This is a genomic window from Pontibacillus salicampi (genome assembly GCF_042434395.1).
Lineage (GTDB): Bacteria > Bacillota > Bacilli > Bacillales > BH030062 > Pontibacillus > Pontibacillus salicampi.
This window is the reverse complement of the sequence record NZ_JBHLTP010000012.1, coordinates 115343-173013: the sequence shown is the minus strand read 5'-3', so window position 1 is coordinate 173013 and position 57671 is coordinate 115343. Positions and strand designations below refer to the sequence as shown.

59 protein-coding genes (1 of these 59 cut by a window edge) are annotated in these 57671 nt (G+C 41.0%); 49 read left to right on the top strand and 10 right to left on the bottom strand.

Annotated elements, in window-relative coordinates:
- Positions 1–96: 96 nt before the first annotated feature.
- The 3 genes from ACFFGV_RS15595 (at position 97) to ACFFGV_RS15585 (ending at position 2732) form a co-directional block, all read left to right on the top strand.
- Positions 97–501: a MerR family transcriptional regulator gene (locus tag ACFFGV_RS15595; RefSeq protein WP_377349714.1), complete on the top strand. Its 405-nt coding sequence runs from the start codon at positions 97–99 to the stop codon at positions 499–501.
- Positions 502–548: 47 nt separating this feature from the next.
- A complete protein-coding gene (glnA, locus tag ACFFGV_RS15590) occupies positions 549–1886 on the top strand; it encodes a type I glutamate--ammonia ligase (protein ID WP_377349712.1) in 1338 nt (445 codons plus the stop codon).
- 207 nt (positions 1887–2093) lie between these two features.
- Positions 2094–2732 (top strand): BA5345 family protein, encoded by a 639-nt coding sequence (locus ACFFGV_RS15585; protein WP_377349709.1) that lies wholly within the window; start codon positions 2094–2096, stop codon positions 2730–2732.
- A gap of 182 nt (positions 2733–2914) precedes the next feature.
- Here ACFFGV_RS15585 and lexA read toward each other — a convergent pair whose 3' ends face one another.
- Positions 2915–3544 carry a transcriptional repressor LexA gene (lexA, locus tag ACFFGV_RS15580; RefSeq protein ID WP_377349706.1) on the bottom strand — a complete coding sequence of 210 codons (630 nt, stop codon included), beginning with the start codon at positions 3542–3544 and terminating at the stop codon, positions 2915–2917.
- A gap of 295 nt (positions 3545–3839) precedes the next feature.
- On the opposite strand from lexA, the gene ACFFGV_RS15575 reads away from it, so the two are divergent.
- The 9 genes from ACFFGV_RS15575 (at position 3840) to ACFFGV_RS15535 (ending at position 10285) form a co-directional block, all read left to right on the top strand.
- Entirely contained in the window at positions 3840–4490 is a 651-nt protein-coding gene (locus ACFFGV_RS15575) for a YneB family resolvase-like protein (RefSeq protein WP_377349702.1), read from the top strand.
- Between the two features lie 132 nt (positions 4491–4622).
- Positions 4623–4856 carry a DUF896 domain-containing protein gene (locus tag ACFFGV_RS15570; protein ID WP_377349700.1) on the top strand — a complete coding sequence of 78 codons (234 nt, stop codon included), beginning with the start codon at positions 4623–4625 and terminating at the stop codon, positions 4854–4856.
- 215 nt (positions 4857–5071) lie between these two features.
- Positions 5072–7066, top strand: coding sequence for a transketolase (tkt, locus tag ACFFGV_RS15565; RefSeq protein ID WP_377349698.1), 1995 nt, complete (start codon positions 5072–5074; stop codon positions 7064–7066).
- A gap of 162 nt (positions 7067–7228) precedes the next feature.
- Positions 7229–7666, top strand: coding sequence for a sporulation inhibitor of replication protein SirA (gene sirA / locus ACFFGV_RS15560; protein ID WP_377349695.1), 438 nt, complete (start codon positions 7229–7231; stop codon positions 7664–7666).
- A 72-nt stretch (positions 7667–7738) separates the two neighbouring features.
- Positions 7739–7963 carry a YneF family protein gene (locus tag ACFFGV_RS15555; protein WP_377349693.1) on the top strand — a complete coding sequence of 75 codons (225 nt, stop codon included), beginning with the start codon at positions 7739–7741 and terminating at the stop codon, positions 7961–7963.
- Between the two features lie 195 nt (positions 7964–8158).
- Positions 8159–8863: a cytochrome c biogenesis CcdA family protein gene (locus tag ACFFGV_RS15550; protein WP_377349690.1), complete on the top strand. Its 705-nt coding sequence runs from the start codon at positions 8159–8161 to the stop codon at positions 8861–8863.
- A gap of 67 nt (positions 8864–8930) precedes the next feature.
- Positions 8931–9356, top strand: a complete 426-nt coding sequence (locus tag ACFFGV_RS15545) for a Na(+)/H(+) antiporter subunit B (RefSeq protein ID WP_377349687.1) — start codon at positions 8931–8933, stop codon at positions 9354–9356.
- Positions 9357–9380: 24 nt separating this feature from the next.
- Positions 9381–9740: a response regulator gene (locus ACFFGV_RS15540; protein WP_377349684.1), complete on the top strand. Its 360-nt coding sequence runs from the start codon at positions 9381–9383 to the stop codon at positions 9738–9740.
- Positions 9741–9787: 47 nt separating this feature from the next.
- The gene (locus ACFFGV_RS15535) at positions 9788–10285 is read left to right on the top strand and encodes a CcdC family protein (protein ID WP_377349682.1); all 498 of its coding nucleotides are present in this window, start codon (positions 9788–9790) and stop codon (positions 10283–10285) included.
- A 685-nt stretch (positions 10286–10970) separates the two neighbouring features.
- Here ACFFGV_RS15535 and ACFFGV_RS15530 read toward each other — a convergent pair.
- Complete coding sequence (locus ACFFGV_RS15530) at positions 10971–11399, bottom strand: DUF2621 domain-containing protein (protein WP_377349680.1); 429 nt, start codon at positions 11397–11399, stop codon at positions 10971–10973.
- Positions 11400–11673: 274 nt separating this feature from the next.
- Here ACFFGV_RS15530 and ACFFGV_RS15525 point away from each other — a divergent pair, with 274 nt between their 5' ends.
- Together ACFFGV_RS15525 and ACFFGV_RS15520 are read left to right on the top strand one after the other, a co-directional pair.
- On the top strand, positions 11674–12810 hold the full coding sequence (locus ACFFGV_RS15525; RefSeq protein WP_377349677.1) for an ATP-binding protein: 1137 nt from the start codon (positions 11674–11676) through the stop codon (positions 12808–12810).
- Between the two features lie 73 nt (positions 12811–12883).
- Positions 12884–13252, top strand: coding sequence for a hypothetical protein (locus ACFFGV_RS15520; protein ID WP_377349674.1), 369 nt, complete (start codon positions 12884–12886; stop codon positions 13250–13252).
- Between the two features lie 99 nt (positions 13253–13351).
- Here ACFFGV_RS15520 and ACFFGV_RS15515 read toward each other — a convergent pair whose 3' ends face one another.
- Positions 13352–13504, bottom strand: coding sequence for a small acid-soluble spore protein P (locus tag ACFFGV_RS15515; protein WP_377349672.1), 153 nt, complete (start codon positions 13502–13504; stop codon positions 13352–13354).
- Positions 13505–13629: 125 nt separating this feature from the next.
- Here ACFFGV_RS15515 and ACFFGV_RS15510 point away from each other — a divergent pair, with 125 nt between their 5' ends.
- Positions 13630–13890, top strand: a complete 261-nt coding sequence (locus tag ACFFGV_RS15510; protein ID WP_377349670.1) for a hypothetical protein — start codon at positions 13630–13632, stop codon at positions 13888–13890.
- Positions 13891–13939: 49 nt separating this feature from the next.
- Here ACFFGV_RS15510 and sspO read toward each other — a convergent pair whose 3' ends face one another.
- Entirely contained in the window at positions 13940–14092 is a 153-nt protein-coding gene (gene sspO, locus ACFFGV_RS15505; protein WP_377349667.1) for a small acid-soluble spore protein SspO, read from the bottom strand.
- Between the two features lie 182 nt (positions 14093–14274).
- Between sspO and acnA the strand changes: the two genes are divergently transcribed.
- The 9 genes from acnA (at position 14275) to ACFFGV_RS15460 (ending at position 22468) form a co-directional block, all read left to right on the top strand.
- Positions 14275–16989 (top strand): aconitate hydratase AcnA, encoded by a 2715-nt coding sequence (gene acnA, locus ACFFGV_RS15500; protein ID WP_377349665.1) that lies wholly within the window; start codon positions 14275–14277, stop codon positions 16987–16989.
- A 207-nt stretch (positions 16990–17196) separates the two neighbouring features.
- Entirely contained in the window at positions 17197–17868 is a 672-nt protein-coding gene (locus ACFFGV_RS15495) for a hypothetical protein (protein WP_377349661.1), read from the top strand.
- Entirely contained in the window at positions 17865–18452 is a 588-nt protein-coding gene (locus ACFFGV_RS15490) for a TlpA disulfide reductase family protein (protein ID WP_377349659.1), read from the top strand. Before ACFFGV_RS15495 ends, ACFFGV_RS15490 begins: the two co-directional genes overlap by 4 nt.
- Positions 18453–18516: 64 nt before the next feature.
- Positions 18517–18651 (top strand): FbpB family small basic protein, encoded by a 135-nt coding sequence (locus tag ACFFGV_RS15485; RefSeq protein WP_377349657.1) that lies wholly within the window; start codon positions 18517–18519, stop codon positions 18649–18651.
- An 81-nt stretch (positions 18652–18732) separates the two neighbouring features.
- Positions 18733–18879: an acid-soluble spore protein N gene (locus tag ACFFGV_RS15480; protein WP_377349655.1), complete on the top strand. Its 147-nt coding sequence runs from the start codon at positions 18733–18735 to the stop codon at positions 18877–18879.
- A gap of 12 nt (positions 18880–18891) precedes the next feature.
- Positions 18892–19131: a small acid-soluble spore protein Tlp gene (tlp, locus tag ACFFGV_RS15475; protein WP_377349652.1), complete on the top strand. Its 240-nt coding sequence runs from the start codon at positions 18892–18894 to the stop codon at positions 19129–19131.
- Positions 19132–19448: 317 nt separating this feature from the next.
- On the top strand, positions 19449–21743 hold the full coding sequence (locus ACFFGV_RS15470) for an AAA family ATPase (protein ID WP_377349650.1): 2295 nt from the start codon (positions 19449–19451) through the stop codon (positions 21741–21743).
- Positions 21740–22162 carry an acyl-CoA thioesterase gene (locus ACFFGV_RS15465; protein ID WP_377349648.1) on the top strand — a complete coding sequence of 141 codons (423 nt, stop codon included), beginning with the start codon at positions 21740–21742 and terminating at the stop codon, positions 22160–22162. Before ACFFGV_RS15470 ends, ACFFGV_RS15465 begins: the two co-directional genes overlap by 4 nt.
- A 3-nt stretch (positions 22163–22165) precedes the next feature.
- The gene (locus tag ACFFGV_RS15460; protein WP_377349646.1) at positions 22166–22468 is read left to right on the top strand and encodes a hypothetical protein; all 303 of its coding nucleotides are present in this window, start codon (positions 22166–22168) and stop codon (positions 22466–22468) included.
- Between the two features lie 69 nt (positions 22469–22537).
- Here the strand turns inward: ACFFGV_RS15460 and ACFFGV_RS15455 are convergent, their stop codons facing one another.
- A complete protein-coding gene (locus ACFFGV_RS15455) occupies positions 22538–22837 on the bottom strand; it encodes a HesB/YadR/YfhF family protein (protein WP_377349643.1) in 300 nt (99 codons plus the stop codon).
- A 107-nt stretch (positions 22838–22944) separates the two neighbouring features.
- On the opposite strand from ACFFGV_RS15455, the gene ACFFGV_RS15450 reads away from it, so the two are divergent.
- From ACFFGV_RS15450 to ACFFGV_RS15440, 3 genes are read left to right on the top strand one after another with little or no spacing between them, the layout of a single operon-like run.
- Positions 22945–23886 (top strand): ABC transporter ATP-binding protein, encoded by a 942-nt coding sequence (locus ACFFGV_RS15450; protein ID WP_377349640.1) that lies wholly within the window; start codon positions 22945–22947, stop codon positions 23884–23886.
- Positions 23887–23897: 11 nt separating this feature from the next.
- Positions 23898–25226: an ABC transporter permease gene (locus ACFFGV_RS15445; protein WP_377349637.1), complete on the top strand. Its 1329-nt coding sequence runs from the start codon at positions 23898–23900 to the stop codon at positions 25224–25226.
- Positions 25226–26392 carry an ABC transporter permease gene (locus tag ACFFGV_RS15440; RefSeq protein WP_377349634.1) on the top strand — a complete coding sequence of 389 codons (1167 nt, stop codon included), beginning with the start codon at positions 25226–25228 and terminating at the stop codon, positions 26390–26392. Before ACFFGV_RS15445 ends, ACFFGV_RS15440 begins: the two co-directional genes overlap by 1 nt.
- 91 nt (positions 26393–26483) lie before the next feature.
- On the opposite strand, the gene yidD is transcribed toward ACFFGV_RS15440, so the two are convergent.
- On the bottom strand, positions 26484–26711 hold the full coding sequence (gene yidD / locus ACFFGV_RS15435) for a membrane protein insertion efficiency factor YidD (RefSeq protein ID WP_377349631.1): 228 nt from the start codon (positions 26709–26711) through the stop codon (positions 26484–26486).
- Between the two features lie 6 nt (positions 26712–26717).
- Positions 26718–27644 (bottom strand): GTP cyclohydrolase FolE2, encoded by a 927-nt coding sequence (gene folE2 / locus ACFFGV_RS15430; RefSeq protein ID WP_377349629.1) that lies wholly within the window; start codon positions 27642–27644, stop codon positions 26718–26720.
- 247 nt (positions 27645–27891) lie between these two features.
- Here folE2 and ACFFGV_RS15425 point away from each other — a divergent pair, with 247 nt between their 5' ends.
- Entirely contained in the window at positions 27892–28080 is a 189-nt protein-coding gene (locus ACFFGV_RS15425; RefSeq protein ID WP_377349626.1) for a hypothetical protein, read from the top strand.
- 65 nt (positions 28081–28145) lie between these two features.
- On the opposite strand, the gene plsY is transcribed toward ACFFGV_RS15425, so the two are convergent.
- A complete protein-coding gene (plsY, locus tag ACFFGV_RS15420) occupies positions 28146–28727 on the bottom strand; it encodes a glycerol-3-phosphate 1-O-acyltransferase PlsY (protein ID WP_377349624.1) in 582 nt (193 codons plus the stop codon).
- A gap of 211 nt (positions 28728–28938) precedes the next feature.
- Between plsY and ACFFGV_RS15415 the strand changes: the two genes are divergently transcribed.
- From ACFFGV_RS15415 to ACFFGV_RS15325, 19 genes are all read left to right on the top strand, one after another.
- Positions 28939–30645: a glycosyl hydrolase family 18 protein gene (locus ACFFGV_RS15415; RefSeq protein ID WP_377349621.1), complete on the top strand. Its 1707-nt coding sequence runs from the start codon at positions 28939–28941 to the stop codon at positions 30643–30645.
- Positions 30646–30772: 127 nt separating this feature from the next.
- Positions 30773–31831, top strand: a complete 1059-nt coding sequence (locus ACFFGV_RS15410; RefSeq protein ID WP_377349618.1) for an ABC transporter ATP-binding protein — start codon at positions 30773–30775, stop codon at positions 31829–31831.
- A complete protein-coding gene (locus tag ACFFGV_RS15405) occupies positions 31831–33351 on the top strand; it encodes an ABC transporter permease/substrate-binding protein (protein ID WP_377349616.1) in 1521 nt (506 codons plus the stop codon). Before ACFFGV_RS15410 ends, ACFFGV_RS15405 begins: the two co-directional genes overlap by 1 nt.
- 18 nt (positions 33352–33369) lie before the next feature.
- Positions 33370–33783, top strand: a complete 414-nt coding sequence (locus ACFFGV_RS15400; protein ID WP_377349769.1) for a CoA-binding protein — start codon at positions 33370–33372, stop codon at positions 33781–33783.
- A 398-nt stretch (positions 33784–34181) separates the two neighbouring features.
- Positions 34182–36134, top strand: coding sequence for a DNA topoisomerase IV subunit B (gene parE / locus ACFFGV_RS15395; protein ID WP_377349613.1), 1953 nt, complete (start codon positions 34182–34184; stop codon positions 36132–36134).
- A 14-nt stretch (positions 36135–36148) separates the two neighbouring features.
- Entirely contained in the window at positions 36149–38611 is a 2463-nt protein-coding gene (parC, locus tag ACFFGV_RS15390; protein ID WP_377349610.1) for a DNA topoisomerase IV subunit A, read from the top strand.
- 620 nt (positions 38612–39231) lie between these two features.
- On the top strand, positions 39232–39870 hold the full coding sequence (locus tag ACFFGV_RS15385; RefSeq protein ID WP_377349608.1) for a TetR/AcrR family transcriptional regulator: 639 nt from the start codon (positions 39232–39234) through the stop codon (positions 39868–39870).
- Positions 39871–39938: 68 nt separating this feature from the next.
- Positions 39939–41081 carry an acyl-CoA dehydrogenase family protein gene (locus ACFFGV_RS15380; RefSeq protein WP_377349606.1) on the top strand — a complete coding sequence of 381 codons (1143 nt, stop codon included), beginning with the start codon at positions 39939–39941 and terminating at the stop codon, positions 41079–41081.
- Between the two features lie 34 nt (positions 41082–41115).
- Positions 41116–42759 (top strand): AMP-binding protein, encoded by a 1644-nt coding sequence (locus ACFFGV_RS15375; RefSeq protein WP_377349603.1) that lies wholly within the window; start codon positions 41116–41118, stop codon positions 42757–42759.
- A gap of 12 nt (positions 42760–42771) precedes the next feature.
- Positions 42772–44124 (top strand): acetyl-CoA carboxylase biotin carboxylase subunit, encoded by a 1353-nt coding sequence (locus tag ACFFGV_RS15370; protein WP_377349601.1) that lies wholly within the window; start codon positions 42772–42774, stop codon positions 44122–44124.
- Positions 44121–44333, top strand: a complete 213-nt coding sequence (locus ACFFGV_RS15365) for an acetyl-CoA carboxylase biotin carboxyl carrier protein subunit (RefSeq protein WP_377349599.1) — start codon at positions 44121–44123, stop codon at positions 44331–44333. The genes ACFFGV_RS15370 and ACFFGV_RS15365 overlap by 4 nt, the downstream gene beginning before the upstream one ends.
- A gap of 22 nt (positions 44334–44355) precedes the next feature.
- Positions 44356–45255 carry a hydroxymethylglutaryl-CoA lyase gene (locus ACFFGV_RS15360; protein WP_377349596.1) on the top strand — a complete coding sequence of 300 codons (900 nt, stop codon included), beginning with the start codon at positions 44356–44358 and terminating at the stop codon, positions 45253–45255.
- A 12-nt stretch (positions 45256–45267) separates the two neighbouring features.
- Complete coding sequence (locus ACFFGV_RS15355; protein WP_377349594.1) at positions 45268–46050, top strand: enoyl-CoA hydratase; 783 nt, start codon at positions 45268–45270, stop codon at positions 46048–46050.
- A gap of 18 nt (positions 46051–46068) precedes the next feature.
- Positions 46069–47604, top strand: coding sequence for an acyl-CoA carboxylase subunit beta (locus ACFFGV_RS15350; RefSeq protein WP_377349592.1), 1536 nt, complete (start codon positions 46069–46071; stop codon positions 47602–47604).
- A gap of 104 nt (positions 47605–47708) precedes the next feature.
- Complete coding sequence (locus ACFFGV_RS15345; protein ID WP_377349590.1) at positions 47709–49136, top strand: Mur ligase family protein; 1428 nt, start codon at positions 47709–47711, stop codon at positions 49134–49136.
- Positions 49137–49377: 241 nt separating this feature from the next.
- On the top strand, positions 49378–50049 hold the full coding sequence (locus ACFFGV_RS15340) for a response regulator transcription factor (protein ID WP_377349588.1): 672 nt from the start codon (positions 49378–49380) through the stop codon (positions 50047–50049).
- Positions 50019–51458, top strand: coding sequence for a sensor histidine kinase (locus ACFFGV_RS15335; protein WP_377349586.1), 1440 nt, complete (start codon positions 50019–50021; stop codon positions 51456–51458). The genes ACFFGV_RS15340 and ACFFGV_RS15335 overlap by 31 nt, the downstream gene beginning before the upstream one ends.
- An 18-nt stretch (positions 51459–51476) precedes the next feature.
- Positions 51477–52046, top strand: a complete 570-nt coding sequence (locus ACFFGV_RS15330; RefSeq protein ID WP_377349584.1) for an SCO family protein — start codon at positions 51477–51479, stop codon at positions 52044–52046.
- 28 nt (positions 52047–52074) lie between these two features.
- Positions 52075–52890, top strand: a complete 816-nt coding sequence (locus ACFFGV_RS15325) for a FixH family protein (RefSeq protein ID WP_377349582.1) — start codon at positions 52075–52077, stop codon at positions 52888–52890.
- 47 nt (positions 52891–52937) lie between these two features.
- Here the strand turns inward: ACFFGV_RS15325 and ACFFGV_RS15320 are convergent, their stop codons facing one another.
- Positions 52938–54890, bottom strand: a complete 1953-nt coding sequence (locus ACFFGV_RS15320; protein WP_377349579.1) for an AMP-binding protein — start codon at positions 54888–54890, stop codon at positions 52938–52940.
- Positions 54891–55048: 158 nt separating this feature from the next.
- The gene (locus ACFFGV_RS15315; protein ID WP_377349577.1) at positions 55049–55429 is read right to left on the bottom strand and encodes a PadR family transcriptional regulator; all 381 of its coding nucleotides are present in this window, start codon (positions 55427–55429) and stop codon (positions 55049–55051) included.
- A 476-nt stretch (positions 55430–55905) separates the two neighbouring features.
- Between ACFFGV_RS15315 and ACFFGV_RS15310 the strand changes: the two genes are divergently transcribed.
- Together ACFFGV_RS15310 and ACFFGV_RS15305 are read left to right on the top strand one after the other, a co-directional pair.
- On the top strand, positions 55906–57036 hold the full coding sequence (locus ACFFGV_RS15310; RefSeq protein WP_377349574.1) for a glycosyltransferase family 4 protein: 1131 nt from the start codon (positions 55906–55908) through the stop codon (positions 57034–57036).
- A 98-nt stretch (positions 57037–57134) separates the two neighbouring features.
- On the top strand, positions 57135–57671 hold the 5' portion of the coding sequence (locus ACFFGV_RS15305) for a multinuclear nonheme iron-dependent oxidase (RefSeq protein ID WP_377349572.1). Its footprint extends 246 nt past the window's final position; the window shows 537 of its 783 coding nt (coding positions 1–537); its start codon is at positions 57135–57137; its stop codon lies off the right edge, out of view.

The following is a 57671-nucleotide window of genomic DNA, read 5'->3' as shown; positions in this document are numbered from 1 at the left end:
TGATTTATGTCAAAAAACCTAACATAGATTGACAGATTTAAAAACATTGCATACAATTAAAGTATAGCAAAGACAGCAAGGGAGGGACAGATAACGATGAATGATGATACGCGAAGAACAATGCCGCTTTTCTCAATCGGAATTGTAAAATCGCTTACAGAATTATCTGCCAGACAGATTCGTTACTACGAAGAACATCATTTGATTCATCCTGCAAGAACAGAAGGGAATCGAAGATTGTTTTCGTTCAATGATGTAGAGCGCCTCCTTGAAATTAAATCGCTTATTGAGAAAGGTATTAATCTTGCTGGCATTAAACAAGTGATGGAACTGCAACATCCAGAGCCAGAAGAGTCCTTTACAGCTGAAGAAATTCAAGAAGCTCAAGAGGAACTGTCAGAAAAGGATTTACGCAAAATGTTGAAAAATGAAATATTCCAAGGTCATCGCCATGGAAAATCTTCGTTGCGTCAGGGAGAATTATCGCGATTCTTCCATTAGATATACTATTCTATATAAATTTACACTTTGGGAGGAATTAGTGAATTATGGCTTCGAAATTTACGAGAGAACAAATTTGGAAAAAGATTGAAGAAGAAAATGTGAAATTTATTCGTTTACAATTCACAGATCTTCTAGGCACTATTAAGAACGTAGAGATTCCTGTTAGCCAGCTGGACAAAGCACTGGATAACAAAATGATGTTTGACGGTTCTTCTATTGAAGGATTCGTTCGTATTGAAGAATCCGATATGCTATTACACCCGGACCTCGATACTTTTGTGGTATTCCCTTGGACATCTGAAAAAGGGAAGGTAGCTCGTTTTATTTGTGACATTTGCAATCCTGATGGCACACCATTTGAAGGATGTCCTCGCTATAATTTAAAACGGAATTTGAAGAAAATGGAGGAACTCGGTTTCTCTGCGTTTAATCTCGGAACGGAGCCGGAATTTTTCCTCTTCAAACTGGATGAAAAAGGCGAGCCGTCGATGGAGCTGAACGACCGTGGTGGATATTTTGATCTTGCACCGACAGATCTTGGGGAAAACTGTCGTCGCGATATTGTGTTAGAGCTTGAGGAAATGGGCTTTGAAATTGAAGCATCTCACCATGAGGTAGCACCTGGTCAGCACGAAATTGACTTTAAATACGCAGATGCTGTAAAGCACTGCGATGATATTCAAACGTTCAAATTAGTAGTAAAAACCATTGCAAGGAAGCATGGATTGCATGCAACCTTTATGCCAAAACCGTTATTTGGTGTAAATGGTTCGGGGATGCACGTAAATATGTCCCTTTTTACTAATGGAGAGAATTCCTTCTTTGATGAGAATGGTGACCAGCAGTTAAGCAAAACAGCTTATCAGTTTATTGCGGGTGTTATAAAGCATGCAACGAACTTTACTGCTGTGACTAATCCGACCGTTAATTCCTATAAACGTCTCGTACCTGGATACGAAGCTCCATGCTATGTTGCATGGTCAGGGCAAAACCGTAGCCCGCTTATTCGTATTCCAGCATCCCGTGGCATGAGTACACGTATCGAGGTTCGTTCTGTTGACCCTGCTGCGAATCCATATCTAGCCATGGCAGTACTATTAGCATCAGGTCTGGATGGTGTGGAGAATGATTTACAGGCACCAACACCAGTAGATCGTAATATCTACGTAATGGATAAAGAAGAGCGGGAACGTAATGGTGTACAGGATTTGCCTGCTACGCTTGCTCAAGCGCTTGACCTCTTGAAACAGGATAAAACAATGGTCGACGCTTTAGGTGAACACCTATATGAGCATTTTATTGAGTCAAAAGAGATCGAATGGGATATGTTCCGTACACAAGTTCACCCTTGGGAACGTGAGCAGTATCTATCCACTTATTAATACTATTTTTATTTTAATATGTAAGGAGCTCTTGATGTTTTACGATCAAGGGCTCTTTTCATGCTTTGCATCAGTAACTTATTAATACTTAGTAGCAACTCCGAACAATATGAAAGAGCATAATCCATAATTCAAGGACACGGGATAAGAAACATGATTTACCAAAGCATGGCAGAATTGTAAAATGTAAAAGAGAGGAGGAACGATATGCATTTGGAAAGTAAGTATTTAATTAGATGGGGAATACCTGGCTGGATTGTTATCTTTTATGGTGCTGTACTTAATAGGCTCTTAGCATACAAGCCGATAACCTATAATAACGTGCCGCCACAGGAAGTAATTGTTGCCTTGCTTACGGCCGTTTCGATTGGAGTAATTGCAGGTTATCTAGTGCATCAGATTTATTTTGCGATGGATTGGATTCTATTAAATCGCTCTAGACAGGTGTCAGAGGAAATACTATCAGAGCTTAGCGCTGTTGGTATTGCTATTGAGGAGGATGCCATAGAACGAAAATACTTCCAAATAGAGTATATGTGGCAAAGTGCTCTTGCAAATGTTAAGGAAAAACATAAAATGGATTATTTGGCTGAACGGTATGCTTATCTATTAACCAGGACACATGAGCTTGGGATTCTTCAATTATCGTTGATTATCTGTTTAGCCATTTCCTGCTATTATCTGTTTGCTGGAACAAACGTAGTGATAGCATTTCTATTCTTATTAGCGAATGTAATAACCTGTTTCTTGGTCACTCGTTCCAAAACGTATTATTCTAAAAATGCTCAATACTTTATGACGAATGTATTGAAGGATTTATTGCACGAACAAAGAAGCAGCAGCTAATCGATACATAGGTAGGTAAACACTCATTGATGAGGTTCGTCAGCCTCTTCTTTCTAGTTACTATTACCTCATGATTTATGGGGGTTTCTAGGTCTTAGAAGAGTATGGAAAAGATTTCTGAAAAAACACCCTGATGGTATTTCCATCAGGGTGTTTGTCATTACATCGTTTATGGTTAGTAATTAGTGAATATTTCGATACAGCCCGACAACACGTCCTAAAATAGAAATGTTTTGTACGATGATAGGTTCCATCGTAGCGTTTTCTGGCTGCAGTCGAATATGATTGGATTCCTTGAAGAACCGTTTTACAGTTGCTTCTTCATCCTCTGTCATCGCAACGACAATATCACCGTTTTGAGCAGTTTGCTGTCTTCGTACGATGACCATATCTCCATCTAAAATCCCTGCTTCAATCATACTTTCACCTTGAACAACAAGTACAAATACTTCATCATCCTGGGTCGCCAGTGTGTCTGGTAACGGGACATATTCTTCAATGTTTTCAATTGCTGTAATCGGCATGCCTGCAGTGACCTTACCAATGACAGGAGCATAGGTCGCCTCTCCTCTAGGGATTTGGTTTGCACCTTCCTCCTCTAATTCTAGTACTTCAATTGCTCTAGGCTTAGTAGGGTCACGTCGAATGTATCCTTTTTTCTCTAATCGTGCCAGGTGACCATGCACTGTAGAACTAGATGCAAGGCCGACTGCTTCGCCAATTTCACGAACGGAAGGCGGATATCCTTTTTCTAGTACACGATCTTTAATGAAATCTAGTATTGTTTCCTGCCTTTTCGATAGTTTTGTCATATTCACTACACCTCGTACATATTCTTTATTACCTACATTGTACCACGCTTGGTAAGGATATACAAACATTCGTTCGCAAAAATAGTTGACAAGAACGGATGTTCGTATATAATAGAATACAGAAGCGAACAAAAGTTCTTATCGGAGGGGATCATATGTTTCAAAATCTATCAAAACTAGACATTGCTTATATTCTATTATTTGTGGCGAGCTTGGGATTTATGTATTATGCTATGGTGACGAGTTAATAGACTTTGAGTAATTCGTTAAGTTAGACGGAAAGTAAGGAGAGCATATGAAAGCAGTTATTTATTGCCGGGTGAGTACAGAGAAAGAAACACAAGTATCATCTTTGAAACGACAACGACAGGAGCTTCTCGAACTAGCAGAAGCCAATGATTTCGAAGTAATAAAGGTAATTGAGGAGCAAGCGAGTGGATATGATGTGGAAAGAGATGGGATATTTGAAGTGTTAAGCCTATTCACCGCCGAGGAAGCGAATATGTTACTTATTCAGGATGAAACAAGACTAGGTCGAGGAAACACCAAAATAGCCTTGTTTCATCAACTGAATAAGCTAAATATCCCTATTTATTCTGTTGCTCATAATGGAGCGTTACAGCTTTCTGAGTCAGATTCTATGGTGCTGCAAATCGTTGGAGTTGTTGAGGAATATCAAAGAAAGATTCACAACCTGAAAATAAAGCGGGGAATGAGAAAGGCTATAGAGGAAGGGTATGATCCTTCTGCTAATCTTTCTAATCAACACCTCGCGAAGGGACGGGAAAAAAAGGAATTTCCAGTAGAGGAAGTAGTAAGACTAAGAGATAACGGGCTTACCTTCCATGAAATTGCTGCAACGCTAAGAGGAATGGGACATGATGTCTCTAAAGCAACGGTTCACAGGCGGTACAGAGAAGTTCAATTACTTGAAAAAAACGATTAATCACGTTATTATAAAGCATGCGCAAGGCAAGCATCGATATAAATCGAACTTGCCTTTTTCCAATGAGTCCACAAACGAAATAAGATGCTCAAATAGGTGAGAGGACAAGTTTTATCATAAAGGAGAATGTTTATGCTATCTCAAGACAAATTAGATCGTATTAATACACTTGCTAATAAATCTAAAAGTGAAGGCTTAACCAATACAGAAAAAGAAGAACAACAATCATTACGTCAGGAATATTTGAAAAATGTCCGTAAGTCATTTAAGAATCAACTACGTTCTGTGACAGTCATGGATCCAGAAGGTAACGATGTAACACCTGAAAAATTAAAGCAAGATAAAGAAAATCAAAAAAAGCACTAATGGCATCTGTTAGCCAGTAGAGTCACTATCCTGTTACAATAGTAGTTGTAGCGGGATTTTTTTGTATAATTGAATCCTTTTGTCACACCCTATAACGATGAGAAAGTCCCGTTGTGACATTCTTTTTGCAAGGACCACTTGTCACTAAACCCATTTCATTATAGGATTAAACTGATACATAGTTCGCCTCTTGCGACGAGGAAAGGAGTTTTATTATGGCACCACAAGTAGAACAACAATCTATTAATACTATCCGTACTCTTTCAATTGATGCGGTAGAGAAGGCAAATTCAGGTCATCCTGGTATGCCTATGGGAGCTGCGCCGATGGCGTACACGCTCTGGACAGAATTTATGCAGCACAACCCAAAGCATGCGAGCTGGTTTAACCGAGATCGCTTTGTACTATCAGCAGGTCACGGTTCTATGCTTCTATACAGTCTTTTGCATCTTTCCGGTTATAACGTAACGATGGAGGATTTGAAAGAATTTCGCCAATGGGGATCTAAAACGCCTGGCCACCCTGAATTTGGCCACACGGAAGGAGTAGAGGCTACAACAGGACCTCTGGGACAAGGTGTAGCTATGTCTGTGGGAATGGCAATGGCTGAAACTCATTTAGCAGCGAAATATAATAAAGAGCATTATCCTGTTGTAGATCACTACACTTATGCCATTTGTGGAGATGGAGATTTGATGGAAGGTGTCTCTCAGGAAGCAGCGTCTTTAGCTGGGCATCTTGGATTAGGGAAGCTAGTTGTCTTATATGACTCTAATGATATTTCCCTCGACGGCGATTTACATCGTTCCTTCACAGAAAATGTAGAGGATCGTTTCCAGGCATACGGCTGGCAAGTGCTTCGCGTGGAAGATGGTACCGATATCACTACTATCCGTGAAGCGTTAGCAAAAGCCAAAGCAGAAACAACAAAACCGACCTTAATTGAAGTGAAGACGGTAATTGGCTTCGGTTCTCCTAACAAATCCGGTAAATCTGCTTCTCATGGTGCACCACTTGGTGAAGAGGAATCTCAACTAACGAAAGAGCATTATAAATGGGAGCACGAGCCATTCCACGTACCTGCAGATGTGTATCAGGATTTTGCCACGAAAGTACAAACTCGTGGAGAAGAAGCTGAGCAGCAATGGAATGAGCTTTTCGAAAGCTATAAGGAAGCATACCCGGAATTAGGGGAAGAGCTTGCTAACGCCATGAATGGTGAGCTGCCAGAAGGATGGGAAGACAAGCTGCCAAGCTTTACTCCTGGAGAAGATAAACTCGCAACACGCGCAGCTTCTGGTGAAATGATAAATGCCCTATCTAAAGAAATCCCATATTTCTTTGGAGGAAGCGCTGACCTAGCTGGCTCTAATAAAACAACTGTAAAAGAAGAAGAAGACTTCTCAAGAAATAATTATGCAGGACGGAATATTTGGTTTGGTGTTCGTGAATTTGCTATGGCCTGTGCCTTAAACGGTATGGCTCTTCATGGAGGCCTAAAAGTATATGGCGGTACGTTCTTCGTATTCAGTGATTATTTACGCCCAGCCATTCGTCTATCTGCATTAATGGGTACACCTGTAACGTATGTATTCACACATGATTCGATTGCTGTTGGCGAAGATGGACCTACACATGAACCGATTGAGCAGCTGCCATCCCTTCGCGCCATGCCTAAGTTGTCTGTTATTCGTCCCGCCGATGGAAATGAAACTAGAGCAGCTTGGCAATTAGCATTGGAATCTAACGATCAGGCAACCGCTCTTGTTCTGACTCGTCAAGGGCTGCCTACTTTAGAAGGTACCAATTACGAGGGTGTGAAGAAGGGTGCTTATACAGTAAGCAAATCACAAAAGGAAACTCCGGATGCTCTGTTGCTTGCTTCAGGGTCTGAAGTGCAGCTAGCAGTCCGTGCTCAACAAGTTCTTCTTGAAAAGGGAATTGATACTAGTGTTGTTAGTATGCCTTCTTGGGATCGTTTCAAAGCACAGGATAAGGCGTATCAGGAAGAAGTCCTTCCTAGCACAGTAACGAAGCGTCTTGGCATTGAAATGGCTTCCCCATTCGGCTGGGAACGCTATGTGGGAATCGATGGTGATGTGCTTGGAATTGAAGAATTCGGGGCATCCGCACCAGGAGATACAGTGATGGAAGAGTATGGCTTCACTGTTGATAATGTAGTTGCAAGAGTAGAACGTTTATTCCAATAAAATGAATCAGTTTGATTTAGCCTCCGGCATTTACGCTGGAGGTTTTTTTGTGTGACCCATAAGTTTTTAGTTTCGACAAAATTTGTAGGAGATCATCTGCTAAAAATGACACATTTTTCAATCCTATTCGGTTACTATGGTTCTAATAGGGAGGGACAGGCTATGCGGGAGTATGTCATATATTGGATTAAAGATGAATTCTCTGTTCACTATTTTCATAAGACGAACGTATTGTTTCAATTTTTCCAAGAATGGCGCCAACATAGAGGGAGCTCTATATATGAACAGCAATTTCAAGAGATTACGAAGCCATTACCTCTAGAGATTCTAGTGCAGCATGTATCTAAGAAGATTCGTAAGCCAGTTGAACTGTCATTTCACGAGCAGGAAGCATCCTTCTACATTAACTATAAAGGTAAAACATTACAGCTTATTCAACAAAACGACCGGGAAGTTCGTTTCTATGCAGAAAGCTTACATCAGGCGGAAGAAATATTATTTAATACGCTGCGGACCTTTCATCCTTCGTTTTTCATTATAGATACAGCCTATAGTCATTATGGGTGGATTGCACCTATTAAAAAGCAAGCGATTTTATGACCGTGCTATTGTATTATCCCCCATGTTCTACTATAATGTTTGAGAGACAACATGAAGGAGGATATTGGTACGATGAGTACGATTTGGGTTATTGTTATTGCTCTCATAACTCTACTAGCTGGCGTAGCGCTAGGCTTTTTTATTGCCAGAAGGTATATGATGAACTATTTAAAGAAAAATCCACCAATTAATGAACAAATGCTAAGAACATTAATGATGCAGATGGGGCAAAAGCCATCGCAGAAGAAAATTAATCAGATGATGCGCGCCATGAATAATCAGCAGCAGCAAAAATAAATGTTTGTAATTGGGAATCCTTCTTCGCCACAGAAGAAGGATTTTTTATGCTTTGTGAAATAAATGTGAAGTTGGATTCGCTCACAAAACTGTCATAAAGAAAATAGGGTTAAACGATAGTAAGCATGTCTTTTTTTCATTACAATGAAATAAATTACTATTATTATGAAGTTGGAAGAGAAAGGGAGAATCACAATGGGAGATCTCACTATATTTTTAGCATTTGGAGCTGGATTTCTATCATTTATATCACCATGTGTGTTACCGCTTTACCCGGCATTTTTATCCTATATTACGGGAATGAGTGTAAATGAGATTAAATCAGAGAATGCTATGCTTAATAAACGAAGTATAATACATACGATTAGCTTTCTAATTGGGTTTTCAAGTATCTTTGTTCTACTTGGCTATTCAACTACTTTTATCGGAGAGTTTTTAAACCAATATCAGGATTTAATTCGACAATTAGGAGCGATTTTAATTGTTTTCTTCGGTTTTGTCATTATCGGAGTATTCAACTTTAACTTTTTAATGAAGGAGCGGAAGGTGCATTTTAAAAATAGGCCGACTGGCTATCTTGGCAGTGGTATTATCGGTATGGCCTTTTCTATGGGGTGGACTCCGTGTACAGGACCAATACTAGCGTCTGTACTTACGCTTGCAGCAGCGAATCCAGGCAGCGGTATGATTTACATGATCAGTTACTCTCTTGGATTTTCAGTACCATTTCTAATTCTTTCCTTCTTTATTGGCAAGATGAACTGGATAAAGAAAAACAGTGCGAGGCTAGTTAAGATTGGTGGGTACATTATGGTATTTATGGGCGTTTTCCTATATTTTGACTTAATGACGACTCTTACTTCCTATTTAGCGACCCTATTTGGTTTCCAGGGATTCTAATCAAGATTGGAATTATCGTTTATTTTGTATTATCATTAAGGTATGCTGTAAAAAAGGAGAATTGTCAATGAGGACCAATGACTTAATTTTACGTACCACAACTATCTTAATCGCGTTTATTTTATTGGCATTTTCCATCTATTTATTTTTTGCTGGACATAACGCACCGGGTGGAGGATTTATCGGAGGGTTGATGACAGCCGCTGCGATTATCTTAATGTACATGACTTACGGATTTGAGTCTGTAAAAAAAATTATTCCTATTAATTTTCGGTATGTTATCCCTTTCGGTTTGCTCACTGCTGTATTATCGGGAGTTGGCTCTTTTGTATTTGATGTGCCGTTCCTTAGTCATACATTTGCCCACTTTTCCCATGTCCCTATTTTGGGCGAGGTTGAACTTGCTACGGCAATGTTTTTTGATTTGGGAGTATATTTAACCGTTGTCGGTGTAGCGTTGACCATTATTTTATCTATTGCAAATGATCAATAGATAGGCGAAGGAAGGGAATGTGAAATGGCCAATATATTAATTGTAGATGATGCTAAATTTATGCGCATGACACTAACCAATATTTTGCAAAATGGCAGCCATAAGGTAGTAGGGGAAGCAGAAAATGGGAGACAGGCAGTAGAGATGTATGAAAGCACCCATCCCGACCTTGTGACGATGGATATAACCATGCCTGAAATGAATGGAATTGAAGCCTTAAAACGTATAATCGGATTATTTCCTGAAGCGAAAATTATTATGTGTTCAGCTATGGGGCAGCAGAAGATGGTGTTAGAGGCGATAGAAACTGGAGCAAAGGATTTTATCGTAAAGCCTTTTGATGAAAACCGTGTACTAGAGGCTATCAGCCGCGTATTAGGATAAGAATTCCTACATAAGCCTTGTGGTAATCAAAAGAAAGAGTTGATGATATGTGGATCATTGCTAGTTCTATTGTTGCTGTACTAATGGCGACGACGATGATCTTTGTTAGATTGCGGGCATCTAGAAAACCCGCTTCTGTAAAGAAAATTATATTACCGCCTTTTTTTATGAGTACAGGTGCACTAATGTTTGTGTTTGAACCATTTCGAGTAGAATGGATACAAGTGCTGGAAGCATTTTCGGTAGGGGTTGTTTTCTCTATTTTTCTCATTAAGACCTCAAAGTTCGAAATAAGAGAAAAAGATATTTACCTTATTCCGTCCAAAGCATTTGCATTCATTCTGTTCGGATTGTTAGCATTGCGGATTGTATTAAAGACCTTAATCGGTCAACACGTTTCATTTGGTGAAACGAGTGGAATGTTCTTTCTTCTAGCCTTTGGGATGATTCTTTCCTGGAGAATAGCAATGCTTATCAAATATAAACAGGTAGAACGTAAACTATTAGAACGCGATATGGCAGCAGCTGTTGCTGCACAGAAATAACCCCCAGGCTACAAGCTGGGGGTTATTTCTGAGTGTCGAGAAATTTCCATCGGTTCTTCTATGTGTATCGAGGCGGTGTTGGCGAAACGACTCGCTTTCCATGGGCGTCCGCTGAGCCTACTCGCTTCCTCCGGTCGCTGTGGGGTCTCATCTGTACTCCAGTCCCATAGGAGTCTCGCCCGCCTTTTCGCCAACACCTTTCGAACGATGAGCTTGAACCTCTTCTGCTTCCATGAGGAAAGGAAGAGGTCTATGTAGGCATGGAATTGAACAGGGGCTTTTATTGTCGTAAGGTTCTGTTCCCACTAATTATCGCACAGTGGGGTGGAAATGGGCAGACTCCTCTGGGATGCATGGACAACTGCGAAATCTCACAGGGGCTATTTTCCGCCCATTCACAGTATTTGTAACAGAAACCAAACCGCCCTCCATACTTTTTCGAGAGCGTAATAACCCCCAGCCTACAAGCCGGGGGTTATTTATTTGTTCCATAAACCTTCGTTGAGGCTAGGAGGATCTATACAAAGGTACTGTCATGGGAGAAAGATTCGGTTAGCATTAAACCCTTGCACCATTATGAATAGTTGAATTTAATAATACATTTTCACTTAAAGGCACGGAGGATAAAATTATCCCCTTGTGAGGAGGAAATCCTCTCAAGGGGATGAAACATACACAGTATCGTTTATTGGTCAAATAAGGGCAGGTATGGATGTACATCAATATTTTTATCATGTAGTGTTTTCTTCAGAAACTTATGATCGCGTTTTGGGGTGGCGAGAATATAGCCTTCTATTATGATATCTTGTGAAATATAGTTAGCTTTTTTTCGAAGCGCAACTTCACTAATTTTGCCGGCAATTTTTTGTTTAGCTACATCTCGGAATAACTCGGGAACAGGGGCAACTAATTCTTCTAGAAATGCTTTCTGTTCTTCCCCCCACATATGCAAGGTTTGCTCAATATAATGTTCTTCCCAATCTATTATGGATTTCCCGTCTTCCTTTGGCAGTCGTTTCAAAAATTTCCGAAACATGAAATATCCGCCAATAGCCAGCAGCACGACCATAATAATGGTCCAGGCAACTATAAACAGGGCGAAACTAGTATTCATTGTCATCACCTTTTTCGTCTTCTCTCTTACTGCCTAGAATAGCACAGAATGGTTTAGTGGTCTATCTCTCATTGTCATATCCAACAAGGAGAGAGCGAAGAATTTCGACAGTAATATTATAAAATTCTCTGAATAGAATGGCAAGTAACAGGAGCAATATTGAAATCCTACCAAATATAGAGCTTTTTCCCGGTTTTTTTCATTCTTGCTTGAAGAGTCATGATTTTGTGGGATAAAATGTTAGTATGTCCTGTATAGTTGAGGGGGCGAATGAATGGTAGATCATTCTAAACAATATCGTAATGAAGATGAAGATTGGGAGCAGCACACACCACATGCCCAATCCAATGGGACTAGTGCACATTTTTCTTTTCATAACTTACCAACTACATATTTATCATGGATAGAAGAGAATGGGTTTGATGTTATTTGTGTATGTGACAAACGAGGAAGACTCCAATATGTAACTCCTTCCGTACACAAATTATTAGGATACAATGCTGTTGAAATGAAGGGCAGCAGGGCATTAACATACTTATCTCCTCACGACCAAGAAAAGCTCCTGCAGATTTTTTGGAAACATCCTGAGCAAGAAGCAACGCTTGAATTGCAAGTTAGGCAAAAAAATGGCAAGTATATTTGGGTTGAATCAAAGATGTCTATGCTGGTTCAGGAAAATGGGGCACAATCCATACTTGTTGTTACAAGGGATATCTCCGATCGCAAAGAAGCTGAAGAGATGATGATTCGTTCTGAGAAGATGTCAGTAGCTGGTCAGCTGGCTGCAGGGATAGCTCATGAAATACGCAATCCCCTTACCTCTATTAAAGGCTTTTTACAGCTCCTGCAACTAGGGGTGGAGGGGAAAGAGGGATATTATTCTATAATGAATGAGGAAATTGAAAAGATGGAGACCATCACCTCAGAATTATTATTTATATCCAAGCCGATGACAAACGATATTAAATCGGAATCGCTAGCCTCTATGTTAGAGGATGTATGTACTCTGCTGGAGTCACAGGCTAAGCTACAGCATATACACCTTGTTCTGGATTGTAATCAAAATTATTACGTACATTGCGATCGCTCACAGATTAAACAGGTGTTCATAAATGTCATCAAAAATGCGGTTGAGGTCATGGAAGATGGTGGGCAAATTACAATAGAAACGAGGCAGATAGACTCCTTTTACGCAATCGATGTGAAAGATGAAGGGCCTGGAATACCGAGACATCTAATCAATAAAATAACAGAACCATTCTTCACGACGAAGAAGAATGGAACAGGACTTGGTCTAATGATTACGAAGCAAATATTAGAACGCCATCATGGAAGATTAGAAATTATTAATAACGAACCGTTCGGTAGTATTTTCCGAGTTCTCTTGCCCATACAAGAAATGGATGCTTAAAGTAATTTAAGCATTCTTTTTTGTGTATTCTTCTAGATAGTATTATACAGTAAGATAAAGAGGAGGGGATGTATTGTATTCCGTAACCTTACGTGAAGAAACAATAAATGTTGTCTATGATAAATTCATCCAAACCCACCCAGAATTAATCGTGTATTATGATGAAGAAAAGCTGGAGCATATTCGACAGGATACGCAGTACCATATTGAACAACTGGAAGCGGCGGCAATGTATAAAATGGATTCGATTTTTCTGGATTATGTAGAATGGGTAAACGGTGTTTTGACTGCTAGAGGAATAGCAACCTCTATGTTAATAAACTGCTTTGTATGGATGAAGGAAGTATTAGAGAAGCATACACAAACCAAGGAGCATACATATTATACAGATTTGCTTACGAAGGGGATTCACATCTTAACAAAGAGCTCTACTCTGAAATAATAGGCAGTTACACTTAGTTCCAAGTACAGCCTCAACAAAACAAATATGGGGAACGTATCTAGGGGGATGCGGTAAGCATTCCCCTACAAGTTTAAGTTGTTACATATCATGGGATGCGTGGTTTTTCTGACGAGTATGGTTCCCATTTTTCGTGCGATGTGAGCCACTCATCTGTTCACCGTATGGCTGTGGTTTACTTTTAGGAAGATTTACACGGTCTTGCTGCTTTGGTCCTTTTGGTTTTCCGGACATAGCAATTCCTCCTTTCCTATTGTAGTTTTATTGTTTGACGCAATGAATTCTCCTATACATCCCAATGTATGGGCTTTTTTTAATTAGGTCATACTACGGTATAAAGAAATAAAGGTGGTGTCTATATGCCCTATCATAAGGATAAGCAACAAGCTTTCCAAGCTGCTCAACAAGGCTATACACAGGCTGTAAATGCTAACGAACAGCGAATTACGTCCATTGGAAAAGCAGACTATGGCAAAGAACTTGCCCATTTAACACAAGAAGTGAATGAAGCGTATGTTCAAATTGATAAAGCGTTAGAGGTTGCCAGTGAACATCAATACGAGCAATTAAAGCAATATCAGCAAGATTTGCAATCATTGATGGATGACATATCTCAATAAAAAAATCGGTCTTCCGTTATGGAAGCCGATTTTTTTATGGAAATAAGAATTATTGATTTTTTTTGCGTTTTTGATTATTCATTATTTCTTCTGGCATTCTTGGGTTTTGTTTTCCCTCTTCATTAAAACCAGCACCCTTACCTTGAGCCTTGGCATGGTTCATTCCAGTTGCTGCATGATTTGATTTTCGTTTACTGTTCACTTTTTACCACCTCCTGATCTTTATTATTAGAAAATTTGTAACGAAATATTTTACTTATAAATCGTTTTCATTTAAAATGTAAATTGCAGATTTTCTTTTTAATAATCTGAAAGTTATCATTTGGGGTAGGAGAAGCCGAAGAGGCTTTCTCGATTTATATTGTTTGAGGGGGTAAATAGTTTATGGCACGAAACGATACTTTTCATGCGCGTAATCAATTTGAAGTGAATGGCAAAAAGTATAATTATTACCAGTTAAGCAAGCTTGAAGATGCAGGCTACGGGAAGATATCTCGTCTCCCATACTCCATTCGTGTCCTTCTTGAATCCGTTCTTCGTCAGGAAGACGGAGAAGTAATTCAAAAGGAACACATCGAGAAATTAGCAAAATGGGGAAGCAAAGATGCGGAAAGCGTTGATGTTCCATTTAAGCCTTCTCGTGTTATTTTACAGGACTTTACTGGGGTTCCAGCAGTTGTGGACTTAGCTTCATTGCGAAAAGCTATGGTTGATATGGGGGGAAGCCCTGATGAAATCAATCCAGAGGTTCCAGTTGACCTTGTTATTGACCACTCTGTGCAAGTAGATGAATATGGTACGCCAAATGCCTTAAAAGCAAATATGGAATTAGAGTTTGAACGTAACAAAGAACGGTATGAATTTTTGAATTGGGCTAAAAAAGCCTTTAACAATTATCAGGCAGTTCCACCTGCAACTGGAATTGTTCACCAGGTAAACCTGGAATACTTAGCGAACGTTGTGCATGCCGTTGAAAATGACAACGGCGAATATGAGACATATCCAGATACACTAGTGGGAACAGATTCCCATACTACTATGATTAATGGTCTTGGTGTTCTGGGCTGGGGAGTTGGAGGCATTGAGGCCGAAGCAGGTATGCTCGGACAGCCTTCTTATTTCCCTGCTCCAGAAGTAATTGGTGTTAAGCTAAAGGGAAGCTTCCCATCTGGGACTACTGCTACTGACCTTGCACTAAAGGTTACACAAAAGCTTCGTGAGAAAAACGTAGTAGGCAAGTTCGTAGAATTCTTCGGACCAGGCTTGACAGACATGCCGCTAGCTGACCGAGCAACCATTTCTAACATGGCTCCAGAATATGGAGCAACGTGCGGATTCTTCCCTGTAGATAAAGAATCACTGGAATACCTTCGTCTAACGGGACGTACAGAAGAACATATCCAGGTAGTAGAACAATATTGTAAAGAGAACGACCTTTTCTATTCTCCTGATCAGGAAGATCCAGAATTTACAGATTTAGTGGAAATTGACCTTAGTGAGCTGGAACCTAACCTGTCTGGTCCTAAGCGTCCTCAAGATTTAATTCCACTTTCAGAAATGAAGGAATCCTTTAACCATGCATTAACTGCACCGGAAGGAAATCAAGGCTTTGGCCTAAGTGACAAAGAGAAAGATAAAGCAGTAACGATAGAGCATCCAAATGGAAAGAGCTCTAACATGAAAACAGGTGGTGTAGCTATTGCTGCTATAACCTCTTGCACCAATACCTCCAATCCTCATGTAATGCTTGGAGCGGGCTTATTGGCGAAAAAAGCTGTAGAAAAAGGTCTAGAGGTACCAGAATATGTTAAAACATCTCTAGCTCCAGGCTCAAAAGTAGTGACACGCTACCTAGAGGATTCAGGGCTTATGCAATATCTGGAACAATTAGGCTTTAACCTGGTAGGCTACGGCTGTACAACCTGTATCGGAAATTCAGGACCGCTTGCACCTGAAATTGAGGAAGCTATTGCAGAGAATGATTTAACGGTATCCTCTGTTCTTTCTGGAAACCGTAACTTCGAAGGACGTATTCATCCGCTTGTAAAAGCAAACTATCTTGCATCTCCACCACTTGTTGTTGCATATGCCCTAGCAGGAACAGTAGATGTGGATCTTTACAAAGAGCCGATTGGTCAGGATAAGGATGGGAAGGATGTATTCTTCCATGACCTCTGGCCAACAATGGATGAAATCAAAAATGAAATCGATAAAAATGTTAATCCGGAAATCTTCCGTAAAGAGTATGAAGATGTATTTGATTCAAATGAGAAATGGAATGAAATCAATACAACGGATGAACCATTGTATGATTGGGATGAGGAATCTACTTACATCCAAAACCCTCCTTTCTTCGTTGGATTAGCTAAAGATCCAGACAAAGTGAAGGATTTAAAGAATCTGCGTGCCATTGGTAAGTTTGGTGATTCTGTCACTACGGACCATATCAGCCCTGCAGGTGCTATTGCGAAGGACATGCCAGCTGGTCAATATTTACAGGATAAAGGTGTATCGCCTCGTAATTTTAATTCCTACGGTTCTCGTCGAGGAAATCACGAAGTTATGATGCGAGGAACATTTGCCAATATTAGAATTCGAAATAAATTAGCCCCAGGCACAGAAGGTGGTTATACAACGTACTGGCCTACAGAACAGGTTATGCCAATTTATGATGCTGCCATGAAGTATCAAGAAGATGGTACCAACTTAATTGTAGTTGCAGGTAAGGATTACGGGATGGGAAGCTCTCGTGACTGGGCTGCAAAAGGTACAAACCTTCTAGGCATTAAAACAGTTATAGCGGAAAGCTTTGAGCGTATTCACCGTTCTAACCTAGTTATGATGGGCGTACTTCCTCTTCAATTTAAAGAAGGAGACAGCGCTGATTCACTAGGGCTAACAGGAAAAGAAAGCTTTGATATTAACATTGATGAAACAGTTAAGCCTCATGATTTGGTAGAAGTTACAGCTACGGATGAAGAAGGAAATAAAACGCACTTCAATGTAGTAGCACGTTTCGATAGTGGGGTAGAAATTGATTATTATCGCCACGGTGGTATTTTACAAAAAGTATTAAGAGATAAATTACAAACAACATAGTGTTAACAATGGAACGAACCGTTAAGGTATGAATGCCTGAGCGGTTCGTTTTGTGTTACATATTCCCCATATGGGAGATGAAATGAAAAGAGTACGGTCTGGTCAAATCAATAGTGACAAAATCCTAACATCTGACGTAAGCTCCTTTACATCTCTTCCATTTCTCCTTAATATTAGAATCAAAAGTTGCATGTAAGGAGAACATACATGAATTATACATTAGCCTTAGGGCCATTTGTTTTATCAGCACAATCTTTTACATACATCCTTTCTGTTCTTCTTGCGATGCTGTGGTTATACATACTACAACGAAAGCATGCCATTGTAACGACCCAATTCGTTCCGATGGAATTAGCCTATGCATGTACAGCGGGTGTTCTAATTTGGAAAGGTAGCTATATAATTTTACATCCCATTGATGTCTTCGCTAACCCGCTACGGCTTATATATTACAATGGCGGTACCTTAGGGATAATGCTTGGATTGACATCAGCAATAGGCATGTATTACGTTATTCTTCGGAAGGATTCGTTGAGCACTACACAGCTGTTTCAACTTACTATGTCATCATTATTGTTTTTTGTTGGGGTATATTGGAGTGCAAGTACATATATATTTACCATATATAAGGAAGGCATTGTGATTGGTATCATTTGTATTTTTGCCTCGCTTTCCTATTGGTTTGCAAAGAATGCTCTTCATAACGGAATCTTTAGTGTTCGTGTCGCATTATCTATTATTCCTGCCCTTATTTTCACCTATATTATCTTTCATACTGTTCACATAACCGATTGGTGGATTTGGACGGGGTTTGCCGTTTGGCTTGCCTTGTACGTATTAGACTTCAGAGTAACTGGAAAAAGGAAGTGTTTAAAATGATGAAACGCATCATTGGTGCTGTTATTATATTAGCTTTATTTGGATATACCATCTACAGTGTATTAGATACAAGCTCAACCGCTAAAAGTGACCAGCACTCCACGAGTGAAGCACCTGAGGGATCAGCTATGACACCTCCCAATGCACCGAAGGGATTAAAGGTAGGCGAAGAAGCACCTGATGTTCAATTAGAAACGCTAGAGGGAGAAAAAGTGCATTTATCTGATTTTAGAGGGCAAAAAGTATACTTAAATTTCTGGGCCACCTGGTGCCCACCTTGTCGAGAGGAAATGCCAGAAATGCAGCAATTTCATGAAGAATATGGCGAGGAAGTAACCATTATTGCGGTAAATGCAACAGCTACGGAAACAGGCGGAAGAGACAAAATTGCTCAATATGTGAAGGAAAATGGATATACATTTAAGGTGCTGCTTGATCCTAACAATGATGCAAACAGCCTTTTTCGAGCCCAAGCCTTGCCGACCACTTATTTCATCGGGACAGACGGAACCATTCAACAGGCTCCAAAGGTAGGTCCTATGAATATGTCCTATATGAAGGAGATGAAAGAAAAACTCAAATAAACAGGTATATTTTCTGAAAATTAGGGTAATCCTTTAGTAACAACCTAAAAGGAGCGAAATCCCCATGAGCAGAAAGAAAAAACCTACTTTTGAGGAACTCATACAGCTAAATCGTCAGGCTATTATTGAGGATGAAGATTTAATTAACCAAATTGAAGAAAAAATAGATCAGCGAATGAACGATACATTAAACAGGTAACCAATGGTTATCTGTTTTTTGTATATTTGCCTTCCATCAGCAGACAATATAGAGTGAAGATCTTTAAGAGGAGTGACACCAATGAGTAATCCAAAAAAAGATTCTAAACATTTTACTCCAAGCCACCTAGGAACAAACTCCCGAGAGGCTGGAGGAAATAAAGGCAAGCAAATGCAAATGCAAGACGCTCATAAACCGAAAGTCATTCAAACAAAAGGGAAAAAGTAGGAGGACACTATCGTGGCTAAACAAAAACAGCAGGTTAATCCAGATGATCGCAGTGATAACGTTAGTCGATTAATCGAAAATGTTCAAAATACTATTGAAAATATCGAGGAAGCACATGATTCAATGCAATTTGCATCAGAAGATGAAAAGGCGCAGATTGAAGCGAAAAATAAACGTCGGGAAGAGTCCATAGATGCGATGCGTAATGAAATAAAAGATGAATCACATTATCAGCAAGAGGGAGACCTCTAAGTCACGTAAGATAAATCCTGGTGGATATGTCCCACCAGGATTTATTTAATAACAATGATTTATTATTGGAGTTCATCTGAGACTTGCCATCCAGAAAAATAAACTACAAGCATAAACAGAGCTTGTGACAAAGTAATTACTCTAGTTTGTCAGCCCGGTTGTTTTGCTAGCTGTTAGACATAGGATACTGTGGAACACGTTCATTGACAGCGCTTTTTGTTAAATTTTTTGTCTGGTAGTCCATGCATCCTGCCTTACTTTGTCGTTATCGTGTGATAAAATGAAATAATGGAATATAGAAGAACAAGGATGATTTGATGACTATAGAGCAGGATAAACGGATGAAACTACAAAGTTGGACGGATATAACGATGCCCCCCCCTTTACATGAGGCGGAGGCGTTACGATATATGGATAGAGTCGAGCAAACAAAGGATGAACTGGAACCGGATTTGAGGAGTCGTCTTTATGCTCTGATTGCTTATTATAGAATGCAGCGATCCACTATGGAATTAGATGACCTTGCTAGTGAGTTTGTAGCGAAGGCAAAGCAAAATGGAGAGCAGGATGCCATAGTTACACACCTGGATGAGCTAGTAGATATAAGCCGCCATCTCCAGCTCATTCAAAACGAGCAATTTCGTGAGCTCATGATTCATGGGTCAGACCATCAATCCGTTAAGCGGAAAAAGGTAGAACAAATCATACAGAAGGTAGAGACATTAGAGGAGAATTGGTCCACACACGCAACCACCTACCCTTCAGTAAGAATGTCTTCCACTACCTCATTATTACAAAAAGGTCAGGAAGCACTGGATGGACTAGTACGAGAATTAGAGCCATTTCAGGCGAATGAAATGAATGGTGTTAATCATATTTCGGAATCTAACGTAAATGAATGGTTGAGGCAGCTGGATGCTCTTGTATTAGATTTAAGACAGATGCTTCCGAACAGCCTTACAAAAGATGGAGAGCATGATGCTTTAACCCAATTGGATGATATGGTTGGGTTAGATGAAATCAAGTCATATATTCATCGATATTATCAATATTTGAAATATCAACAAAAGAGGAAGAACTTAGGGTTTCACATGAGTGATGAGCCAGAGCTTCACATGATTATAAGCGGAAACCCTGGGACGGGAAAGACTACAATTGCTCGTTTGCTAGCGAACATTTACTATGAGCTGGGACTGTTAGACACGAAGGAAGTCATTGAAGTAAACCGTTCTCATCTAGTTGGGTCCTATGTTGGGCAATCAGAGGAAAATACAATGAATTATGTGCAGCAGGCCATTGGTGGGGTTCTATTCATTGATGAAGCATACAGCTTAAAAAGAGAAGGGCAAACTGGAAATGATTACGGGCAGGCTGTTATTGATACGCTAGTATCAGCCATGACTAGTAAAGAGTATGGAGATAAATTTGCTGTAATCATGGCTGGTTATCCAGAAGAAATGCGTCAATTTTTATGGAGTAACCCTGGACTACGCAGCCGCTTCCCCGAACAAAATCATATTACACTGCCAAACTACACAATGGACGAGTTGATTTATATAGGCGAAATGACAGCATTAGAGAATGATTATTTCTTCACGTATGAGGCGCTGGCTCGTTTAGAATCCGCGATAGATAAGCGTAAAGTGGATGAGAGCTTTGGTAATGCCAGATCTGTAAAGAATATTGTGCTTCAAACTATTTTCCATAAGGGAGCACATGCATCCTATCATAATGAAGTAAACTGGCTCGATTATATGCGTCTGGAATCGGAGCATTTTTCAGAAGTGCTCGATGGAGAGAAGGATAACGTAGCTCCGCTCGAGGAGTTAGAAGCGTTAATAGGGCTACAGCCTGTTAAAGAAGAAGTGAAGAAGCTATCCTCCTTTGTTAGAATGCAGCAGGATCGACGGGAACAAGGGCTGCCGACTGTACCCATTCAATTGCATGCTGTCTTTTCTGGTAACCCTGGAACGGGAAAGACAACAGTTGCTCATATTTATGCGGGTGTATTAAAGGAATGCGGGTTACTAAAGCGTGGCCATGTGGTGGTTGCATCGAGAAGTGATTTAGTAGCCGGATACGTTGGCCAAACCGCTATGAAAACGAAGAAGAAGATAAGGGAGTCTCTTGGGGGCGTTCTTTTCATTGATGAGGCGTATTCCCTCTTTCAATCTGGTGGCAATGATTTCGGAAAAGAGGCAGTGGATACTTTAGTGGATGAAATGACTAAGCATAATGAAAATCTAGTTGTCATCCTGGCAGGGTATAAACAAGAAATGCGCCAGCTCATCCAAAGTAATCCAGGATTATCCTCCCGCTTTAAAAAGTTTTTCCATTTTCCAGATTATGAAGCAGAGGAGCTGGTGGACATGACCACCTATCAGGCGCAGCAATATAAATATCATCTAAGTGAATATGCTTTGTCCTTTTTAGAAGAACAATACAGGGAGCATACGACAGAAGGTAACGGTCGATTTGTCAGTAACCTGGTGGACGAAGCGGTACAATATCAAGCCCTTCGGATAGATAACGGAGACGGTGAAGATCCATTTGAACTTGCGAAGGATGATGTAGAAAAAGCTTGGCAGGCAGTGAAAGGAAGAGAAATATGATGGTTACAGAAACAGAAGTAAAAGTACGATATCAAGAGACAGATCAAATGGGAGTCGTCTATCATGCTAATTATTTGATTTGGTTTGAGATTGGACGTACTGTACTAATTGAAGAATTAGGTTTTCGTTATCATGAGATGGAGGAGAGCGGTATCCTCTCCCCTCTGGTCGATGCTGATCTGCAGTTTAAAAAGCCGCTCCGTTATGGACAAACAGCCAAAGTGCTCACCTGGGTAGCGTCCTATGATGGATTGCGGGTAACCTATGGGTATGAGGTGCAAACCCCTGAAGGAGAAACAGCTGTAACAGGAAGCACAAAGCACGTATGTGTGAGAAAAGAATCCTTTAAGCCAGTATCCATCAGAAAGGTTTTTCCTGATATTCATCAGGCTTATATGGATGCAAAGGGAGATGCGTGACGAGTGGCATTTGGTGTAACCAAACAGGAATTAGCTGAATGGAAACGGAAGGTGAAACAGGGGGATATTGCCTTTTTGACTCATTATTGGCTAGACGATCGGTTTCCTGATGCAAAGACCGTTACGAAGGTCGGCAGTTGTAATCAGGATAAATTGATTGCTTGGGGAAAGCAATATAATTTACAGGCTCACTGGATACATGAAAATCCGTATCCTCATTTTGATGTTATGGGGGAAAAACAGCTGGAAGTTTTGCGATCGGAAGGTTTAACGGAGCACATTAAACGATTTAATTTATCCGAATAGGAACTTTAGCATGAAAAAGCCCTTCTTTCTTCACCGGAAAGAAGGGCTTTTTATGCCGGAAATAGAATATCATGAAGTGGTGTCTTTATATTCGAAATCTGGCTCCTGCTTGTCTTCATTGTAGTAGACTGTAACATCATGATGATCGAAATACCATGCATCTTCTTGTTCTATATAGAACTGTACATCTTTAACCGTATCCTCGGCAACTGGTTCGACTGGTTCTTCTGGTCGAATGCCTAAGGAGAATCCAGGCTTCAAACCTCCTACACCACCATACCTAACAAAGAAACGGAGGGATGAATCCTTCTCTAGCTCTAACTCGTCTTTATACCAGTTTGCTGCTTGTTCTTGAACAGATAATTTCATGCTTTCACCCCTAGTAAAATCAATTGTTCTTCATATTAATGGTAGTACATGGATGAGATAGTTTCAAATGGTAAGGCTTTAGACAATCTAAAAACAGGAAGGTAGGAATGATGATGCTAATAGAATTATCATCACTTCAGAAGAAATTCTCCCAGCACGAAGCGGTAAAATCCATTAACGTAACGATACAGAAAGGAGAGATATTTGGATTGCTTGGACCCAATGGAGCAGGGAAGTCCACCACAATCTCCATGATTGCCACCTTGTTAAAGCCTACCTCAGGTGATATACGATACAAAGGCGCATCCACCCTTCATGATTCTCGTACACTTCGTGCTTCTCTTGGCTATGTTCCTCAGGAACTAGCTATCTATCCTGAATTTACTGCCAAAGAAAATGCACAATTTTTTGCAAAGCTGTATAAGGTTCCAAAGAAAGAGAGACAAGAGAGAATTGATTCTGTTTTGTATAAGGTTGGTCTTCTAGATAGGGCATCCGAAAAAGTCGAGCGCTTTTCAGGTGGTATGAAACGTCGCTTAAATATAGCCTGTGCATTGTTACATAAGCCAGATGTGCTAATGCTAGACGAGCCAACTGTTGGGATAGACCCTCAATCTAGAAATTATATATTGGAAATGGTAAAAGACCTAAATACTGAAGGGATGACGATATTATATACAAGTCACTACATGGAAGAGGTTGAGTTTCTTTGCGACCGTATCGCCATTATGGATCACGGAGACGTTATTGCCTTAGGTACAAGAGAAGAATTAACCGATATGATGGAGCATCAGGATATAATTTCCATGGAAGCAGCTCCCATGCATGAAGAGTTTCAAGCGAGGATTACAGAGCTGCCTGATGTTTCTTATACCGAATTACATAATGGTATTCTTCAAATTGGCATACATAAACAGGCGGATGTTCTTCCTGAGATATTTACTATCGCAAAGGAATTAGGTATGCGGATTCGCAACGTAGAAGTAACTACACCAAGGCTTGAGGATGTTTTTCTATATTTAACTGGCAGAAAACTTAGAGATGAATAGGGGGGGTAGCAATGATTTGGACCCATGCATGGAAAGATATCAAACGAATGCTGAAAGATAAGAAAGCACTGCTGATAATCTTATTAATGCCAGCATTATTAACTATTTTGCTTGGCTTTACTGTTGGTCAATTGATGAGTAGTACTAGTGAAATAGATACCATTCGTGTAGCAGTGGTACATAACGCTGAACCAGCCTCCTTCAAGGAGCCTGCTGTTCAACAGTTTCTTGCCGGTCAAGGTGGTGCAGATAGCGCTCTTTCCGAATCAGCCGAGCTTGATTTTGTAACCCTCTTTACAGAGCAGGTATTGGAAAACGATTCACTGAAAGATCTAATAGACTATGAGATTGTTTCGTTAGAAGAAGCGAATGCACAAATGAAGGAAGATGAAATTGCTAGTATTATCTCGTTTCCTCCTACTTTCAATCAAGACGTTCTAGAGGGTATGATATTGCCTGAGACTATGGATGTGCCTATTACTCTAATTCAGCATCCAGATCAAGCATGGAAGAACGAAATTGTAAGCAGTCTGGTTACTACCTTTTCTACTCAGTTATCCACTTCTATCCTAAAGAAGGACATGCTGCTCTCTTTCATGACCGAGCAAGGAAATCTCGGAGAAGAAATTGGTATGTCTATACGGAATATGATGGAGGAGGCTAAGTTTACGGATAATCAACAGGCGGAAATTAAAATCGAAAAAGCGAGTATAAATGGATTAACCGCAATATCTGGATTACAGTATTATACTGCAGGGATGGCGGTTATGTTTATGCTTTATCTCGCTAGCTTTGTTAGCTTGTACACGAAAGATGAAATAAGGAATAAGACATATGATAGAATCAGAGCATCGAAAAGCAGTGTGTGGCATGTTCTCCTTGGAAAATTTACAGGAGCTTTATTATTAACGTTTCTGCAATTTATTAGTTTATTTGTACTAGCAAAGGTCATTTTCCAAATTGGTTTTGGAGATGTGACGGCTTTGTTGCTTGTTATGCTGATAGTCTCGGTTAGCGTTGCTTGCTTAGCTGTATTTCTCTCTGCGATGACGATGGTTTCCTCAGAAGGGTTCGATATCAATAATCTTTTTCAAAATGTTCTTATTCCCTTTTTAGCTATGCTTGGGGGAAGTTTTATTAAAACAGCTTCCTTGCCTGAAAGCATACAGCTCATTGGAAACTCTATTCTCAATGGCGCATCTCTCCAAGCATTCCTTCATGTTATGCAAGGAATGCCTCTTGCTGAAATGTCTGCCTCTTTTCTTGCTATTGGTATGAATGGAATCATATTTATCTCCTTAGCGTTTCTCCTTTTATGGCAGAAAAAGGAGGTATTCTAATGAGAGCGTTACTATGGGCAAGATGGAAGGGGTTTAGAAAACATAAGTGGCTGTTTGTCATTATGCTCATTCTGCCTATCGCTTTCACTTTTTTCTTTTCCTTATCCGGCACAGGCTCCCCCTCCACATTACCGGTTGTGGTGGAGGAAAAAAGTGCTGCAACCGAACGTTTTCTAACCTTGCTTGAACAACCGGATTGGTTCGAAGTAGAAGAAGTGAGCGCGCCGGAGCTTGAAGAAGGCTTGATTAGCGGAGCGTATGGAGCAGGAATAGAACTAAACGCGGGGGCACTGGAACAAGTGGAAAACGGGCAAGCAGTATCGTTTACCATCTATCGCTTAACAGACTCCCAGGAGGTTCAGCTCGTGGAGCAAAGTGTGCAGGATGCGGCAAGAAAGCTCCATTTAGAAGCAGCAATGACTACTGATATAGTCCAGGCTTTACCTGAGGATTTGGGAATGAATGAATCTGTCATCCGAAGCAATGTAGAGACCACATTAGCACAACAGACCCCGGTATATGTTAATAAAGCAGCTTTTGGCCAGGAGGAAGCTGTTATATATGATGCAACGTTTCAAGCATTAGTTGGCTTTACACTATTCTTTACTATGTACACCATCATTTTTACTTTGGGAGAAATGATAGAGGATGAACAGAAAAAAATATTGAATCGATTAGTTATCTCCCCAGTATCTACTTGGAAAATATATAGTGCTAATATTGTCTATAGCTTCCTTATTGGCTATAGTCAGCTTCTTGTCCTTGTATTAGTCGGGAAGTATGTATTCCAAATAGAGTGGGGAGAACGATTGGGTGCTGTGGCAATTATGCTAGCGTTATATGTTCTTGCCACAATGGCTGTTGGGATGGTGCTGCTTTGCCTATCTCGCAATATGCAGCAATTAAGTGCCATAACACCGATTGTTGCTGTCAGCTTTGCGATGCTTGGCGGAGCTTATTGGCCGATCGAAATTGTCCAAAACGAACTGCTTGTTTCTATGGCAAATATTGTTCCTATTTTTCATGCTATGAACGGGTTGAAAACCGTTGTGCTGTATGATCAAGGGTTAGGGGCAGCCAGTGACTCGTTGCTATGGCTAATTGGAATGATCATTGTTTGGTTTTCTGTAGGGGTCAAGCTGTTTGGAAAAAGAATTACTATGTAAATGCTGCCGGCGTTGTGCCAAATCCTTCGCAGTATTTTGGTATCAAAACAATAGAAATCCCCCTCTGGTACTATAGGCAGAGGGGGATTATTTATGCCTTTTCCTTTTTTTCCGGAACAGGGTCAAACCCGCCGGGGTGAAGTGGATGGCATTTTGATATTCGTTTAATGGTCAACCAAGCCCCTTTAGTGGCTCCATGCCGTTCTATAGCCTCCATTCCATATTGGGAACAGGTGGGATAGAAGCGGCAGGATGGAGGCGTCATAGGTGATATTCCCTTTTGATAAAAGCGAATAATAGCAAGGAAAAAGCGTTTCATCCTACATCACTCACTTGTCTTATCATAGGTGATCTCAGCGATAGCATCATGCAAATGAATAGATTCCTCGTTACGGCAGGAAACATAGAACTTCTCTACATAGGACAGCTCATATAAGTCTGCTGATACTAAACGTACGATGTCCTCCACAAAGCGAGGGTTTTCGTAAGCTTGTTCCGTTACAGCTTTTTCATCCGGTCTTTTTAGCACTGGGTGAATGCGGGCGCTAGCATTAGATTCAGCAGCTTCTAAGAGGGCTGATTTCCAATCTATGCTGTTTTCGTCAAAATCATCCGTTAGTGTCACTGACATGGAAACCTGGCCACGCTGGTTATGAGCTGAATATTCACTAATTTCCTTAGAGCAAGGACAAAGGGTCGTGATTGTACCGTTCAGGCTGACTTCTATGTCGTAGCCTGTATCCTGATGGTAGTGTACTTTCATGGAAGCATCAGCATGGTTCATGCCGGCGAGGTCTGAGAATGGGCCTTTCCGTTCAAAGAACCAAGGGTACGATACTTCAATAAAGGCGTCCTTTTGTTCCAGGCGGTCAGCTAATTCTTTCGTAAATTTCTTTAACGTAAATAAATCAATCGCGAATCCTTCGTTGTGATACTTTTCAAGTTGTTCTGTGAAGCGGCTCATGTTGGTACCTTTACTTCCTTTACTAATGCTTGACGAGAAGCGGAACGTACCGACTGTTGTTTGGATTTCCGGCTTTTTGGAGCTGTGAATTCGGATAGGGTGCTTCACATTCGTAATCCCCACCGCATCTAAATCAAAGAGGAAATCTTCCCTTGAATTTTGTAAATCTGGCATTTTATCTTTTTCTACTGGTTTAGTTCTTGGTCCTGGATCGACAGAACCAAATAATTTATGTCGTTCTTCTTTAGAAGGTAGCTGCTTTTTCGTGTTAAGATCGGTCTGATTCATAACGATGACTCCTTTCATACTACTAACTGGAACTATTCAAAGTATAAAGGATTGGAGTTTATTTATTCAATTTTTATACTTACAGAATGTGCTATGTTCCTATTATTAGGTCGATTGATTTCCATTATACCTGATAGTAAGTCGTGTTCCAAAGAGATAAGTTTCGATTATTACACAAATTGACTCCTATCTCTCCTTTCTCCTGCATATACTAGTTCAAATCCTGTCCATTTGGGAGGTCAACCATATGAGAGGTACTGCCTTACTGCATAATGAACATGAGGAGTTATTGTTAGTCGAGCAAGTAGACAGTAAAACGTATGCAATGTGGAAGATAGCCGGTGGTTTTAAGTGTTCGTTTGTACAAAATAAAACGGAGCATTTTGATGTGTATTACTACACAAGTCATGACATTGATTTTGACTATGGATATTAGGCATAAGTATCTAAAAGAACCCTCGCTAGTTGTTGGACAAGCGAGGGTTCTTTTAGTATTTCTTACTACATCCACGTTATCTTTGGTTCTGTCTTGTTAAGAATACGCTTAATGTTTGTGCGATGACGATAGATGACAAACAATGTTAAAATAGTTAAAACAATCGTTATTGCAATATGCTGTAATAGAATCGAGACAATGATGGTTACCATTCCAGTAAGCATGGATGATAAAGATACATATTTAGTTATATATAGGGTGAGAAAGAACGTTAGAAGCATTACGATGAACAGGATAGGTTCTACAGCTAAGATGACGCCTGCTGAAGTTGCCACTGCTTTTCCACCTTTAAAGCGCGCAAAAATGGGATACATATGACCTATAACAGCAAAGATTCCTACAATTAATAAATTGGCTTCGCTATCCAAAACCCATGGAATTCTAGCTGCTAGCGTTCCTTTCAAAATATCAGCAATAGTTACTGTGAGCCCGGCCTTCACCCCTAATACACGAAACGTGTTAGTTCCTCCGAGATTGCCGCTCCCGTGTTCACGAATATCGGTTTGGTACCACCATTTCCCTACAATTAAGCCGAATGGAATAGAGCCAATCAAATAGGCAATAACACCGAATAATAAATAATCCATAGCAAAAAACTCCTTTATACAAAAACATGTCACTTGGTGTAATACAATGATAGAAAATTAGTCCTTCGTTTAATGGGTTCTGTACCGACTATGGTCTATCTGTTCTCTATATTTTATCAGAAAGCATGTCAACACAGAACATATTTATTGTTTTTATTAAAAGGACTATCCTGCTTAGAGAGAAATACAACGTTCGAGAGGAATAATTAATATGAGAATACAAACTATGTTAAAGAAAAGAACCATCCTACCGATATTGCTCGCTTTCCTGTTCATTATTTCCTCTATAATGGTATGGATAACTTATTATTTTCCTTCTGATCAGGAAGAAACGTACTTTACACAAGCAAACACGATTATTTATCAAGAAGGTAAGCAAAAGGAGCAAGGTCTTTACCAAGATGGACAAGCTTATCTTCCTCTCTCGTTTCTTACGTCGCATATAGATGAAACGATTAGATACGATGAATCCTCCTCCTCCGTTATTATAACGACAGACACACATGTCTACCAGCTTCCTATTCATCGTAACGAGGTGCAACAAAATGGGGAACCAGTTACATTGAAGTATGACGCAGCTACCGAGCGTCAAGGGGAGCAATATATAGCAGCATCCTTGCTGGAGAGAGTGTACCCAATCGCTGTCCAATACACAAAGGAAACAGAAGCGGTCCAAGTGCTTTCTGATGAGCAGAAGCTGCAATACGGAGCTGTCAAGAAATCAGATGGTGTCAGACTGCGTGCAAAGCCTTCCGTTGCTTCTCCTTATGTGAAAGAAATGAACGAGAGTCATCAAGTAGTGATTGAAAAGGAGAAAAGAGGGTTTTATTATGTTCGTGCGAACGACGGAACAGCTGGATATGTAAAGAAGGGTACGATTGCTAAAGGCAACACTTCTATTGTGCAAGCAGCTCCGGAACAGCAAGCCTCCTCCTTTTCTCCGGAGGTTGCTTTTCCTGTACATGTTACGTGGGATTCTGTAAATCCCTCTTTATCGAACAAAGAGCAACTACCAGCATTACCTGGGGTGGAAGTCCTGTCTCCGAAGTGGTTTACACTACAAACGGGAAAGGGAAGTATAGAAAGTAATGCTTCTAAGGGATATGTGAGAGCGGCTCATGAAAAGGGGTACAACGTTTGGGCGTTGTTCTCTAATGCATTTGATGCACCGTTAACAAAACAGGCTCTATCAACCTATGAAAATCGCAAAACCATCATAGAGCAATTGTTAACATTCGCCAACACCTATCAATTGGATGGAATAAATGTCGATTTTGAGAACGTTTTTGAAGAGGATGGAGAGCTGTTCACCCAATTTATCAGGGAATTAACACCAAGGGCCCACGAGCAAGGTCTTGTCATCTCTGTTGATGTAACTTTTATTTCCTCCAGTGGGCAATGGTCTAAATTTTATAATAGAAAAGCGCTTGCAGAATCAGCTGATTTTATTATGGTAATGGCCTACGATGAACATTGGAAAGGGTCCTCAGAGCCTGGAAGTGTCAGCAGTTTACCGTGGGTAAGATCAAATCTGGAACGAGTATTGGAAGAGGTCCCGAATGAACAGCTTATTCTAGGTATTCCATTATACACTAGACTTTGGAAGACAGAGACGGATGACCAGGGTACCGCCTCTACTTCTTCAAAGGCTCTTACCATGGAAGAAGCAAAAGCGTGGATGGAGGAGCGTAACATTACACCTACTTATGATGAACAAGCAGAGCAGGAATACATGGAATATGAGGTTTCTGACCAGAATATAACGTATAGGATGTGGCTTGAGAATGAAACCTCTTTGCAAAAAAGAGCCCAAATAGTTCATACCTATGACTTAGCTGGCGTAGCATCCTGGAGTATGCATTTTGCCAATGAGCCTTCTTGGGAAGTACTGAAATCCTCCTTATCCAAGGAAGAATAATTCTCTATCGGACATAACCGATTGAACCGGGCAGGTTACATGCATTTCTAGCTATATTCGTTTAAGATGAAGGACAAGACATGATGATAATAAAGTAAGGAAAGAATGGGAACATAGGGGGAAAAGTATGATTGAATTTAAGGATGTAAGTAAAGTGTACCCTGATGGTACAAAAGCAGTTAAGGATTTTAGCCTTACTGTACAAGAGGGGGAATTACTTGCATTAATTGGACCAAGTGGCTGTGGGAAGACCACGTCATTAAAAATGATTAATCGGTTAATTGAACCAAGCTCAGGCCACATTCTTATTAACCATAAGGATATAAGCGATTATAAATTATCCGAGCTTCGTTGGAATATTGGCTATGTCCTGCAGCAGATTGCCTTATTTCCACATATGACCATCGAAGAGAATATTGCTGTAGTTCCAGAGATGAAAAACTGGAAAAAGGAAGCATTGCATAAGCGTATCACAGAATTAATGGAAATGGTTGGGTTAGATCCTGATACATATCGAAAGCGTAAGCCTAGCGAGCTTTCCGGTGGACAACAGCAGCGAGTCGGGGTTATTCGTGCACTGGCCGCTGATCCTGACATTATTCTAATGGACGAGCCTTTCAGCGCTTTGGATCCCATTAGCAGAGAACAGCTGCAAGAAGACATACAGAAGCTGCAAAAGGAAATAAAGAAGACGATTGTATTTGTTACGCATGATATAGACGAAGCATTGGCATTAGGAGATCGGGTGTGTTTAATGAAGGATGGAGAGATTGTTCAATTATCCACCCCGCAAGAACTAATACTCCATCCAAAGAACGGCTTCGTCAAAAGCTTTGTCGGCGAGCGCCAGTCACCTTGGCAAACTGCAGTCGATGTGATGATAGACCAAACTCGTTCCCATATCCGCCAGGAAAAGGACGAAATTCTCCTAAGCTCAGAAGGCACCTTTCTTCTCGAAGGAGAAGATGGATCCTATAAAGGGGCAATCCATAATGGACAGCGGGTAACATTGCCTATGATTCCAAACAGTATGCATCTCCGTAAAGCCACTCCGTTCTTTGAGCAACAGGAAGCCGAAGTATTGCCAGTAGTGAAGGATAATCAGTTGGTGGGGTCTTTATCCTATAAAGATATCGTTCACTATTTACAAGCACAGACCACGGTGGAAAACGGGGTGGTGCAGTAATGAACAGCTTTATAGATGTACTGCAGAACAGACAAAGTGCCTTACTGCAAGCAATTTGGGAGCATCTCCAGCTGTCGATTGTTGCCCTGCTGATTGCTATTTTGATTGCCGTTCCACTTGGTTTAATCCTGACCCGATTTCGGCGCGTTGCAGAGCCGGTCATTGGCGTAGCTGCGATACTGCAGACGATTCCGAGTCTTGCCATTCTTGCTTTTCTAATTCCTTTCTTAGGTATCGGGAAACAGCCAGCCATCGTAGCACTTATCGTATATGCACTCCTGCCAATTTTACGCAATACGTACACTGGGGTTAAAGAGGTGGACCCGGCTTTAAAAGAAGCGGCAACTGGAATGGGAATGAGTTCCTTCAGACGGTTATCTAAGATTGAGCTTCCTCTTGCCATGCCTGTAATCATGGCAGGTATCCGGACGTCCATGGTCCTGATAGTTGGCACAACGACGATAGCTGCTCTTATTGGTGCAGGTGGCCTTGGAGAATTGATTCTCCTCGGTATTGACAAAGGCGGAAACTTAAATCTGATTCTTCTAGGTGCTATACCAGCTGCACTTCTGGCCATTGTATTAGACTTAATTTTGCGATTGTTTGAACGAACCTCAGCTAAATCAGGCTTTCGTTCATTAGGAATTATTATGATTGTTTCTCTTCTTGTCGTAACAGTCCCGTTTATAGCTAGCAGGGAGCGTACACCTGATTTGGTAATAGGAGGAAAAATCGGGGCGGAGCCTGCAATCCTAATGAATATGTATAAATTATTGATTGAAGAAGAAACAGATTTATTCGTAAAAACAGAACCGAATCTTGGCAAGACAGACTTTGTTTTTGAAGCTTTAAAAACAGGGGATATCGATATTTATCCTGAGTTTACAGGTACTGTTATTAATACGCTGCTTGGGGAAACTGCTCAAAGCAATGATCCAGTAAAAGTGTATCAGCAGGCTAAACAGGGAATTAAGGAAGCACAGGGCATGACCTTATTGGAGCCGATGCAATATAACAACACCTATGCGGTTGCAACCACCGAGGAACTTGCTGAACAATATGGACTTGAAACAATAGGTGATTTGAAAAGCATCCAGAGTAACATTACTGCTGGTTTTACGCTGGAGTTTAAAGACCGCCAGGATGGATATCAAGGCATGAAGGAATTGTATAACCTGAATCTGAATATAAAGACAATGGAAGCCGGAGTTCGTCAACAGGCTATTAAGTCAGGGGATGTGGAAGTCATCGATGCCTATGCAACAGAAGGATACATGATTGAATACGACTTAAAGGTACTGGATGACCCTAAAAACCTTTTCCCTCCATATCAGGGAGCTCCATTGCTGCTTGAAAGTACATTAGAAGAATATCCAGAACTGGAGGAAATATTAAATAAACTTGGTGGTAAAATAACGAAACAAGAGATGCAGGAAATGAACTACCAGGTCGATTTTGAGGAGCGGGAACCAATTTCCGTTGCAAAGGAATATCTTAAGGAAAATGGGATGCTTGAATAAAGGAGTGTAATCATGACCATGCAAAACCCGAGTAAAGAAGAGATGAAGAACATATTAGAAACATCCAAAACCATAGCGGTTGTAGGATTATCTGATAATCCATCAAGGACCTCTTATCAGATTTCCAAAGCTATGCAGGAAGCAGGGTATAACATTATTCCGGTTAACCCAACCATTCAGGAATCTCTCGGAGTGAAGGCAGTAGCCTCTTTAAGTGACATTGATGAGCCTATTGATATCATTAATGTGTTTCGACGCTCTGAATATTTACCTGCATTAGCCAAAGAGGCGGCTGCTACAAATGCTGACGTTTTTTGGGCCCAGCAAGGTGTTGCATCTGAGGATGCATTTGCTTATCTTCAAGAACAAGGGTTCACCGTTATAATGGACATGTGTATTAAAGTCGCTCATTCTGTTACAATAGGAAAGTAAACCAACAAAAATCCCTGCTATGACAGGGATTTTTTCTGTTTTCAAATAAATTTCATTTCCATCCATGATTAATTTATTTTATACTATTTTTCAACGCTTCTTTTCGAGGCACGCTAGTTACATAGGATTCAAGTAATAGGCAGGTTTTGCTTGTTCAGGAAAAAGATTGTTTGCTAAACGTATGAAAAAAGCTACAATAAGATACAGATAGAGGTAGGATGGTACAAACAATGACCTCCTGTGGCTCTTATTTACAAAAACGAACGTTTGTTCTATGATGAGAATAAGATTATCAATCAGCAGAGTCATACTATTTACCTAATGAGCGATGATTCGTTACACGTATATAATGAGCAGGTTGATCCTGCTGAGGTTTACACCGAAAGGAGTTCAATAGAGTGGTCACAAACAATACACAATATAATGATGATTCCATACAAGTATTAGAAGGGCTAGAGGCGGTTAGAAAGCGTCCAGGAATGTATATCGGCAGTACCGATCATAGGGGATTGCATCATCTTGTCTTTGAAATTGTAGATAATGCAGTGGATGAGGCGCTCGCAGGGTATGGAGAGCGGATAACCATTACTATTCATAAAGACGATAGCGTTTCTGTCCGAGATGAAGGGCGTGGTATGCCTACAGGGATGCATAAATTAGGAAAGCCCACCCCTGAAGTCATACTAACCGTGCTTCATGCCGGAGGTAAGTTTGGACAAGGCGGCTACAAAACAAGTGGAGGGCTTCATGGTGTTGGGGCATCGGTTGTGAACGCTTTATCCGAATGGCTGGAGGTTATCATATACAGGGATGGGGAAACCTATTATCAGCGCTTTGAAAATGGAGGAAGCCCCGTAACCTCGCTTGAAAATAAGGGAGCTACGAGAAAAAGCGGTACACTGATTCATTTCAAGCCTGATACCACTGTATTCTCCACCACAACATATAACCTCGAAACCCTGTCAGAACGGCTTCGAGAAGCAGCCTTTTTGTTAAAAGGGTTAGAAATCGTCCTGGAAGATAAACGAGTAGATTTCAAAGAAAGTTATCAGTATCCAGATGGACTTAAATCTTTCGTAGATTATTTGAATGAGGAAAAGGATACGTTGCATTCCGTTGTTTCCTTTGAAGGTGAGCAGGAAGATATTCATTTAGATTTTGGATTCCAGTTTAACGACGGTTATGCAGAAAGCGTTCTATCCTTTGTGAATAACGTACGAACACGTGATGGCGGTACACATGAATCAGGTGCAAAATCTGCAATTACCCGTAGCTTCAACGACCATGCTAGAAAGACAGGGTTGCTGAAAGAAAAGGATAAAAATCTGGAAGGAACAGATATTAGAGAGGGCTTTACAGCTGTCATTTCTGTGCGAATTCCGGAAGAAAAGCTTCAGTTTGAAGGACAGACGAAAAGCAAGTTGGGGACATCGGAAGCACGCTCTATTGTAGATTCGATTGTTTCAGAGAAATTATCTTACTTTCTAGAGGAAAATCCGGATGTAGCAACGATGCTTATTCGAAAGGCCATCAAGGCCAAGGAAGCAAGAGAAGCAGCCCGGAAAGCACGGGAAGACGCACGCTCAGGGAAAAAGAAAAAGCGAAAAGAAACCATGCTCAGCGGAAAGCTAACACCTGCCCAATCCAAAAACCCTCAAAAGAACGAATTGTATTTAGTAGAGGGAGACTCGGCAGGCGGTTCTGCCAAGCAAGGTCGGGATCGGCGCTTTCAAGCTGTATTGCCGTTACGAGGCAAGGTTATTAATACAGAAAAAGCAAAGCTTCAGGACATCCTGAAGAATGAAGAAATCGGTACCATCATTAATACTATCGGTGCCGGAGTTGGAGCAGACTTTAATATTGAAGATTGTCAATACGATAAAATTGTAATTATGACAGATGCCGATACAGATGGTGCTCACATTCAAGTGCTCTTGCTGACTTTCTTTTACCGGTATATGCAAGAGTTAATTCGTGCTGGAAAGATTTATATTGCCTTGCCTCCTCTATACAAAGTTTCCAAAGGAAAAGGAAAAAAAGAGCAAACGAAATATGCTTGGGAAGAGGATGAGATGAAAGCTATTCTAAGAGAGTTTAAAAATGGCTATACCATTCAGCGCTATAAGGGACTTGGGGAAATGAATGCCGATCAATTGTGGGAAACGACCATGAGCCCGGAAACGCGAACCCTCATTCGTGTTACCATTGATGATCTTGCTCAAGCAGAACGACGTGTTACAACGCTTATGGGAGATAAAGTCGAGCCTCGCCGGAAATGGATTGAATCTCACGTGGCGTTTGGCCTTGAAGAGCAAACCAACATACTAGAAAATGATAAATTGCAGTCCTAGAGGGGGATTACGTTTTGGCTGAAACAGAGAAATATTTAGACTTACCATTGGAAGAAGTACTGGGAGATCGGTTCGGAAGATATAGTAAATATATTATTCAAGACCGTGCTCTTCCAGATGCAAGAGACGGATTAAAGCCTGTTCAACGAAGAATTCTTTATGCGATGCAGCAGGAGCGGAATACTCACGATAAGCCGTACCGTAAATCAGCTAAGACTGTCGGTACTGTCATCGGTAATTATCATCCACACGGGGATACCTCTGTGTATGATGCGATGGTACGTCTTAGCCAGGATTGGAAAGTGCGAAATTTATTAGTAGAAATGCACGGTAATAACGGAAGTGTGGATGGGGATCCCCCTGCCGCCATGCGTTATACGGAGGCTCGTTTATCGAGTATTGCGTCTGAACTGCTGCGGGATATTGAGAAGGAAACGGTTGACTTTATTCCAAACTTTGACGATACCATTCAGGAGCCTGTAGTGCTTCCTGCCAAATTTCCAAATTTATTAGTAAATGGCTCAACTGGTATTTCTGCCGGATATGCGACTGAAATCCCGCCCCATAATTTAGGTGAAGTGATTGACGCCGTAATGAAGAAAATAGACAAGCCAAATAGTACGATAGAAGACATCATGCAGGTAATGAAAGGTCCTGATTTTCCTACAGGAGGTATCATCCAAGGCTTTGATGGGATAAAACAAGCCTATGAAACAGGAAAAGGGAAAGTTGTCGTCCGTGGCCGTGCCGTTGTGGAGCCGATTAGAGGGAACAGGGAGCAAATTGTCATTGATGAGCTGCCTTATGAGGTAAACAAAGCCACGCTGGTTAAAAAAATGGATGAAATTCGTCTGGATAAGAAAGTAGAAGGCATTGCGGAAGTGCGGGATGAAACAGACCGAACAGGGCTGCGTGTTGTAATTGAATTAAAGCGAGAAGCGGACAGTACAGGGATTCTAAATTATTTATACAAGAATACCGATCTGCAGATTAGCTATCATTTTAATATGGTAGCTATTCATAATAAGACTCCGAAGCTGTTACATTTACACGATGTACTGGATTCATATATTGAACACCAGAAAGAAGTCGTCACAAGACAATCTGTACACGACCTGCAAAAAGCGCAGGACAGAGCACATATTTTAGAAGGTTTAATGAAGGCTATCTCTATTCTAGATGAAGTAATCGCAACCATTCGAGCATCAGAGGACAAACAGGATGCAAAGAACCGTTTGATGCAGGCGTACGACTTCACAGAAGCACAGGCAGAGGCTATCGTTAACCTTCAATTATATCGTTTAACTAATACAGATATCACATCGCTTCAAAAAGAGGCAGATGAACTGAAGCAGCGAATTGAAGAACTAGAAGCCATACTAGCTGATGAGAAGAAACTTCTTAAGGTGATCAAGAACGATTTAAAGGCTATGAAGAAAAAATATCATACCGATCGCAAAACGGAAATTCAAGCGGAGGTAGAAGATCTGACCATTAACCTCGAGGTGATGGTTCCAAGCGAGGAGGTTCTCGTTTCTGTAACCCAGGAGGGCTATATGAAACGAACGAGCCTTCGTTCCTATGCTGCCTCCAATGGAGCCGATTTTGCGATGAAAGATGGAGATCACCTTTTAGCTCTTTATGAAATTAACACGACGGACACGCTGTTATTGTTTACTAGTAAAGGGAACTATCTCTACATTCCAGTCCATGAACTGCCAGATATAAGGTGGAAAGATCTTGGCCAGCACCTCGCTAACATCGTTTCCATCGAGAAGCAGGAACGGATTGTCAAAGCCATCCCAATAAGAGAATTTGATGAGAATAGATATTTGTTATTCGTTACGAGAAACGGCATGATTAAACGTAGTCAGCTATCTTTATACAAGGCGCAAAGATATTCCAAACCTCTTGTAGCCATTAATGTAAAAGCCGATGATGAGGTACTCGATGTACACGTCACAGACGGAGATATGGATGTCTTTCTTGCTTCTAATAAAGGGTATGGATTGTGGTATCATGAGTCAGAGGTTAAGGCAATCGGCCAGCGTGCAGCTGGAGTCAAAGCCATGCAATTGAAAGAAGATGAAGTGGTAGTTAACGGAAAGGCGTTTGAAAGCCAAAAGGATCCATCCATTCTTCTTGCTACCCAGCGAGGATCGGTAAAACGGATGAAATTGAAAGAATTTGAACAGTCGACTCGTGCGAAAAAAGGAGTCGTTATGCTCCGGGAATTAAAACGAAACCCTCACAGGGTAGCTGCTTTAGAGATGGTAGAGAACCAAGAGTTACTTTACTTACAAACTGCTAACAGCACGATAAAGGAAATTCGACCAATGGACTTCAAAGTAACTGATCGTTATAGTAATGGATCGTTTGTAGTGGACACAGAGCAATCAGGAGATGTACTGGATATGTGGAAGGCCACTCACTATGAGAAAGTGTTTCAAGAAGAAGAAGAGATAAATAATTCCTAACCACTGCCCTCAAAGGTGTTATAAGCTGCCTTTGAGGGCTGCTTTTTTTGGATGGAAATTCGATTGATTTATAGAGGTATGGAATGTAAAGAGAATTTGAGTGTAGAAAGAGCGATTGTAGGAACTTAAAGCACTCCGTCATCCCTGTTTCATGTAAAAGCAAAGGAAGCACCATAGCTCTCCTCCAACCTGTCCCCGTAACAGCACGGGACGAAAGAATTCATACCTTCTATTATCTTAAAAATACTTAGTAGCAACTCCAAATGAATATCAACATAAAACCAAATAACAGTAAAAGATCTTTTTAACCCAAATTGTAGGTGAGATCCACGTAATTGGAAGACAATGGAGAGCTTAAAATTTCAGATATCTTCTTAGGAATTGGTCCTATATGTTATTTAGAGAAAGAAGTGTCCAGCAAAACCTACGCTATTCTATTGTGCCACATGAGGTGGGATTGTTCACCGCTGTTACAGGATGCAACGATTGGAGGTAAACTTCCTGTTTGATTCAGAGCATTTCTGAATAAAATAAATTTTTATTTTCAGAAAACTATGATAAAATACAAATTATAAAGTTTGATTTTTGGTTTAGATTGTCAGAATTGAGGCGAAGGCATTATGGCAGAATTGAAGGAAAGAATTATGGATTCGGCATTAGAGCTGTTTGAGAGGCATGGCTACCATGGCGTTTCTGTTAATCAGATCGTCCATCATTGCAACGCATCTAAGGGAGGATTTTATCATTATTTCCATTCCAAGGACGAATTGCTGTATGTGATACATGATACCTTTATTACATATGTATTAGACAAAGCCAATCAGGCAAAAGAGAAGTATGATACTCCAACTGAGCAGCTTCAAGCCATCGTTCATTCATTTGTAAGAGTGTTTGACTTGTATAAATCACATATCTCCGTATTTTATCAGGAAAGCACCTACTTAAAGCCAGATTATGAAGAGCAAATTAAGAAAAAACGTGATCAGTTTAAGCAGAATATCTTTGAGGTTGTTCAAGAAGGTCAGGAGCAAGGGGAATTTCGAGCAGAGCTTCCACCAAAGATTGCAGGGATGGCAATTCTCGGAATGGTCAATTGGACATACAAATGGTATAGAAAAAATGGGGAAAAAAGTATTGATGATATTTCTACTATTTTTGTAGACATTATTCTTCATTTCCTCCTCACAAATGAAGCCATGGAGAAAGATGCGTACCAGCAATACCTCTTGAAGCATATGGTTAGTGATACATGGGCTTAAGGAGATTGCATATGTAAGCATGACCGACCGACTGGTTGGTCTCTTAATACATGAAGGAGTGTGAAGAGATGGATTTCTCATTGACAAAGGAACAAGAAATGACCCAAAAGATGGTACGGGACTTTGCACAGGATGTTATTGCACCAAGAGCAGTGGATATGGATAAAAACGCTGAGTTTGCAAAGGATATTTTTGATGAGATGGGTAAGCTCGGGATTTTAGGAATCCCTTTTCCTGAGCAGTATGGTGGTGTTGGCGGTGATACTGTTACGTATGCGCTTGCGGTAGAGGAAATCGGTAAGGTCTGTGGAGGAACTGGTCTTAGCTACGCTGCTGCTGTATCCTTAGGAGCAAGTCCGATCTATTATTTTGGTACAGAGGAGCAGAAGCAAGAATATCTTGTCCCGCTTGCAAAAGGAGAAGCACTGGCATCATTTGGTTTGACGGAGCCTAATGCCGGCTCTGATGCAGGAGGCACCCAGACGAAAGCCGTTTTAGATGGGGATGAGTATGTTATCAATGGGGAGAAATCCTGGATAACGAATGCTGAATATGCAAGAAATATAACCGTAACGGCTGTTTCCGGAAAAGATGAGAATGGTAAGAACATAATTTCTGCCTTTATTATTCCGGAAGGGACCAAGGGAATGACGATTACTAGCAATTACGACAAAATGGGAGTGCGAGCATCCAATACTTCTGAAATTGTGTTGGAGGATGTACGGATACCAAAGGAGAATATATTAGGAGACCCTCAAAAAGGATTTAATCAATTCCTCTACACGTTAGATGGGGGAAGGATTTCTATCGGAGCGCTTGCTGTCGGCATTGCTCAGGCATCATTGGATAAAGCCCTCGCCTACGCCAAAGAAAGAAAGCAATTTGGTAGATCCATATCGAAATTCCAAGGAATTCAGTTTAAATTAGCAGATATGGCTATGGAAGTAGAGCTTGCGCGTAATATGGTATTAAAATCAGCGTGGCTTAAGGATCAAGGCAAGCCGTTTAAAAAAGAATCAGCGTATGCTAAATTGTTCGCTTCTGAAACCGCTTTCCGTTCGGCCAATCAAGCTATTCAAATCCATGGAGGATATGGGTACATGCGAGAATATGAGGTCGAACGCTATTTGAGAGATGCAAAGCTATTAGAAATTGGGGAAGGAACTTCTGAGATTCAAAGATTAGTGATCAGTAGAGAGCTAGGCTGCTAGGAGCCAAAATCGTATGGATGTAGGGAGGAAGAGGATGTCTCTTTTAAAAATGACGGTTGGGGAATTGTTGGAAGAAAAAGCAAGAAAGCACCCGAAGCAGGAAGCGTTCATTTATCCAGAACATAATATGCGTAAAACGTATGAGGAATTCAATACGTTGGCAGATGAAGCAGCGAAAGGTTTTATGGCGTTAGGCATGGAAAAGGGAGAGCACGTAGCCATTTGGTCAGATAATAAGCCGGAATGGCTCATTACTCAATTTGCTACAGGGAAGATGGGGGCAGTGCTCGTAACTGTAAACACTAATTATCAAGCAAAGGAACTAGAGTATTTACTAAAACAATCAGATGCTACTACCCTCATTTTAGCGGAAGAGTTTAAAGGAGCTTCTTATCTTGATATTTTATATGAAGTATGTCCACAGCTGGAAACCTCACCGAAAGGAGAATTGTTTGCACCGAATCTCCCGAAATTAAAGAACATTGTTGTATTAAGTGAGGATAATTATGAAAACCTTTACAATTGGAATGAGATAGTGGAAATGGGTAATCGTGTATCAGACGAGGCCCTCCATCAGCGAAAAAAGAGCCTGCATTACCAGGATGTCATTAACATGCAGTACACTTCTGGTACGACAGGATTTCCAAAAGGTGTGATGCTATCTCATTACAATATCGTGAATAACGGAAAGCAGGTAGCAGAGTGTATGGAGCTATCCGAGAAGGATCGACTTTGTATCCCAGTCCCCTTCTTTCACTGCTTTGGTTGTGTGTTAGGTACTCTAGCAGCCGTGTCGAAGGGAACGACGATGGTTATTCTCGAGCAATTTGATGCGAAGAAAGTCCTTGATGCGGTAGAAGAGGAAGCCTGCACTGCTTTACATGGTGTTCCTACGATGTTTATTGCTGAGCTCAACCATCCTGACTTCACCCAATATGAGTTTACGCACTTAAGAACTGGTATTATGGCTGGTTCAACTTGTCCGATGGAAGTCATGAAACATGTCATGAACCAGATGGGAGCTTCCGAAATAACGATTGCTTATGGACAGACCGAATCCTCACCGGTTATTACGCAAACGAGGACAGATGACCCTATTGAATTAAAGGTTAGCAGCGTAGGAAAAGCTCACCCAAATGTAGAAGTGAAAATAATAGATCCCTCTACAGGGGACCGATGTGAAGCAGGAGTTCCCGGTGAATTGTGTACAAGAGGCTACCTGGTAATGGAAGGATATTACAAAAACCAGGAAGCAACATACACGGCCATAGATGACGAAGGGTGGCTTCATACTGGAGATATCGCAGTAATGGATGAGCAAGGCTATGTAGAAATAACTGGCAGGATCAAGGACATGGTAATTCGAGGGGGAGAGAATATATATCCTCGTGAGGTGGAGGAATTTCTGTATCAGCATCCAGATATACTTGATGTTCAAGTGGTTGGAGTTCCAGATGAGAGATATGGGGAGGAACTGATGGCGTTTATCATTCTGAAGGAGTCCGCTTCCCCAACGGTTGAGGATGTAAAAGCGTTTTGTGAAGGCAAGATTTCACGGCACAAAATACCTAAGTACATGGAATTCATTGAAGAATACCCGATGACTGCCAGCGGAAAAATACAGAAATTTAAGCTGCGTCAGGAAGCAGAATCGATCATTAATGCTGATATATTGTAGGGAGGAATCCGCATGTTTCAAAAAGTAATGATTGCAAATAGAGGAGAAATCGCTTCTCGAATTATCCGAACGTGTAAAAAACTGAATATCCCAACAGTAGCTGTATATTCAGAGCCAGATGCAGATAAACCATTTGTTCAGGAGGCGGACGAAAGCTACCCTCTTGGCGGCTCAAGAGTAAATGAAAGCTACCTCAATGTGGAGAAAGTTTTGGAAATTGCTGAAACAGCTGGTGTCGATGCCATTCATCCTGGCTATGGTTTATTAAGTGAGAACGGTAATTTTGCAAATCAGATTGAAGACAAAGGTATTACCTTTATTGGTCCTTCGCCAAAGGTAATGGCTATGATGGGAAGCAAAGTCGAGGCTCGAGCCACGATGGAGAAAGCAGGGGTGCCTGTTATTCCAGGTACCGCTTCAGCAGTTTCTTCAAAAGAGGAAGCCATTCAATTTGCAGAAGAGATAGGCTATCCTATCATGCTGAAGGCTTCCGCTGGCGGTGGGGGAATTGGTATGCAAGTAGTTGCCTCGGATGAAGAATTAGCTAAAGCCTTTGAGAGCAATTCCAAGCGAGCAGAAATGTTTTTCGGTGACGGCACAATGTTCTTGGAGAAGAAAATCGTTGAACCACATCACGTAGAGATACAGGTGCTTGCGGATAAGGTTGGGAATACTATTCATTTATTTGAACGGGAGTGCTCCATTCAACGAAGGCATCAAAAGGTAATAGAGGAAGCCCCTTCTCCTTTTATTACAGAGGACACGAGGCAGAGGATGGGGGAAGCAGCCGTAACTGCTGCAAAAGCGATTGGGTACGAGAATGCGGGTACGATTGAATTTCTAGTAGACAAGGATCAATACTTTTACTTTCTGGAAATGAACACTCGCCTCCAGGTTGAACACCCAATAACAGAAGAAATTACAGGTGTGGATATTGTAGAGGAACAGCTGCGTATCGCTGCTGGGGAAGCTCTCCGCTATCAGCAGGAGGATTTGTATATCCAAGGTCATGCGTTAGAGGTACGGGTGTATGCGGAGGATCCGAAAACCTTCTACCCTGCACCTGGGCAAATAACGGGACTAACGCTGCCTGAGCAACAGTATATTCGTCACGAGCTGGCAGTAGATGGAGAATCGTTTGTCTCACCGTTTTATGATCCTATGATTGCAAAATGTATTACTCATGGCCCTACTAGAAAGCAAGCTATCAGCCAAATGGTGGAGGCATTATCAGTCTATAAAGTAGAAGGTATTAAAACGAACTTACCAATGCTTATACAAATTCTTCAACACCAACAATTTCAAAATGGAGATACCAATACAAGCTTTGTAGATATGTACTATCTTAAGGAGGAAGCAAAATGACAGAGGTTAAAGCAAACATGGCAGGAAGTGTATGGAAAATCGTCGTAGCAGAAGGAGAAGCAGTAACGGCAGGACAGGATTTGTTAATATTAGAATCTATGAAAATGGAAATACCCATTCCTACAGATGATGAAGGGACTGTTAAAGAGCTAAAGGTCCAGGAGGGGGATTTCGTAAACGAAGGTGATGTCATAGCGATTGTAGAGTAAGTTCTAATTGGGAGGACTAGATATGCACATTCCAAAGCAGGTGACCGTTAAGGAAGTTGGTCCAAGGGATGGACTGCAAAATGAAAAAGAGTTAATTGCAACCGAGGACAAGGTAGAGTGGATTAATCAGTTATCGGACACTGGCCTCTCGTATATTGAGATTAGCTCTTTCGTTCATCCAAAATGGATTCCTCAGCTTGGTGATGCACTCGATGTAGCAAAGCAAATCAAACGCCAGAAGGATATAACCTATGCGGCCCTTGTGCCAAATGCCAAAGGGTTAGAACGCGCGTTAGAAGCAGACGTGGATGAGATTTCAATTTTCATGTCTGCTTCTGAGACGCATAATAAAAAAAATATTAATAAAACCATAGAAGAAACGTTTCCGGTTCTAGAAGAGGTAGTAAAAGGCGGGCGACAGGAAGGTAAATCGGTCAGAGCGTATATCTCTACCGTATTTGGCTGTCCCTATGAAGGACATATCCCAATAGATAACACGCTAAGAATTTGCGAGCGCTTGTTTGAAATGGGAATTTATGAGCTTTCTATAGGAGATACCATCGGTGTTGCAAATCCGCTTCAGGTGGAGCGAGTTCTCACACGCATGAAGGATACATTCGAGCACGATAGCTTAGCATTGCACTTTCATGATACTAGAGGAACGGCATTGGCAAATGTTCTGACAGCGCTTCAACTTGGCTTTACAACATTTGATAGCGCTTTAGGTGGATTAGGGGGATGTCCTTATGCACAAGGAGCGACAGGGAATTTAGCAACGGATGATCTCCTTTATATGCTAGATGGTATGGAGATTGAAACAGGAATCCATAAAGATAAGCTATATCATGCAGCATCCTTTATCCAAAGCAAAATGGATAAATCATTACCGAGTCATCAAATGCAAATTGGTGATTCAATATAAGGAGGAACAATCATGTCAACTACAGTCCAACTGGAAGTAAAAGACGATCATATTGCTCTCATTACGTTACAGCGTCCAGAAGCTGCAAATGCCTTCTCCCATCAACTAATGGATGATCTCCACCTTGTAGTCGAGGAATTAGAGAAAAAAGATGACATACGCTGTGTTATTATTACTGGTTCTGGGGACAAAGCGTTTTGTGCGGGTGCAGATTTAAAAGAACGAGCAACAATGAATCAGCAACAAGTAGTGCAAGCAGTACATAGAATTGGTGAAACTGTAAATCTAATGGAAAATGTACCTGTTCCGGTTATTGCTGCTATTAATGGGGCGGCTTTTGGCGGAGGCTTGGAGCTAGCGCTCGGCTGTGATATTCGATATGCATCGGAGACAGCAAAGATGGGGTTAACAGAAACCTCATTAGGTATTATCCCTGGTGCAGGCGGAACGCAGCGTTTACCTAGATTAATAGGGCTTGGTCGTGCGAAGGAGCTTATATTCAGCGCTAGAAGAGTAAATGCAGATGAAGCCTATGATATTGGTTTAGTTGAAAAGGTAGTACCGCAGGAGCTGTTACTGGAAGAAGTAATGCAGCTGGCTGAACGCATCGCAGCTAACGCCCCACTATCTCTAAAGCAAGCAAAAACAGCAATTCAAAAAGGGCAAGACGTAGGGTTAACAACAGGGCTTGATATGGAATGGATGTGTTATCAGGTAACCATTCCAACCGAAGATCGTTTAGAGGGACTGCAAGCATTTAAGGAAAAACGGAAACCTATCTATCAGGGAAAATAATTGAGGGGGGCTGCTAACATGGATACGAAGCTCGAGCAATCGTTTCAAGAAAAGGTCGATCAAGTCAAAAAAGGTGGTGGTGAAAAGTACCATCAGAAGAATACCGAAAAAGGGAAGATGTTCGTTCGAGAACGTCTGGAGATGCTATTTGACGATGATTTAGAAATAGAGGATGCTTTTTTTGCTAATTTCAATGCGGGTAATTTACCAGCAGATGGAGTAGTAACGGGTATTGGGAAAATTAACGGTCAACAAGTATGCGTCATGGCCAATGACTCTACTGTCAAAGCAGGGTCGTGGGGTGCCAAGACAGTAGAGAAAATTATCCGCATTCAAGAGACAGCAGAGAAGTTAGAGCTGCCGATGCTCTATTTGGTAGATTCAGCTGGAGCTAGAATTACCGATCAGGTTGAAATGTTCCCTGGTCGACGTGGCGCGGGTCGTATTTTCTATAATCAGGTGAAATTATCTGGAAGGGTACCGCAAATCTGTCTATTATTCGGCCCATCTGCTGCGGGCGGTGCTTATATCCCTGCATTTTGTGATATTGTAGTAATGGTAGAGGGAAATGCTTCTATGTACTTAGGGTCACCGAGAATGGCCGAGAAAGTCATCGGGGAGAAGGTATCCCTTGAAGAGATGGGCGGAGCAATGATGCACTGCTCAGAGTCTGGCTGCGGTGATGTACTAGCTAAATCTGAACAAGAAGCGATAGCATATGCAAGACAGTATCTTGCTTATTTTCCTGCCAATTTCCGAGAAAAACCGCCGGAAAAGAGCCCTCTTCCTATTAAAGAAAGTGTTACAAGTATAGAAGCGCTAATACCAGAAAATCAAAACGCTCCGTTTGATATGTATCAATTCATTGATCATCTCATAGACGAGGATTCTTTTTGTGAAGTGAAAAGGCTCTTTGCACGGGAACTAATAACGGGATTGGCTCGCATAAATGGGAAGACAGTAGGTATTATCGCCAATCAGCCTCGAATGAAAGGCGGGGTGCTCTTCCACGATTCAGCTGATAAGGCAGCTAAGTTTATTAATCTATGTGATGCCTATCATATTCCATTGCTCTTTCTTGCCGACATCCCAGGATTTATGATTGGTACACGAGTAGAGAAGGCTGGTATTATTCGCCATGGAGCGAAGATGATTTCAGCCATGAGTGAAGCTACCGTACCGAAAATCTCTGTCATCGTTCGAAAGGCATATGGAGCAGGTTTATACGCAATGGCAGGTCCTGCATTTGAACCAGATTGCTGCCTTGCTCTTCCGAGTGCCCAAATAGCAGTAATGGGACCAGAGGCTGCTGTAAATGCAGTGTATGCCAATAAAATTGCTGAACTAACAGAAGAAGAACGTCCTGCGTTTATTAAAGAGAAGCAGGAAGAATATAAAGAGAATATTGATATTTATCGATTGGCATCTGAAATGGTTGTGGACGAGATTATTACGCCAAATCGACTGCGAGATGAGCTGATAACAAGATTTGAAGCGTATGAAACGAAGCAGGTTACCTTTACAGAACGGAAGCATGGGGTATATCCTGTGTAAGGAAACATAAACCCTCGGGCATTTCAGTCGAGGGTTTTGCCCTTGTTATACGCTAATGCTGGTAGATTAGAACAAGAGGGATTATAAGGGAAGGTGTTATACACATGTATGTAAAGGAAGCAATAGCAGCTATTGATTATGAATTAGTACAAGGATCCGTTGATACGTATATTGAAAGCATTTCCTGTCATGCTAAACATATTGACCAAGACTCCCTCTTTGTATGTATGCAGGGGATTAGAGCAGATGGGCACGATTATATTGCCCAGGCAGTCATGAAGGGCGCCTCAGCTATTATGGTGGAGCGTAAGGTAGCGCTTGAATTTATTCCTTCTGACTGTACCGTTCTGCAGGTAAAGGATGCACGAGCCGTCCTTCCTGCCATAGCAAGTGCTTTTTATGAAGGTCCATCGAAATCATTTCATCTATATGGGATTGCAGGAACACACGGCATTTCACCTGTCGCTCATTTTCTGTCTCTTATACTAGAGAGCCAGGAGAAGCGGCATGGGCATATAGGGACGATACAACCGATGGAGCAGAAACAAAAACGACACATCCGTTTCCCGTTTTCCACTCCTGAGGCATCAGATCTTCAGCATACCTTTCATCAAATGAAGAAAGAAGCCATAACCGACGTCATTATGGACATTAGTACTCTAGAACATACTTATCACCGAGTTGATGGATGTTCGTTTGACACGATTCTGTACATGGGAAGCTCTTTTGATACCAATTGGAGTGAAAGCGAGATAGAACACTACACCAATAAAATGAGTCAACTGTTGTCTGAGAACAATCAAATTATCGTAAATCATGCCGCAGTATCTAATGATCCATTGATAGACAGAGAAGCCCCTTGTATAACGTTTGGTACCGATTCGGATGCAGATTATTATGCTAGTAATGTGCAAAACGATGGTGATTATATTACTTTTACGTTTCACGGAGCTGGTATAGAGGAAGGTTTTACCATCCCAACTGGTGGTGATGAGTCCGTATTATATGCGACCGCTGCAGTTACTATTGCATTACAGAATGGCGTGGAAATCGATCTGATTCGTGATTCCCTATATAATGCACGGACGTTTCACCCAACGGAACGCATGATTACAGAGGAAGGGTATTCGCTGCTTGTGGAGAATACTCATTCCCTTGAAGAACTGGAGAAGCTGATGTTTAATGTACGAGCAAATACACCAGGTAAGATTATTACCGTGATGGATGTCGAGATTGATGAGCATCACGTAATGCGCAATGAAATAAATGGCCCGATTACGGATTTGAGCGATTACTTAATCTTAACAACGAATCCATCCAGTTCGGTTCATTATGCTTCCATCGTCCAACGGATAGAAGAGGTCATTATGGAAGCGGATTATGAAATTATGGAAAATCGAGACCATGCCATCGAAAGAGGTATGCTCGTTGCAGAAGAAGGGGATACTATCTTTATCACTTCCAGACATCATCAACAAGAGATTATGGAAAAATGGCTAGGGGAAGCAGATCGACCCTCCCTATCAACGTAAAGCTCTTTCATTAGACCACAGGCAAGGTTGTGCCTGTGGTTTTCCTATGAGAAGAGACACTATTTGTTGCGGAAGATTTCGCAAAGATTTCAAATTTGTTTAGTACACTTGTGGTAACACTTCGGTAAGATGAAGAGTGTACCCTTATCCTTGGTAAATGAATGCGCTTCATAAGGTTGTTATACTTAGAGAGAGCATTCCATAGAAAGAATGAATTCGGAGTAAGGAGGTGGGCAGCTCCATGCGAGATAGAATATTGATAGCGGATGATGAACAGGATATGATACATCTCGTAAAGTCCTATTTAGAGGATCATTATGAAGTGTACACAGCATTAGACGGTGCTGAGGCATTGTACATCGTGGAACATCATTCCGTCGACCTTGTATTATTAGATATCATGATGCCCAATATGGATGGTATAACAGCGTGTAAGAAAATAAGAAAAATATCTGAGGTTCCAATACTGATGCTTACAGCCAAAAGTGACGAATATGACCGGGTTATGGGATTACAAAGCGGAGCGGATGACTATATCGTGAAACCGTTCAGCCCAAAGGAACTGGTAGCAAGAATTGAAGCTTCACTGCGGAGAGCAAAAGGGTTCGCTACAGAGGAGAGCTCTGTGTATCAGTTCCAAGAAATCACGCTCGACAGGAATAGCCATGTCGTCAAGGTGGCAGGAAACAGCATTTCGTTAACGAGGAAGGAATTTCAACTTCTGTCGCTCTTTCTACAGAACCAGGATATAGTATTTACGCGAGAGCAGCTGCTAGATAAAGTATGGGGGTTAGAGTCAAGCGGAACTATTCGCACGGTAGACACCCATATTAAAACGCTGCGGATCAAATTACATACGGCTGGCAGATACATAAAGACAGTATGGGGAGTTGGCTACAAATTCGAATCATAGAACGTATACGAGGTGTTGGAATCCGTAAACGAATCTGGCTGACTATCTCGATTATTTCTTTTGGCACAATTATGACGGCTATCGGGCTTACGTATTTTCTTTATGAGAACTTTTACGTAGATAATCAAAAAGAATCCCTACTCCATCAAGGAGAAAACCTGGTGGAGGAGTATTATGCCAGTCATGGAGCAGATGCCTTTGAGGCAAGACTACGATGGACTAATGCGAATACAAAGGCTGAAACAATTCATCTAAAGGATCCGAGACAGTTAAACGAAGATTTGCCCTTCCAAGTAAACGGCACATCCTTCATTTCTAAACAACAATTAGAACAGCTACAAACCAATCAAACCGTTACCATTATTAAAGCGCACCCAGCATTGGACCAGGATATTCTCGCCATTATTCATCCATTAATGGAGGAGGGGGTCTTAACGGGGGCTATTTTTTCCTATTTGCCTCTCGAGCAAGTATATGCTCCCTTTGAGTCTATTCGGGTAATCATTATGGGCATATTGCTTACCTTAATTATTCTTGTAGTGTGGATAGGAAAAAGCATGACGGACCGACTGCTGCATCCGCTTAAAACGATGGAGGCTATATCGGAACAAATGGCAAGAGGGGATTTCAGCAAACGTATTACATTAAAAGGGAAAGATGAAATTGGCTCCCTTGCTCAATCCTTTAATACGTTATCTTCTTCTCTTCAAGAAGTAGAGAACAAGCGCAGAGAGTTTTTACAAAATGTATCTCATGAATTAAGGACTCCACTCAGTTATGTGCATGGGTACACGGAAGCATTGCTGGATCAAAAAGTAAGGGATGAAGAAGAGCGGGAGAGATACGTTACCATTATCCATCAGGAGGTTCAAAGGATGAATCGACTCGTCAACGATTTACTTGACCTAGCTCAGCTGGAGGGAGAATCCTATCCTATGCAGCAGGCTCCTATTCCTTTCGCGCAACTGGTACGTGATGTAGCGGAACGCTTCCAGCTAAGAGCAAGCAAGGAGCATAAACGATTAACTCTTACTGTAGATGACGAAATTATTGTTAAAGGAGACAGTGACCGGCTGGATCAAGTAGTAAGCAATCTTCTTGATAACGCCTTTCATTATACAGGTGAAAACGGTACAATCGACATTGCGCTGCAAAGGAAAGAAGGGGAGGTCTCTCTTTCCATTTCAGATTCTGGAGAAGGTATCCCTCCAAAGGATGTTCATCGAATTATGGAGCGGTTTTATCGAGTAAACAAAGCAAGGACAAGATCAAACGGTGGCGTTGGACTAGGTCTTGCTATCGTTCAACAAATTGTCCAAAGACATAGTGGCACTATCCATATTGATTCCACACTGGGATTAGGAACAACATTGGAAGTTATCTTGCCTCTTTATCTACTAGAAGAATGACAGAAGGAGTGAGATAAGATGAGAAAGATGTACCTCTTGCTATTACCTGCCTTACTTATCGTACTTAGTGCATGTAATCAGAAGATTGAAGGAAATATGTCCGAAACGGTAGAACCATTCTCCTTTACGAACCAGGATAGAGAAACCGTTGAACTAGAGGATTTAGAAGGAGAATGGTGGGTCGCGGATTTTATCTTTACTAGCTGCGATACAGTTTGTCCCCCTATGACCAATAACATGTCCCAATTGCAGGAAATGACGAGTGAGAAAGATGTAGATGTTCAATTCATTTCGTTCACTGTAGATCCAGAACAGGATAATCCAGAAGCATTAAAGCAATTTGGGAATAAATTCGGGGCGGATTATGAGAACTGGTCCTTCTTAACTGGATACGAATTTGATGAAATTAAAACCTTTGGCTTGAAGTCCTTTAAGACACTAGTCGAAGATATACAGGATTCAAATCAAATGATGCATGGTACTAGCTTCTACTTAGTCAATCCAGAAGGGAAAGTCATAAAGAAATATAGCGGGGTGAAAAACGGAGAGTTAGAGCAAATCGTAGCGGATTTGCAGAAAGTATCGTAAATAACCAATGAAGAAGGGAACGAGTGGAATGAAACAATGGAAAATCGCAATGATATCAATGTTGATGATACTACTAGCGGCATGTGGTACAAATCAATCTGAGGGAGCAGACAATAGTACTGGGGAAGAGGACCTGAAGCCTATTAAAGTGTCTATCTCAACAAACCCTGCAGTGGAGGAGGTAACACCTGGTGAGGCTTTTACCATTCAATCTAAAGTGACACATGATGGAGAAAATGTGAATGATGCTGATGAAGTTCGTTTTGAGTTTTGGAAAGAAGGACAGTCCGAAGAAGAGCACCAAATGACCGAAGGCGAATTCACAGAGAACGGAGTATATACGATGGAAACAACGGTGGATGAAGCGGGCACGTATTACGTCATCTCACACGTTACAGCCCGGGGCATGCACAATATGCCACAACAGGAGTTAACCATAGGAGATAGTTCCTCCTCATCACAAGGTCATCATAATTCACATGAAGAAGAGGAAGCAACTCATGACCATGGCGATCACTCCTCTAATACCCATGAAGGAGAGGGGCATCACAATCACGATGTTATGGCCCACCTTATGCTAGAGGATCAGCAATCTGTCGGTGAGGAAGTATCAATCGTTGGTCATCTTAAGCAGCAGGAAGCGGCATTAGAAGGTGCAGATGTTCAATTTGAAATATGGAAAGAAGGCGCTGAGAAACACCAATACGTGGATGCTAAAGAGGGCAACAAAGGAGAGTACACCGCACCTTTTACATTTGAAGAAAAAGGGAACTACACGGTTAAACTACATTTTAGAAAAGGTGAAATGCACGACCATAAGGAAAAATCTATTACGGTAAAATAACGAGAAAGCTCCAGAACCTGTTAAAGGGAACTGGAGCTTTCTTGTCTTTATGGCAAAGAAGGCTGACCTAGTTTTCGAATAGTTTCGACTATTTCTGGATTCTCTAAAGCAGATAAATCGCCAGGGTCTTCATGTAGGTATGCTGTTTTAATAGCTCGTCGCATCACTTTCGCATTGCGCGTTTTCGGCAAATCCGGTACGACATACACATCGCTTGGTGCCATTGCCTTCCCTAACATTTGTGTGGCATGTTCTAGTATTTCTTTTTTTATTGCATCAGTCGCAGAAGTGGTACTTTTAAGCACGACGAATGCAACTGGTGTTTCTCCCTTTACCTCATGAGGGATGCCTATTACTCCTGCTTCCATCACAGCATCGTGCTCTACTAGGACGGATTCGATTTCAGCAGGACCGGTTCGTTTCCCGGCAACATTTAAGGTATCATCTGACCTGCCTGTTATCGTATAAAATCCCTCATCATCCTCGATTACCCAATCACCATGAACCCACGTATCCGGCCAACGATTCCAGTAGGTTCGTTCATAGCGATCATTATCCTTGTAAAAACCACGTGTCATGCCTACCCATGGCTTCAAGAGGACTAATTCCCCAACCTCATTCTTAACAGGATTTCCATCTTTGTCATATACGCCAACGTCCATTCCAGGAAGCGGAGCATTAAAGGTGACGGGACCAATAGGCTTAACTAACACATTCCCAAGCATTCCTCCAGATATTTCTGTTCCGCCAGAATAATTAAATATAGGAATCTGATATTTACCAACATCGCGAAACAACCACATCCACGGTTCTGGGTTAAAGGGCTCTCCTGTCGCACCAATGACTTTTAAGGACGACAAGTCGTGCTGCAGAGCCCATTCCTCCCCGTGAGACATTAGCGAGCGTATGAGGGTGGGGGATATGCCAAGATGACTAACGTTGTGCTTCTCTACAAGCTCCCAAATCCGGTTTGGTTTAGGATAATCTGGAGTGCCTTCAAACATAACGATGGTAGCACCATTGACCAGTCCTCCATATACCAGGAAAGGACCCATCATCCACCCCATATCCGTGTACCAAAATAATGTATCTCGTTTCTTGACGTCCATTCCAATTCCAGCGTCAAATGCAGATTTAATAGGAAATCCACTATGAGTGTGCAAAGCCCCTTTAGGAGTTCCTGTCGTACCGGAGGTATAAATAATCATAAACGGATCATCAGCGTTCATCTGCTCTGTCTTGTAATCGGTTTCATTTTTCAGCATATCATTCCAGCTTACTTCTCTATTATCAGAAGAAGGAACGGTTTCTTGAAGTCGATCGACTACAATCATTGTCTCAATGGAGGGACATTCTTTCATAGCTTGAAGAGCCTCTTCCTTCATTCTGTGCGTTTTACCTCTCCGATGAAAGCCATTTGCTGTAATAATCATTTTAGATTGCGCTGCCTTTACCCTTGTAGCTACTGCCTCTTCCTTATACCCAGAGAAAGCAGGAGAGAAGATGGCCCCAATTTTTGAGATGGCAAGCATGGCTATTAACGTTTCCGGAATCATCGGTAAGTATAGCGTTACAATATCACCCTTTTGTAAGCCTAAGGAATGTAGTCCATTTGCCGCTTTATTCACCTCAGCTGACAGCTCCTCGTAGGTGAATATTCTGTTCTCACCATCATCGCTTTCCCATATAAGTGCTTTTTCTTTAGCCATACCAGGATCCTTTATCCACTTTTCAAGGGCGAGGTGGGTTGCATTCAATTTTCCGTTCACAAACCAATCGGGATATTTGACTCCCTTAGAAAGATCTAGGGTTTGCTCATACCGTTTAAACCACTCGATGTCCAATTCTTTAACGGCCTTGTCCCAGAACCAATCAATGTGATCGACAGTTCTTTCTTGAAATGCATCATAATCTGTAAAACCGCATTTTGTCATCAAATGATACAGACGTGTTTGCTGCTTATATTCTTCGCTTGGAAACCAAACAGCATGTTGTGCCACCAAAAAACCTCCTCAAAGATACAAAATTCTGAATCTTTACACCTATTATTATATAACAACAAGTCAGGAACTTAAAAGGGGAAGGGGTGTTACGAATACTTAGATACAGAAAAACGAGCAAATAGGAAGACTTCCCCATTGCCCGTTTCATAAATGTATTATTGATAAATTTCATTCATTATCTTCTTTAAAATATCTAATTGTTCATCAAATAACAGCTTGTACCGTTTCTTTAACACCTCAAATTCCTCTGATCCTTTCTCCGTGACACGATACCAGTACACTTTCTGCCGTTTTTTTTCATGGGATTTATAATCTTCCTTCCTCATCAACAGCCCTTCATCTGTCATTTCATGAAGGGTATCAAGAAGAGTAGAGGGGGCAGGTCGCCAATTTCCAGTTAATTGAGCAAATTCTTCTTTAAAATGTTCACTTATCATGGACGGCTTTTTATGAAGCAAATGCAAGACATAGAACTTCGTAAACTGAGCAGCAGACATATTCAAAGCAAACTTTTTTGGATTATTTTTACTAGACACGCTCAACCCCACCTTTAGTAATGTTATAAATCATAGTAATGCATCCAAATTTTTCATTGTTTTCTAATTATATCATATATATACTTAGTAGTAACTCATAATGTAAAAAACAACACCAAACAATAATGAAAACAAAGTAATTGTTCTATGTACCATACGGCAAAATATGCTACAATGTTGGATGTTTACAAAGATTTCATCAACCTTACATATTCTTAATAAATATCAACAAAATTACTAATGATTTTTACCGACCATTATTGATATTATTAATATGAGATGAAGTACCCAGGTTGTTTCAACATCAACCAGGTCATGGTTCTAATGCGTTTGATTCCATTTTTATAGGGCTGAAGCACTTTTTATTGCTTCAGCCCTTCGTTTGGATTTTATATTAAAGGGTATTTCCATTAAGGATAGAACTATTTGAATAGAGAAATACTTAGTCATAATCGTTATATAAAGGAGTATGTAAAGTGAAGATTGCGATAATTACGGAAACATTCCTGCCTTCCACGGATGGCGTAGTAACGAGGCTGACAGAGGCAATTAAATATCTTCGTCAACAAAATCATGAAGTTGTTGTTATTGCACCTGACCTTGGCGTTACAGAGTTTGAGGGCTGTGTAGTAGAGGGGGTTAAGGCTACAAAGCTACCTTTTTACAGATATCGTCCTTTTGCCCTTCCAAATAAGAAGGTAAAAGATATATTAGAGAAACATCAGCCAGATTTAGTGCACGTCGTCAATCCGGCTTTATTAGGAGTGAGTGGAGTTAAGTATGCCAAGCAGTTGGAATTCCCAATGATTGCTTCTTACCATACCCACGTTCCAAAATATATGGATTATTATAAGCTATATCCATTCAAACCAGTATTATGGTGGTATTTTAAACGTCTTCATAATCAAGCTGACTTAAATCTATGTACATCTCAAGCTGTAAAGGGAGAGCTAGATAAACACGGATTTCACAATGTTCACGTTTGGAAACGCGGAGTTGCAATCGATCGGTACCATCCGAATTATTATAATGAAGATATGCGAAATCGTCTTTCTGGAGGAGAACCAGAGAAGAAATTACTTGTATTCGTGGGACGTCTTGCTCCTGAAAAAGAAATCCATAAACTAAAGCCTTTATTAGAGCAGCGAGATGATGTCCGCTTAGCGATTGTAGGAGATGGACCAGTAAGAGAGCAATTGGAGCATAAATTTGCTGGAACGAACACGATCTTCACTGGTTTTCTACACGGGGAAGAGCTCTCCCAGGCGTTTTCTTCTGCTGATGCGTTTATTTTCCCATCTATTACCGAAACATTAGGCTTAGTAATTCTGGAAGCGATGGCTTCAGGACTACCGGTTATTGCCGCTAAGAGTGGGCCTACTATGGAGCAGGTGGATGATGAACGAACAGGTCTGTTGTTTGAAAATGAAGATACACAAAGCCTGATTGACGCTGTTAGAAAGCTCGAACATGCGGACTTACATCAAACTATGAGAGAAAACGCGCGAGATGAAGCAGAAAAATTCAGCTGGACGAAGCCATCCGAGCAAATTTTAGAGATATATGAAGAAGTGCTTGGGATATCTCCCATGAAGCAAGCACAATGAAAAGCAGGAGAAAAGACTAAGCCTATGTAAGGTTTTAGTCTTTTTTTATTAATAACAAGCCAGTTAGTTAATGGAATAAGCATAAGGGGGAAGAGCAGTTGATTAAATTAGCGTGCAATTACTCAACAGAACTAATGGAACTAATTCAACTCGAGCAGGTCATCGTCGATTGGATCAAATTATCAAGATGGGACGTATATAATCAAGAAGTACAACATGCAAGACCCATTCGCCCTGTTCTATTACATACATTACCAACTGCAGCACAGGCTGATTTACCTGAGCTCAATTGGAATCGCATTAATGAAGCACTACAAGAATGTAAATCCCCGCACATAGCCATTCATTTAACAGGTAGACATCGTTTTTGGCCTGAGCAAGAACCAAATCGGGTGCAATTAAAAGAACGTTTGATGAAAGGAATCTCTTATTGTAAAGAACAATTAGACGTTGAATTATTAATTGAAAACATCCCATATTACCAAAATAGTGATGTGTATCGCACAGTAACAGATCCAGAATTTATTACAGAGCTTTGTGAAGAGGCTGACGTTGGTCTGCTGCTCGATACAGCCCATGCAAGAATAGCAGCATGGCATAGAGGCGAATCCGCCTATGACTACATTGACAAGCTG

Bases quoted from the DNA above. Each gene is read 5' to 3' on its own strand.
- ACFFGV_RS15365 (WP_377349599.1), top strand. From the start codon at position 44,121: ATGACAGAGGTTAAAGCAAACATGGCAGGAAGTGTATGGAAAATCGTC.
- ACFFGV_RS15425 (WP_377349626.1), top strand. From the start codon at position 27,892: ATGAGAGGTACTGCCTTACTGCATAATGAACATGAGGAGTTATTGTTA.
- acnA (WP_377349665.1), top strand. From the start codon at position 14,275: ATGGCACGAAACGATACTTTTCATGCGCGTAATCAATTTGAAGTGAAT.
- ACFFGV_RS15445 (WP_377349637.1), top strand. From the start codon at position 23,898: ATGATTTGGACCCATGCATGGAAAGATATCAAACGAATGCTGAAAGAT.
- ACFFGV_RS15585 (WP_377349709.1), top strand. From the start codon at position 2,094: ATGCATTTGGAAAGTAAGTATTTAATTAGATGGGGAATACCTGGCTGG.
- ACFFGV_RS15545 (WP_377349687.1), top strand. From the start codon at position 8,931: ATGAGGACCAATGACTTAATTTTACGTACCACAACTATCTTAATCGCG.
- ACFFGV_RS15455 (WP_377349643.1), bottom strand. From the start codon at position 22,837: ATGAAATTATCTGTTCAAGAACAAGCAGCAAACTGGTATAAAGACGAG.
- ACFFGV_RS15490 (WP_377349659.1), top strand. From the start codon at position 17,865: ATGATGAAACGCATCATTGGTGCTGTTATTATATTAGCTTTATTTGGA.
- ACFFGV_RS15355 (WP_377349594.1), top strand. From the start codon at position 45,268: ATGTCAACTACAGTCCAACTGGAAGTAAAAGACGATCATATTGCTCTC.
- ACFFGV_RS15515 (WP_377349672.1), bottom strand. From the start codon at position 13,504: ATGTCCGGAAAACCAAAAGGACCAAAGCAGCAAGACCGTGTAAATCTT.
- sirA (WP_377349695.1), top strand. From the start codon at position 7,229: ATGCGGGAGTATGTCATATATTGGATTAAAGATGAATTCTCTGTTCAC.
- ACFFGV_RS15595 (WP_377349714.1), top strand. From the start codon at position 97: ATGAATGATGATACGCGAAGAACAATGCCGCTTTTCTCAATCGGAATT.
- ACFFGV_RS15535 (WP_377349682.1), top strand. From the start codon at position 9,788: ATGTGGATCATTGCTAGTTCTATTGTTGCTGTACTAATGGCGACGACG.
- ACFFGV_RS15465 (WP_377349648.1), top strand. From the start codon at position 21,740: ATGATGGTTACAGAAACAGAAGTAAAAGTACGATATCAAGAGACAGAT.
- ACFFGV_RS15480 (WP_377349655.1), top strand. From the start codon at position 18,733: ATGAGTAATCCAAAAAAAGATTCTAAACATTTTACTCCAAGCCACCTA.
- ACFFGV_RS15440 (WP_377349634.1), top strand. From the start codon at position 25,226: ATGAGAGCGTTACTATGGGCAAGATGGAAGGGGTTTAGAAAACATAAG.
- ACFFGV_RS15400 (WP_377349769.1), top strand. From the start codon at position 33,370: ATGCAAAACCCGAGTAAAGAAGAGATGAAGAACATATTAGAAACATCC.
- ACFFGV_RS15415 (WP_377349621.1), top strand. From the start codon at position 28,939: ATGAGAATACAAACTATGTTAAAGAAAAGAACCATCCTACCGATATTG.
- ACFFGV_RS15340 (WP_377349588.1), top strand. From the start codon at position 49,378: ATGCGAGATAGAATATTGATAGCGGATGATGAACAGGATATGATACAT.
- ACFFGV_RS15575 (WP_377349702.1), top strand. From the start codon at position 3,840: ATGAAAGCAGTTATTTATTGCCGGGTGAGTACAGAGAAAGAAACACAA.
- ACFFGV_RS15470 (WP_377349650.1), top strand. From the start codon at position 19,449: ATGACTATAGAGCAGGATAAACGGATGAAACTACAAAGTTGGACGGAT.
- ACFFGV_RS15360 (WP_377349596.1), top strand. From the start codon at position 44,356: ATGCACATTCCAAAGCAGGTGACCGTTAAGGAAGTTGGTCCAAGGGAT.
- ACFFGV_RS15375 (WP_377349603.1), top strand. From the start codon at position 41,116: ATGTCTCTTTTAAAAATGACGGTTGGGGAATTGTTGGAAGAAAAAGCA.
- ACFFGV_RS15485 (WP_377349657.1), top strand. From the start codon at position 18,517: ATGAGCAGAAAGAAAAAACCTACTTTTGAGGAACTCATACAGCTAAAT.
- ACFFGV_RS15345 (WP_377349590.1), top strand. From the start codon at position 47,709: ATGTATGTAAAGGAAGCAATAGCAGCTATTGATTATGAATTAGTACAA.
- ACFFGV_RS15555 (WP_377349693.1), top strand. From the start codon at position 7,739: ATGAGTACGATTTGGGTTATTGTTATTGCTCTCATAACTCTACTAGCT.
- ACFFGV_RS15330 (WP_377349584.1), top strand. From the start codon at position 51,477: ATGAGAAAGATGTACCTCTTGCTATTACCTGCCTTACTTATCGTACTT.
- yidD (WP_377349631.1), bottom strand. From the start codon at position 26,711: ATGAAACGCTTTTTCCTTGCTATTATTCGCTTTTATCAAAAGGGAATA.
- ACFFGV_RS15350 (WP_377349592.1), top strand. From the start codon at position 46,069: ATGGATACGAAGCTCGAGCAATCGTTTCAAGAAAAGGTCGATCAAGTC.
- ACFFGV_RS15335 (WP_377349586.1), top strand. From the start codon at position 50,019: ATGGGGAGTTGGCTACAAATTCGAATCATAGAACGTATACGAGGTGTT.
- ACFFGV_RS15410 (WP_377349618.1), top strand. From the start codon at position 30,773: ATGATTGAATTTAAGGATGTAAGTAAAGTGTACCCTGATGGTACAAAA.
- ACFFGV_RS15385 (WP_377349608.1), top strand. From the start codon at position 39,232: ATGGCAGAATTGAAGGAAAGAATTATGGATTCGGCATTAGAGCTGTTT.
- ACFFGV_RS15405 (WP_377349616.1), top strand. From the start codon at position 31,831: ATGAACAGCTTTATAGATGTACTGCAGAACAGACAAAGTGCCTTACTG.
- ACFFGV_RS15530 (WP_377349680.1), bottom strand. From the start codon at position 11,399: ATGAATACTAGTTTCGCCCTGTTTATAGTTGCCTGGACCATTATTATG.
- plsY (WP_377349624.1), bottom strand. From the start codon at position 28,727: ATGGATTATTTATTATTCGGTGTTATTGCCTATTTGATTGGCTCTATT.
- ACFFGV_RS15570 (WP_377349700.1), top strand. From the start codon at position 4,623: ATGCTATCTCAAGACAAATTAGATCGTATTAATACACTTGCTAATAAA.
- lexA (WP_377349706.1), bottom strand. From the start codon at position 3,544: ATGACAAAACTATCGAAAAGGCAGGAAACAATACTAGATTTCATTAAA.
- glnA (WP_377349712.1), top strand. From the start codon at position 549: ATGGCTTCGAAATTTACGAGAGAACAAATTTGGAAAAAGATTGAAGAA.
- ACFFGV_RS15450 (WP_377349640.1), top strand. From the start codon at position 22,945: ATGATGATGCTAATAGAATTATCATCACTTCAGAAGAAATTCTCCCAG.
- ACFFGV_RS15495 (WP_377349661.1), top strand. From the start codon at position 17,197: ATGAATTATACATTAGCCTTAGGGCCATTTGTTTTATCAGCACAATCT.
- tkt (WP_377349698.1), top strand. From the start codon at position 5,072: ATGGCACCACAAGTAGAACAACAATCTATTAATACTATCCGTACTCTT.
- ACFFGV_RS15370 (WP_377349601.1), top strand. From the start codon at position 42,772: ATGTTTCAAAAAGTAATGATTGCAAATAGAGGAGAAATCGCTTCTCGA.
- ACFFGV_RS15525 (WP_377349677.1), top strand. From the start codon at position 11,674: ATGGTAGATCATTCTAAACAATATCGTAATGAAGATGAAGATTGGGAG.
- ACFFGV_RS15510 (WP_377349670.1), top strand. From the start codon at position 13,630: ATGCCCTATCATAAGGATAAGCAACAAGCTTTCCAAGCTGCTCAACAA.
- ACFFGV_RS15540 (WP_377349684.1), top strand. From the start codon at position 9,381: ATGGCCAATATATTAATTGTAGATGATGCTAAATTTATGCGCATGACA.
- folE2 (WP_377349629.1), bottom strand. From the start codon at position 27,644: ATGAATCAGACCGATCTTAACACGAAAAAGCAGCTACCTTCTAAAGAA.
- ACFFGV_RS15325 (WP_377349582.1), top strand. From the start codon at position 52,075: ATGAAACAATGGAAAATCGCAATGATATCAATGTTGATGATACTACTA.
- ACFFGV_RS15380 (WP_377349606.1), top strand. From the start codon at position 39,939: ATGGATTTCTCATTGACAAAGGAACAAGAAATGACCCAAAAGATGGTA.
- ACFFGV_RS15550 (WP_377349690.1), top strand. From the start codon at position 8,159: ATGGGAGATCTCACTATATTTTTAGCATTTGGAGCTGGATTTCTATCA.